At 56.6% G+C, this 57,412-nt stretch carries 49 protein-coding genes and 1 tRNA gene (1 of these 50 cut by a window edge); 25 read left to right on the top strand and 25 right to left on the bottom strand.

The genetic code is table 11. The features are described 5' to 3' along the window. The 5 genes from ribD to O3S85_RS18865 all read left to right on the top strand — a co-directional run. Positions 1–961, top strand: the 3' portion of a protein-coding gene (ribD, locus tag O3S85_RS18885; RefSeq protein ID WP_269542500.1) for a bifunctional diaminohydroxyphosphoribosylaminopyrimidine deaminase/5-amino-6-(5-phosphoribosylamino)uracil reductase RibD. 170 nt of this gene lie to the left of the window's left edge; only the last 961 of its 1,131 coding nucleotides appear in the window; the start codon falls outside the window, past its left edge; it ends in the stop codon at positions 959–961. Beyond that, on the top strand, positions 958–1,602 hold the full coding sequence (rdgB, locus tag O3S85_RS18880; RefSeq protein WP_269542498.1) for an RdgB/HAM1 family non-canonical purine NTP pyrophosphatase: 645 nt from the start codon (positions 958–960) through the stop codon (positions 1,600–1,602). The genes ribD and rdgB overlap by 4 nt, the downstream gene beginning before the upstream one ends. 555 nt (positions 1,603–2,157) lie before the next feature. After that, a complete protein-coding gene (locus tag O3S85_RS18875) occupies positions 2,158–2,619 on the top strand; it encodes a DUF5069 domain-containing protein (protein ID WP_269542496.1) in 462 nt (153 codons plus the stop codon). A 67-nt stretch (positions 2,620–2,686) separates the two neighbouring features. Continuing rightward, positions 2,687–3,190 carry a hypothetical protein gene (locus O3S85_RS18870; RefSeq protein ID WP_269542493.1) on the top strand — a complete coding sequence of 168 codons (504 nt, stop codon included), beginning with the start codon at positions 2,687–2,689 and terminating at the stop codon, positions 3,188–3,190. Continuing rightward, a complete protein-coding gene (locus O3S85_RS18865; protein WP_269542491.1) occupies positions 3,187–4,014 on the top strand; it encodes a sterol desaturase family protein in 828 nt (275 codons plus the stop codon). Before O3S85_RS18870 ends, O3S85_RS18865 begins: the two co-directional genes overlap by 4 nt. A 59-nt stretch (positions 4,015–4,073) precedes the next feature. Here the strand turns inward: O3S85_RS18865 and O3S85_RS18860 are convergent, their stop codons facing one another. Further along, a complete protein-coding gene (locus tag O3S85_RS18860) occupies positions 4,074–4,895 on the bottom strand; it encodes a mechanosensitive ion channel family protein (protein ID WP_269542489.1) in 822 nt (273 codons plus the stop codon). Between the two features lie 102 nt (positions 4,896–4,997). Here O3S85_RS18860 and O3S85_RS18855 point away from each other — a divergent pair, with 102 nt between their 5' ends. The 3 genes from O3S85_RS18855 to O3S85_RS18845 all read left to right on the top strand — a co-directional run bounded on the left by O3S85_RS18855 (position 4,998) and on the right by O3S85_RS18845 (position 7,850). Next, entirely contained in the window at positions 4,998–6,941 is a 1,944-nt protein-coding gene (locus O3S85_RS18855) for a DUF294 nucleotidyltransferase-like domain-containing protein (protein WP_269542487.1), read from the top strand. After that, on the top strand, positions 6,938–7,681 hold the full coding sequence (locus tag O3S85_RS18850; protein WP_269542485.1) for a 3'-5' exonuclease: 744 nt from the start codon (positions 6,938–6,940) through the stop codon (positions 7,679–7,681). Before O3S85_RS18855 ends, O3S85_RS18850 begins: the two co-directional genes overlap by 4 nt. 84 nt (positions 7,682–7,765) lie before the next feature. Beyond that, a tRNA-Leu gene (locus tag O3S85_RS18845) sits at positions 7,766–7,850 on the top strand. A 141-nt stretch (positions 7,851–7,991) separates the two neighbouring features. Here the strand turns inward: O3S85_RS18845 and O3S85_RS18840 are convergent. Beyond that, positions 7,992–8,810, bottom strand: coding sequence for a hypothetical protein (locus O3S85_RS18840; RefSeq protein ID WP_269542484.1), 819 nt, complete (start codon positions 8,808–8,810; stop codon positions 7,992–7,994). A gap of 172 nt (positions 8,811–8,982) precedes the next feature. Here O3S85_RS18840 and rnpA point away from each other — a divergent pair, with 172 nt between their 5' ends. The 5 genes from rnpA (at position 8,983) to O3S85_RS18815 (ending at position 14,457) form a co-directional block, all read left to right on the top strand. Next, positions 8,983–9,366 (top strand): ribonuclease P protein component, encoded by a 384-nt coding sequence (gene rnpA / locus O3S85_RS18835; protein ID WP_269542481.1) that lies wholly within the window; start codon positions 8,983–8,985, stop codon positions 9,364–9,366. Then, positions 9,363–9,710 (top strand): membrane protein insertion efficiency factor YidD, encoded by a 348-nt coding sequence (yidD, locus tag O3S85_RS18830; protein ID WP_269542479.1) that lies wholly within the window; start codon positions 9,363–9,365, stop codon positions 9,708–9,710. Before rnpA ends, yidD begins: the two co-directional genes overlap by 4 nt. A gap of 219 nt (positions 9,711–9,929) precedes the next feature. Then, positions 9,930–11,870: a membrane protein insertase YidC gene (gene yidC, locus O3S85_RS18825; RefSeq protein ID WP_269542476.1), complete on the top strand. Its 1,941-nt coding sequence runs from the start codon at positions 9,930–9,932 to the stop codon at positions 11,868–11,870. Positions 11,871–11,939: 69 nt separating this feature from the next. Continuing rightward, a complete protein-coding gene (locus tag O3S85_RS18820) occupies positions 11,940–12,683 on the top strand; it encodes a YebC/PmpR family DNA-binding transcriptional regulator (RefSeq protein ID WP_269542474.1) in 744 nt (247 codons plus the stop codon). Positions 12,684–12,801: 118 nt separating this feature from the next. Continuing rightward, on the top strand, positions 12,802–14,457 hold the full coding sequence (locus O3S85_RS18815) for a peptidylprolyl isomerase (RefSeq protein ID WP_269542471.1): 1,656 nt from the start codon (positions 12,802–12,804) through the stop codon (positions 14,455–14,457). 97 nt (positions 14,458–14,554) lie between these two features. Here O3S85_RS18815 and O3S85_RS18810 read toward each other — a convergent pair whose 3' ends face one another. The 4 genes from O3S85_RS18810 to O3S85_RS18795 all read right to left on the bottom strand — a co-directional run bounded on the left by O3S85_RS18810 (position 14,555) and on the right by O3S85_RS18795 (position 19,279). Further along, positions 14,555–15,409, bottom strand: a complete 855-nt coding sequence (locus tag O3S85_RS18810) for a PEP-CTERM sorting domain-containing protein (RefSeq protein ID WP_269542468.1) — start codon at positions 15,407–15,409, stop codon at positions 14,555–14,557. 248 nt (positions 15,410–15,657) lie between these two features. Beyond that, positions 15,658–16,419 carry a succinate dehydrogenase/fumarate reductase iron-sulfur subunit gene (locus tag O3S85_RS18805; RefSeq protein ID WP_269542465.1) on the bottom strand — a complete coding sequence of 254 codons (762 nt, stop codon included), beginning with the start codon at positions 16,417–16,419 and terminating at the stop codon, positions 15,658–15,660. A gap of 66 nt (positions 16,420–16,485) precedes the next feature. Further along, positions 16,486–18,480 carry a fumarate reductase/succinate dehydrogenase flavoprotein subunit gene (locus O3S85_RS18800; RefSeq protein ID WP_269542463.1) on the bottom strand — a complete coding sequence of 665 codons (1,995 nt, stop codon included), beginning with the start codon at positions 18,478–18,480 and terminating at the stop codon, positions 16,486–16,488. Positions 18,481–18,502: 22 nt separating this feature from the next. Beyond that, complete coding sequence (locus O3S85_RS18795) at positions 18,503–19,279, bottom strand: succinate dehydrogenase cytochrome b subunit (protein WP_269542460.1); 777 nt, start codon at positions 19,277–19,279, stop codon at positions 18,503–18,505. 325 nt (positions 19,280–19,604) lie between these two features. Here O3S85_RS18795 and O3S85_RS18790 point away from each other — a divergent pair, with 325 nt between their 5' ends. Beyond that, a complete protein-coding gene (locus O3S85_RS18790) occupies positions 19,605–20,393 on the top strand; it encodes an SDR family oxidoreductase (RefSeq protein WP_269542458.1) in 789 nt (262 codons plus the stop codon). 15 nt (positions 20,394–20,408) lie between these two features. Here the strand turns inward: O3S85_RS18790 and O3S85_RS18785 are convergent, their stop codons facing one another. Together O3S85_RS18785 and O3S85_RS18780 are read right to left on the bottom strand one after the other, a co-directional pair. Next, positions 20,409–21,200 carry a hypothetical protein gene (locus O3S85_RS18785; RefSeq protein WP_269542455.1) on the bottom strand — a complete coding sequence of 264 codons (792 nt, stop codon included), beginning with the start codon at positions 21,198–21,200 and terminating at the stop codon, positions 20,409–20,411. A gap of 197 nt (positions 21,201–21,397) precedes the next feature. Further along, positions 21,398–22,531 carry a glycosyltransferase gene (locus O3S85_RS18780; RefSeq protein ID WP_269542451.1) on the bottom strand — a complete coding sequence of 378 codons (1,134 nt, stop codon included), beginning with the start codon at positions 22,529–22,531 and terminating at the stop codon, positions 21,398–21,400. A gap of 382 nt (positions 22,532–22,913) precedes the next feature. Between O3S85_RS18780 and O3S85_RS18775 the strand changes: the two genes are divergently transcribed. The 4 genes from O3S85_RS18775 (at position 22,914) to O3S85_RS18760 (ending at position 29,063) form a co-directional block, all read left to right on the top strand. Continuing rightward, positions 22,914–24,233: an FtsW/RodA/SpoVE family cell cycle protein gene (locus O3S85_RS18775; RefSeq protein ID WP_269542448.1), complete on the top strand. Its 1,320-nt coding sequence runs from the start codon at positions 22,914–22,916 to the stop codon at positions 24,231–24,233. A 96-nt stretch (positions 24,234–24,329) separates the two neighbouring features. Next, positions 24,330–26,081, top strand: a complete 1,752-nt coding sequence (locus tag O3S85_RS18770) for an Rne/Rng family ribonuclease (RefSeq protein WP_269542445.1) — start codon at positions 24,330–24,332, stop codon at positions 26,079–26,081. 231 nt (positions 26,082–26,312) lie between these two features. Further along, positions 26,313–27,380 (top strand): hypothetical protein, encoded by a 1,068-nt coding sequence (locus tag O3S85_RS18765; protein WP_269542442.1) that lies wholly within the window; start codon positions 26,313–26,315, stop codon positions 27,378–27,380. Between the two features lie 210 nt (positions 27,381–27,590). Then, positions 27,591–29,063, top strand: coding sequence for a polysaccharide deacetylase family protein (locus tag O3S85_RS18760; protein ID WP_269542440.1), 1,473 nt, complete (start codon positions 27,591–27,593; stop codon positions 29,061–29,063). A gap of 76 nt (positions 29,064–29,139) precedes the next feature. On the opposite strand, the gene O3S85_RS18755 is transcribed toward O3S85_RS18760, so the two are convergent. The 10 genes from O3S85_RS18755 to O3S85_RS18710 all read right to left on the bottom strand — a co-directional run bounded on the left by O3S85_RS18755 (position 29,140) and on the right by O3S85_RS18710 (position 40,556). Continuing rightward, entirely contained in the window at positions 29,140–30,543 is a 1,404-nt protein-coding gene (locus O3S85_RS18755) for an MFS transporter (RefSeq protein WP_269542437.1), read from the bottom strand. 297 nt (positions 30,544–30,840) lie between these two features. After that, positions 30,841–31,365, bottom strand: coding sequence for an LptE family protein (lptE, locus tag O3S85_RS18750; RefSeq protein ID WP_269542434.1), 525 nt, complete (start codon positions 31,363–31,365; stop codon positions 30,841–30,843). Positions 31,366–31,368: 3 nt separating this feature from the next. Next, positions 31,369–32,742, bottom strand: coding sequence for a tetratricopeptide repeat protein (locus tag O3S85_RS18745; protein WP_269542431.1), 1,374 nt, complete (start codon positions 32,740–32,742; stop codon positions 31,369–31,371). Positions 32,743–32,892: 150 nt separating this feature from the next. Next, complete coding sequence (locus tag O3S85_RS18740; RefSeq protein WP_269542428.1) at positions 32,893–33,888, bottom strand: beta-ketoacyl-ACP synthase III; 996 nt, start codon at positions 33,886–33,888, stop codon at positions 32,893–32,895. Between the two features lie 3 nt (positions 33,889–33,891). Then, the gene (locus tag O3S85_RS18735; protein WP_269542425.1) at positions 33,892–34,626 is read right to left on the bottom strand and encodes a DUF3047 domain-containing protein; all 735 of its coding nucleotides are present in this window, start codon (positions 34,624–34,626) and stop codon (positions 33,892–33,894) included. A 49-nt stretch (positions 34,627–34,675) separates the two neighbouring features. After that, a complete protein-coding gene (gene plsX, locus O3S85_RS18730) occupies positions 34,676–35,758 on the bottom strand; it encodes a phosphate acyltransferase PlsX (RefSeq protein ID WP_269542422.1) in 1,083 nt (360 codons plus the stop codon). Positions 35,759–36,021: 263 nt separating this feature from the next. After that, a complete protein-coding gene (gene rpmF / locus O3S85_RS18725) occupies positions 36,022–36,201 on the bottom strand; it encodes a 50S ribosomal protein L32 (protein ID WP_269542419.1) in 180 nt (59 codons plus the stop codon). A 118-nt stretch (positions 36,202–36,319) separates the two neighbouring features. Then, the gene (locus tag O3S85_RS18720; protein WP_269542416.1) at positions 36,320–36,736 is read right to left on the bottom strand and encodes a hypothetical protein; all 417 of its coding nucleotides are present in this window, start codon (positions 36,734–36,736) and stop codon (positions 36,320–36,322) included. 14 nt (positions 36,737–36,750) lie between these two features. Beyond that, positions 36,751–38,643, bottom strand: a complete 1,893-nt coding sequence (locus O3S85_RS18715; RefSeq protein WP_269542413.1) for a hypothetical protein — start codon at positions 38,641–38,643, stop codon at positions 36,751–36,753. Beyond that, entirely contained in the window at positions 38,640–40,556 is a 1,917-nt protein-coding gene (locus O3S85_RS18710; RefSeq protein ID WP_269542410.1) for a hypothetical protein, read from the bottom strand. The genes O3S85_RS18715 and O3S85_RS18710 overlap by 4 nt, the downstream gene beginning before the upstream one ends. A gap of 143 nt (positions 40,557–40,699) precedes the next feature. On the opposite strand from O3S85_RS18710, the gene hemL reads away from it, so the two are divergent. The 4 genes from hemL (at position 40,700) to O3S85_RS18690 (ending at position 46,330) form a co-directional block, all read left to right on the top strand. Beyond that, on the top strand, positions 40,700–41,995 hold the full coding sequence (gene hemL, locus O3S85_RS18705) for a glutamate-1-semialdehyde 2,1-aminomutase (protein WP_269542407.1): 1,296 nt from the start codon (positions 40,700–40,702) through the stop codon (positions 41,993–41,995). Positions 41,996–42,179: 184 nt separating this feature from the next. Next, the gene (locus tag O3S85_RS18700) at positions 42,180–43,898 is read left to right on the top strand and encodes a sensor histidine kinase (RefSeq protein ID WP_269542405.1); all 1,719 of its coding nucleotides are present in this window, start codon (positions 42,180–42,182) and stop codon (positions 43,896–43,898) included. Positions 43,899–43,902: 4 nt separating this feature from the next. Next, positions 43,903–44,337 (top strand): response regulator, encoded by a 435-nt coding sequence (locus tag O3S85_RS18695; protein ID WP_269542402.1) that lies wholly within the window; start codon positions 43,903–43,905, stop codon positions 44,335–44,337. Between the two features lie 7 nt (positions 44,338–44,344). Beyond that, positions 44,345–46,330 carry a hybrid sensor histidine kinase/response regulator gene (locus tag O3S85_RS18690; protein ID WP_269542399.1) on the top strand — a complete coding sequence of 662 codons (1,986 nt, stop codon included), beginning with the start codon at positions 44,345–44,347 and terminating at the stop codon, positions 46,328–46,330. 44 nt (positions 46,331–46,374) lie between these two features. Here the strand turns inward: O3S85_RS18690 and O3S85_RS18685 are convergent, their stop codons facing one another. Together O3S85_RS18685 and O3S85_RS18680 are read right to left on the bottom strand one after the other, a co-directional pair. Then, a complete protein-coding gene (locus O3S85_RS18685; protein ID WP_269542397.1) occupies positions 46,375–47,898 on the bottom strand; it encodes a hypothetical protein in 1,524 nt (507 codons plus the stop codon). Positions 47,899–48,008: 110 nt separating this feature from the next. Then, entirely contained in the window at positions 48,009–49,268 is a 1,260-nt protein-coding gene (locus O3S85_RS18680; protein WP_269542395.1) for an FAD-dependent oxidoreductase, read from the bottom strand. Between the two features lie 102 nt (positions 49,269–49,370). Here O3S85_RS18680 and O3S85_RS18675 point away from each other — a divergent pair, with 102 nt between their 5' ends. Further along, complete coding sequence (locus O3S85_RS18675) at positions 49,371–50,474, top strand: polysaccharide deacetylase family protein (protein ID WP_269542394.1); 1,104 nt, start codon at positions 49,371–49,373, stop codon at positions 50,472–50,474. Positions 50,475–50,540: 66 nt separating this feature from the next. Next, positions 50,541–51,374 (top strand): helix-turn-helix domain-containing protein, encoded by an 834-nt coding sequence (locus O3S85_RS18670; RefSeq protein ID WP_269542393.1) that lies wholly within the window; start codon positions 50,541–50,543, stop codon positions 51,372–51,374. Here the strand turns inward: O3S85_RS18670 and O3S85_RS18665 are convergent. After that, positions 51,364–52,713, bottom strand: a complete 1,350-nt coding sequence (locus O3S85_RS18665) for an FAD-dependent oxidoreductase (RefSeq protein ID WP_269542391.1) — start codon at positions 52,711–52,713, stop codon at positions 51,364–51,366. The genes O3S85_RS18670 and O3S85_RS18665 overlap by 11 nt on opposite strands. Positions 52,714–52,897: 184 nt before the next feature. Between O3S85_RS18665 and O3S85_RS18660 the strand changes: the two genes are divergently transcribed. After that, the gene (locus O3S85_RS18660) at positions 52,898–53,989 is read left to right on the top strand and encodes a DUF4034 domain-containing protein (protein WP_269542389.1); all 1,092 of its coding nucleotides are present in this window, start codon (positions 52,898–52,900) and stop codon (positions 53,987–53,989) included. Positions 53,990–54,314: 325 nt separating this feature from the next. Here the strand turns inward: O3S85_RS18660 and O3S85_RS18655 are convergent, their stop codons facing one another. From O3S85_RS18655 to O3S85_RS18640, 4 genes are all read right to left on the bottom strand, one after another. Continuing rightward, complete coding sequence (locus tag O3S85_RS18655) at positions 54,315–54,767, bottom strand: hypothetical protein (RefSeq protein ID WP_269542387.1); 453 nt, start codon at positions 54,765–54,767, stop codon at positions 54,315–54,317. 183 nt (positions 54,768–54,950) lie between these two features. Continuing rightward, positions 54,951–55,475 (bottom strand): DUF6882 domain-containing protein, encoded by a 525-nt coding sequence (locus O3S85_RS18650; RefSeq protein WP_269542385.1) that lies wholly within the window; start codon positions 55,473–55,475, stop codon positions 54,951–54,953. Between the two features lie 56 nt (positions 55,476–55,531). Then, positions 55,532–56,017: a hypothetical protein gene (locus O3S85_RS18645; protein WP_269542383.1), complete on the bottom strand. Its 486-nt coding sequence runs from the start codon at positions 56,015–56,017 to the stop codon at positions 55,532–55,534. Positions 56,018–56,483: 466 nt separating this feature from the next. Then, the gene (locus O3S85_RS18640) at positions 56,484–57,116 is read right to left on the bottom strand and encodes a pentapeptide repeat-containing protein (RefSeq protein ID WP_269542381.1); all 633 of its coding nucleotides are present in this window, start codon (positions 57,114–57,116) and stop codon (positions 56,484–56,486) included. Positions 57,117–57,412 lie beyond the last annotated feature (296 nt).

Genomic DNA, 57,412 nt, shown 5'->3' with positions numbered 1-57,412 from the left:
GGTTGCGGCGATCAAGGCCCTGGGCCATCGTCCGCGCTATGACGCCACGCTTTACGTGACGCTGGAGCCCTGCTCGACGCATGGGCGGACGGGCCCCTGCACGGAGGCGATTATCCAGCGTGGATTTGCCCGGGTGGTCATTGGCGCGCGTGACCCGAACCCGAAGCACGCCGGGCGGGGCATCGATATTTTACGCGAGGCCGAGATTGAAGTCGTCGAGGGGGTCCTGGCCGATGAGTGCACGGACATGAATTTGATTTTCAACCACTACATCGTCCGGGAAACGCCGTTCATCGCGGCCAAGGTCGCCATGACGCTCGACGGGAAAATTGCCACCCGCCGACGGCATTCCCATTGGGTGACGGGGGATGAGTCCCGCGCGGATGTTCATCAATGGCGCCGTTTGTTTCCGGCCATCGCGGTAGGTGCGGGTACGGTGATTGCCGATGACCCGGCGCTGACTTCCCGCCGCGAAGGCGAGCCGGTGTTTTGTCCGGTACGCTTTGTCTTTGACCGGCAACTCCGGCTGGCCGATCACTTGCAGTGCAAGGTGTTCACCGATGAGCACCGCGCGAAGACCGTCCTCGTCACGCAGGCGGAGGTCGACCAGATACGCCTGCGCCGCATCAAGTCCGCTGGGGTGACGGTGTGGGAAATACCCAACGATCCGGCGGGGCTCTTTTATAAAGTTTTCCAGAAAAAATGCCTCATGGAGAACCTGACCGGCGTGATGGTGGAGGGCGGTTGCGGCCTGCTCAGCGACATGCTCGCGGAGTGCCTGATTGATTACCTGCTCTGCTATCGCGCGCCCAAACTACTGGCCGATAGCCAGGCACTGCCCGCCTTTACCGGGTTGAACACGAGTGAGATGGCCGACGCCATCGTCCTGAGCGAGCCGCGTCACGTGCTTTTCGGGCAAGACGTTTTCACACGCGGCTTCATGGAGTATCCTGTCGAATGAACACGCCACGCATCATCGTTGCCACGGGCAACGCCCACAAAACCGAAGAGATCGCCGCCGCCCTGGAGCGCGCTGGCGTGAGCATCGAGGTCGTCAGCGCCAAGGCTGTAGGCGGCATGCCGGAGGTCGAGGAAAACGCAAACACCTTCGCCGGAAACGCGCGCCTGAAGGCCGAAGCTTTGCATCGCAAAGTGAAGGAGCAAGCTTTGGATGGCAAAGTAAACTGGGTTCTCGCCGATGACAGCGGGCTGGAGGTCGATGCGCTCGATGGTGCGCCCGGTATTTATTCCGCGCGCTACGCCGGTGCCGGTGCGACGGACGCCGATAACAACGCCAAACTTCTCAAGGCCTTGGAGGGCAAGCCGCCGCACGAACGCGGTGCCCGTTTTGTCTGTACGCTGGTGTTGTTGGGGGATGGCGTGGACGAAATCTTTGCCGGTCATTGCCCCGGGCAGATGCTCGACTCCCCGGCGGGAGATACGGGCTTCGGTTACGACCCGCTCTTTGCGCCCGACGGATACGAGGAAACCTTTGCCCAACTCGGCAGTGCCGTCAAAGACAGCATCAGCCACCGTGCACATGCTTGCCAACTGTTGGCCAAATGGCTCAGAGAGAATTTAGCCGCGGATGAACGCGGATGAAACGCGGATGCCAGCGATGCGTGTTTTTTTGAACTACGGATAGCGCAGATGAACGCAGATATTTTAAACAGGAAGATCGGGAAGAACGGGAAGCTTGGAGGCAGCAATAGTTTGAGAGCAGCATGCTGGCGGAACGCGAAGCTCTGCCTTCGCCCCAAACCCATCTGACTTAGGTAGCGCAGGCGCGTCTCGCGCCGCACCCAATTGGAGTAGCGTAGGTCGGTCTCTTTAGAGGCCGACATGTAGACAGGCCAATACGCAGAGCATAACCAGCATGCGGATGGCTGAAGCCAACCGCGCACGCCGTCAGCATGCTGTGCGGCGCGAGACGTGCCTGTGCTACCTCAATCAGAAAGGGATGATCTTTGAATCGCTCAAAAAACACGCATTGCTGGCATCCGCGATCATCTTTGTTATCTGTAGTTCCAAAAACGCCCCTCGCTGGCATCCGTATTCCATTCGAGCCCATTATCCGCGTCCCATCCGCGTTCATCCGCGGCTAAAAAATTGCGTTTCTAACTTTTCGCCTTCATCGGCATCTGCTTGTCTACCGCTATGAAATCCCGACCCATCCCCGGCTCGACCGGAGAAGTGCTCACTGAATTGCCCTCGCCGTATCTGCCTCATGCGGCGACGGGGCTGCTGCATTTGCCGCGCTTCATCGCGAAGATCCGCTACACGCACCAGCATGGCGAGCTGCCCAAGAGCTACCGCAAAAATTACAAACGCGGCTTCGACCGCTTCCTTTGCATGCACCTTGGGGTGGAGCCCGGCGATGTCGAAACCATCGTCTGCGAAAGCGCAGACGAGACCGAAATGGATCGCCGTTTGCTGGAGCTTTTTCCGGAAGATGTGCAGGCGGCCAAGTGGAATCGCGAAGTCGTCCAAAAGGGCATGACCGAGGCCGGCCGAGAGTTTATCCGCGAGTCACTGGAGAAAATGGGCTGCCTCGACTGGGAGACCGAGGTCAAGTCCGTCGCCGATATGATCGAGCTCGACGAGGGCCGCCTGGGGTAGCTTGAGTGTCGGAATAAATGTTGGCTTTTTATAGGAACTAACCGCGAAAAGCAGTTGTCCTAGCGGGATGCCTCGACGCTCTGCTGGTGACCCCTTACCGCTTTGGATCAAGATACTCGCGCTCCTTGTGCCTATTTGCCTGGCTGGCGGCTACATCGCCTACCAGCATCAAAAGCAGGAGATGCGGGAGCTGGCTAGTAGCAAAAACCTGAGGCTGGTTGGCGGGGCGCAGCAGTACATTCTCGAACCGTCCAGCGAAGTCGATTCGTTGGCTTTTGGGGCGGGCAAGAGCCTTGGAAACATCGGTGGTCAAGGCAGCGATTACCAGGAGCAGATTTTGAGCCTGTCGAGCCAGCAAAACACCTTGCCACAACTGGATTCCGAGCAGTCCATCAAGGCAGACACGAGCTCGCAACTCATGCACAGCTCGAAATCACTGCTTTTAGTGGAGCCGGGGCAGCCGAGCTTGTTTTCGAGCTCGAAGTCGGGAATGGTCTTTCCGGCGGTCGTTACGCCCGAGCCGGAGGAGACCGAGGAGGAAGAAGGCGACAAGGAGGCGTTGGCTGAATGAGTGTTGCCTACATGCTCTTGGCGACCGCGGCTTCATTCTTGTTTTTGTGTGCGGTTTTCGTGCCGTTGGAGCGCGTGTTCCCGGCGAAGCCCGGGCAGCGCTTTTTCCGGCCAAAGTGGTGGTTGGACTTTTGCTTTTTTATCGGGCAATACCTGCTCTGGGGCGGCTTGGTGTTGTGGGTGCTCAGCTATTTTCGCACGGGCTTGACGAGCATCGTCCCGGCGGGCTTTCGCGAGATGGTGGCGTCGCAGCCCTGGTGGCTGATCGGCATCGAAGTCGTCGTATTGAGTGATTTTCTCATCTACTGGGGGCATCGTATTCAGCACAAAGTGGACTTCCTGTGGCGCTTTCATGCGGTGCATCATTCGGCGGAGCACCTGGACTGGCTGGCGGCGCACCGGGAGCATCCGCTTGATTCCATTTACACCATCGGGCTCATTAACCTGCCTGCCTTCGTGTTGGGGTTTCCCATGGAGAGCCTCGCCGCATTGATCGCGTTTCGCGGGCTGTGGGCGATCTTTATACACGCCAATGTGCGGCTGCCGATTGGTCCGCTGCGCTGTCTGATCGGTTCGCCGGAGCTGCATCACTGGCACCACGACAAGGCGCGCGATTCGGGAAACTACGCCAACCTTTCGCCGCTGATGGACAAGCTCTTTGGCACCTACACCTGCCCGGATCACGAGCCGGAGAGCTTTGGTATTCGCGAGCCGATGCCGGGCAATTACCTGGGCCAAATGCTGCACCCGCTCAAGCCCCGTCGCCGCAAAGCCCGCGCAATGGCCCAACAAAAAACCGCTCCGGATGCCCGGGACGGTTCGTGAAATTTTGCGGCACTGCTTTGGCACGATGCGCCAGAGAATCGGCCCAGCGGAATACTGGCTTAGGAGGCCTTCTTTTCGACAGTGTGCATGTAGACGTCTTGCTGCGGGTAGGGAATCGTGATGCCCTCTTCGTCGAGGCGCAGCTTGATGGTCTCTTGCAGGCGGAAGAAGACGTCCCAGTAGTCGACGCGATTGACCCACGGGCGGACGGCGAAGTTGACGGAGCTGTCTGCCATTTCGAGGAGGCCGATGGTCGGGGCCGGTTCTTCGAGTGTGCCCGGGTCGTTGGCGACGATCTCGGTGAGGATGGCCTTTACCTTGCGGATGTCGTCGTCATAGCTGACGCCCACGACGAGGTCCATGCGGCGGGTGTCCTTGGCAGAGAAGTTGGTGATCGGGCCACCGAGAATCTGGCCATTGGGGACGACGATGCCCCTGTTGTCGGGGGTGCGCATGATTGTGTCGAAAATACGGATTTCCTCGACGATGCCAGCCACGCCGCCGGCGTCAATGAAGTCGCCCACGCGGAATTGGCGGAACATGATGAGCATCACACCTGCCGCGAAGTTGGCCAGAGAGCCCTGCAGGGCCAAGCCAATGGCGAGGGTGGCAGCACCGAGAACGGCGATGACGCTGGTGGTCTCGATGCCCAGCTCATCGGCGGCCATGAGGACCACAATGACCAGCAGGGTCGAGTAAAGCAGGTTGGAGAGAAACTTGACGATTGTCTCGTCGAGCTTACGCGCCTCCATGGTTTTACGCGCAATGGCGGTGACCAGTTTGGCCAGCCATTTACCAATGAAAAAGGTAACCAATGCCCACAGAAGGGCGAGTGAGTATTCTTGCAGAATTGCAATCAGATCTTTTGCTTCAGAATCCATAGCAGGTAATGTTGAGTTTTAGAGTTTGAATAATCGGCAAACTATTAAATTCTTAACCCTGTAAGGGCGAATAAATACATAGCTTCACCCTGTTACTTTTCAATGAAAACCTCCAGCATATCTCTCCGGGTCGCGGATTTCTTAAAAGAACATCCTCCGTTTGACATGATCTCGGATGAGGACCGCATCAGCCTGGCTGGTCTGGGCCGGGTAAAATTCCATGAAGGTGGAGAAATCGTCTATGAGGAGGGCGACGAGCGCGGGCGCTTTGCCTATGTCGTGCAAAAGGGCACGGTGAACCTATACCGCAAATCATCGCGCGGTGAAGACCTGATCGATGTGCGGGTGGAGGGGGATTTGCTGGGCTTCCTGTTTGACTCCCCGGATACGCCATACCGCTGCACGGTCAAGACCGCCAGTGACACCATTATCTACGCGATACCCCAGCAAAAGCTCCGGGAGATTGGCGAAAATTACCCGGAGGTGGGCGAATATTTCCGGCAATATTTTGGCGAAGGCTTCAAACCGCGCCGCCAGACCAACACGCCCGACAATGCGCGCGGCATCGATGAACGCCCGGCGCACTGGCTGCAAAAGGCGGGCCCCGTCAACGAGCGTGCCTCGAACCGCCTGCTCACTTATAAGCTGGATGAGCCAATTCACATGGTGGCCAAGAGATTGGCACCCGGCTTGCAGGAAGCCATTGTGGCCGTAGACCAAAATCAGCTGCCGTTAGGCATTATTACCGAGTCCGATCTATCGGCGCGGGTGGCGACGGGGTTGACCTCCGTTAACGCGCCGGCGAGCGAGATTACCTCGCGTAGTTTGATCACGGTGCGCCCGGGCATGAGCGCCGGTCAATTGATTCTGGAAATGCTGCACCATCGCCTGCATCACTTGATCGTGACGGAGGATGGCACGGTCAACTCGCCGGTGGTAGGCATCATTAGTGACCGCTCGATCCAGATGCTCCACGGGAGTATCCCCACCTTCTTGGCCAAGGAAATCTCGGTCGCCGAAACCCCGCATTCGCTGGCGATATTGCGCGATCGCGCCGACGAGCTGCTCTTGCACTTTATTGAGGGCGAGGCGCAGGTCTACTGGTTGTCAGATTTTGTCGCCGAGGTGGACGGTGCTGTGCTGGAGCGTGCTGTCCAGCTGTGCCGGGAAAAGCTGAAAGCCGAGGGCTTTATCGAGCCGGATGTCCGCTGGGCATGGCTGGGGATGCACAGTGAGGGCCGCAAGGAGCGACTCCTGCGTTCTTCCCAACGCACGGCCATGATCTATGATGAGCTGCCGGAGGGCAATGCCGGGTTAGAGGCAGAGAACTGGTTTAAGCACATGGCTAACGAGGTCACTGCGATGCTCGCCCCGTGCGGCTTCCCGTTGGACCCAGAGGCGCGCATGGCTACCAATTTCGATTGGCGCGGTGCGCTCAGCGTCTGGAAAGAACGTTACCGTGCATGGATTGCGTGCCCGATCGAGAACGACATTTTGCGCAAAACGCCGTATTTCGACGCCCGTTGCCTTTACGGCGATCAGAGCTTGTTGGATGAGCTGCGCATTCACATCCAGGAGTGCATCCACCAGAATCCGAACTTCATCCCGATCCTGGCTAATGACGCCATGGACAATCTGCCGCCGATCACGATCTTCCGTGACTCGGTGATGGACCAGTCGGGCACGCTCTGGACTAGCATCGACACGAAGCTCCACGCGCTGATGCCGCTGGTGGATATTGCCCGCGTGTTCGCGCTGAGCCTCAATCTGGACGATACCACCTTTACGCCGATTCGCTTTAAGCGCGTGGCCCGCCACTTGGTCGAGCAGCGGGAGCTGTTTGAGGAAGCTGCCGAGGCCTTCAGCCATGCGATTCGTTTGCAGACCCGGCTGGGCCTGCGCCGCGGCGACGACGGCCAGTACGTGAAGCCCGAGGACCTGCCCCGAACCGAGGTGCAGCGCTGCAAGGCGATCTTTAAAACCGTGGTGCGGCTGATGGAATTCTCCGCCGAATACTTTGAACTCGAAGGAAAATCTTTGTCATGAATTTGTTCGGCGACGATGACGAGATCCAGGTCTACCGTGACTCTTTTAACGAGGAGTTGCTGGACAGCACACCGGTCAATCAAGTGCGCTTCGTCGCGCTGGACTGCGAGACGACCGGCCTTGACGCGCGAAAAGACTCCATCATCACCATTGGTGCCGTGACGGTGCAGGACGGCACCATCCTGCTGGAAGACCAATACGAGGCGCTGATTAAAATCGCCTACAACACCTCTTCGGTCGTCGTGCACGGCATCACGGCAGAGGAAGCCGCCGAGCACGGGATGGATGAGGCGGAGGCGTTGGTCGGCCTGCTTGGATATTTGAAGGACGGTTTTATCGTTGGCCACCACATTGGCTTTGATGTCGAGGTGATTAAAAACGCCTGCCAGCGCCGCTTCGGCCTGGACTTTAAAAACCGCTGGCTCGACACGATGGACCTGACCCTGCACCTCGAGCGCGACGGCATGTTTGACGATCTGGACTCCAACGCTCCGTTCCAGCGGACACTGGAGGCCTCGCCAGATTTCGCCCGCTCACGGGACTTCTCACTCGATGGCCTCTGTCGCCGATTTGGCGTGGACCCGCATGATCGCCACACGGCCGCAGGTGACGCCTTTATCACCGCGCAAATCTTCATCAAGCTGCTGCGCGTCGCCAAGCGCGCCGGCCGCACGACCATCGGCCAGCTCAGCGAGCGCTACGTGGATGAGGAAGCCACTGGGCAAGGCAGCGCACATTGATCGCGGGCTGAGTTGTCTTTTTTATTAGCCAAGGCTTGGTTGACAAACCTGGTTTTGATCCTCTTAATCTTGAACTTTACGCATGCTCGGGTGGCGGAATTGGCAGACGCGCTGGGTTTAGGTTCCAGTGTCTTACGACGTGCAGGTTCGACCCCTGTCCCGAGTACCAGCTTTCCGCTGGATCATTCGATTCGCGCCATGTGCGCAGTCGATCGTAGGCGGATTCGGTAAATGACACCTGTGTACGCAAATGCGCCGACCCCCCAGGCTGATAAAGGGCCGACGCTTGCTAGTTGCTTAGGAAAAATGCTTACTGTGCGGACTTCCGACGTCGACGAAGCATGACGAGGCCAAGGGTCACAAAACCAACGATGCTGGCCCATTCGGCAGGCTCCGGCACGGCAACGCTCGGGATCATGTTGGTGCTGCCGTAGTCAACGCTGCTTTGATCCAACTGCAGGCCGTAGGTGACACCATGCTGCACGCCGGTCCATTGGATGCTCAGGTCGGTGATGTTTGAGTAAGTGCTGACATCCCACTGGTAACCGTAAAGATTGATGAAGAGGTCTTGCGGTTCGCCTTCTGGAGGGGTGAACGTGCCGTTGTTATAGGCCTGCATGAGCTCGGTGATGTCCGGGCTGAGCGTGATCGATTGGCTGGAACCATAGCTGATGGTCAGCTCGGGGGATTGGATGTCGCCGCCGTTATCGAAGAAGTCGTAACCATTGGATTCACCGATGCTGATTTGGAACACGATCGTGGAAAGTCCGGTGACCGGGCTGCTTTCGTTGACGGCAAGGGTGCCACCATTCAGATTGGCATCGCCAGAAAAGCCGCCGTTGTAGAGGCCGGAACTGGCCGGGAAGGGGCCGCCGCCTGCGCCATTGGACACCTTGTCGAGGATTGCCGTGGAGGCTCCGGTTTGTGGGGCCATGCCGCTGGGCCACGGACCGCTGCCCGGGAAGCCGGGGTAGCCCGGATATTCGGCTGAGGTGAGGGTATACCAGCCGTCAGTGCTGGTCGTTCCCGTGTCAAAAGCCACTGGTTGAGGGCCCGCGAATTGGGCCAGTAGGGCGGACGGAGCCAAAGCTGCGCCGCCAATGAGGATGCTTAGTGTTTTCAGTTTCATTTGTATCGCTTGTTGAAAGTGTGACTCTGTCTCAATTCGAGGCCCTAAGTTGAGAGACTGAGATTCAATGTCAATACGCATTCTTGTGTTTTTTTGAATAAAGTCCTCGGTCGCACTCAGGCCTACGCCGATTTTCCTTTTTCCTTGGGGCTTTTTCCGTTTTCTTTCGCCCATGCGCCTTCGTCCTTGGCAACGCCTTCGCAAACGCCGCGAATTTGATCGCGAGCGCGGTATTGGGCTGCGCTACGAGTGCCCGGCGTTCCTGTGCCGGGTGCTTCCACCGATGGATCCCACGGCGCGCCCGTGCCGCCGATTGGGGGTGATTGCATCGCGGCGGGTGGGCGGTGCCGTCCAGCGAAATCGCGGCAAACGCATGTTGCGCGAGGTGTTTCGGCTCAACCAGGAATGCCTGCCCGATCATTGCGACGTGATTTTTGTCGTCCGCAAGGAGCTATACGATCAGACGCTACCGCAGCTTGAGGAACGTTTTCGTGACGCTGCCGCCCGCGCGGTGAAGCGCTGGAAGCGTGAAAATGAACCCCCGCCCGCGTCGTGAGCTGCGGTCAGCCCAGCCAACCCGATACCGATGACGCCGAGTCTTCGAAGCTAACGCCGGAAGAGGCGGCCCGGGCCGGGCTATTGGCCAAATTTGCCGCATTTTGGGTTCGTGTTTACCAACTGACGCTTTCACCGATGAAAAGGCTCATTCTCGGGCCGGGTGGCGGATGTCGTTTTCATCCAACATGTTCGGAGTACACCCGCGTCGCGATTTTACGGCACGGGTTCTTTAAGGGCGGTTGGTTGGGCTTCGTGCGCATTTTAAAATGCGGCCCCTGGCACCCCGGTGGGTGTGATCCGGTTCCGGGCCGAAGGCTCGGGAGGAAAAAGGAAAAAGATTAAAGGAAAAAGGTTTGGTGGCGAAACGGCCATTGAGTTCGATACATCGGTTCGAGCTTTATTGCACTGCAGATTTACGCCCATTAACCAGCTTGAACTTTTTCCTTTAATCTTTTTCCTTTTTCCTCCCGCGCAAAACCGCTGGAAAATTAGCATTGAAGCGGAGCCGGAATCCGTTTCGCTTGTCCGTTTTCACTCGCGCCATGATCGGCGCCAAATCACATGGACAAAAAGAACACCATTATCGGAATCCTGCTCATGGCGGCGGCGATGTTCCTGTTTACGCAGGAAGTCAAGAAAAGCCAGCAAGCGGCAGAGGACGAGCGCGTGCGCCAGGAGCAACTGCCTGAGCAAGCGCCTGACAGCGCTACCGAGGCCGACCCAGCTGCCCCGAAAAAGCAATCTCTGCCCTCCAGTGGTTCCGAGACCCGCAGCCTTTTCTCCGCCGATGAGCCAGAGAGCGATCTGCCAACCATCGCGCAGGAGGAGTCCGAGCAGCCCGAGCAAACCTACGAGCTGGCCAACGAACACATCCGCGTGACCTTCACCAGTAAGGGCGGCGCGATTAAAAATGTGGCCTTCATCGACGTGATGCCCGACGGCCGTCTCAAGTATCCGGCCACGCTGAACAGCGACGAGCCCTACCTCTTTGGTGCCGGCTCGGAGAAGCCAGCCCTCGCGATCAGCTTTGACGAAGACAAGGATGGTATTCCGGACGAGTTCAAGCCGGACTTCCAGGTCACCAAGCATGAGCCGGAAAAGGGCATCATCCAGTTTGCCTATCAGGATTCCTCCGGCGGCGCGATTATCCGCAACTACGTGCTGACTGAAGAGGGCGGCGAAGGCGATCCCTACGTCATTAAGCACGACACGCACATCGTCAACAAAGGCGACCAACCGCTGCCGCTGCAGGCAATTTACCTGAACGTTGGCTCCGCGCCTCCGACCAAGGGCGACGTGCGTAAGGAATTCCTGAACTTCGGCTACTACGCCGCCGGGGACGCCGAATTCCTTAAAATGAGCAAGTTTACCGGCTCGAAGGGCTTCCTGGGCATTGGCTCGAATCCGCCTCGCAGCTTCGTCGATGAGCAGTTTGTGGACGAGGCTGGTCAGGGCTTTGTTGTCTGGGCCTCGGTCAAGAATCAGTTTTTCACCACGGTCCTTACGCCGACCGACGCGCTCGGCACCGGTATCTTCGCCAAGCCGATTGACCTCAGCGACACCATTGAAGACCCGGACCTCCAGCAAGGCCTGACCGGGGCCATGGAGTTCGACTTCGGCTCGGTCCCGGTGGGCGAAAAGAAGTCCATCCAGACCACATTCTACGTCGGGCCCAAGGAATACTTCCGCCTCAATGCGATGGGGCAGGACCAGGACGAGATCATGCAGTTCGGCTTCTTTGGCGGGATCAGCAAGATTCTTCTCTGGGCGCTGATCAGTATTCATGGCCTGCTCGTTCACGTTGCGCCGACCTGGGGCTGGGGCTTCTCGATCATCATCCTCACGGTCATCATTAAGGCCATGCTCTGGCCGCTGACGCAGGTGCAGGTGCGCTCCGCCAAGGCGATGAGCAAAATCCAGGGCCCGATGAAGGAGGTCCAGGAAAAGTATAAGGACAACCCGCAAAAGTCGCAGCAGGAGATGATCAAGCTCTTCAAGGAGCACAAGATCAACCCGGCCGCCGGCTGCTTGCCGATTGTGCTGCAAATTCCGATTTTCCTCGGCCTGTTCTACATGCTGCGGACTTCTTCCGACCTGCGTTTCTCGCCATTTCTGTGGATCAAGGACCTCTCCGTGCCGGACACACTGCCCTTCATGCCGGATTGGTTCCACCTGCTGCCGCTCTTCATGGCGGGCGCGATGGTCATCCAGATGCGCATGACGCCGACGCCGACCACGGACAACATGCAGCGCAAGGTCTTCCAGTTCATGCCGGTGATCTTCCTGGTCTTCTGCTATAGCTTCCCGTCTGGCCTCGTGCTTTACTGGACTGTGCAGAACTGTATTTCCATCTTCCAGCAGTGGCTGACCAACCGCAAGCGCGACGAGGAAGACACCAAAACGGACGACAAAGTCATCGACGTTTCCGAAGCGCAACCTGCCAAGAAAGCCGCCAAAAAGGCCGGCCAAACTCCGAAAAAGGGCGGTAAGAAAAAGCGCTAGGCCTGATTATATCATTGAAAGGCACCGCCGAAAATTATCAGAAATAACGTTTAAAACCCCGCATTCACCATGTCAGGACACTCAAAATGGGCCACCATTAAGCGCCACAAGGCGGCGATCGACGCCAAGCGTGGCAAAATTTTCAGCGTCATCTCCAAGGAGTTGACCATTGCCGCGCGCGACGGTGGTGGCGACCCTGAGTTCAACCCCCGCCTGCGGATGCTCATCATCAAGGCAAAGGGTTCGAACATGCCGGCGGACAACGTGGACCGCGCTATCAAGAAGGGCACCGGCGAACTCCCGGGCGTCGTTTATGAAGAGCTCGTTTACGAAGGCTACGGTCCGGGCGGCGTCGGGGTGATCGTCGAAGTCACGACTGACAACAAAAACCGTTCCGCCTCCGAAGTGCGCTCCACCTTTACCAAATGTGGTGGCAATCTGGCGGGTGCCGGTGCCTTGGCGTTCAATTTTCAGCGCAAGGGGCAGTTCATCATCTCCTCCGACAAGACCGACGAGGAAACCCTGATGGAAGTCGCCCTCGAAGCCGGTGCCGATGACATCGTCAACAACGATGACCACTTCGAAGTCACCTGCGAAATGGCGGAATTCGACGCCGTGAGCACCGCACTCAACGACAAGGGTATCGAGCCCGATAGCTCCGAGCTGGCCTACATCCCGAACACGTTGGTGCCCGTCACTGATGCAGATGTGGTTAAGCAAGTGCTCCGCCTTACGGAAACCCTCGACGACCTGGAAGACGTCAAGGCCGTGTGGGCCAATTACGACATCGACGAGTCTTTATTAAGTTCGTAGGTTTGAATGTTTGAAGGGTCGTAAGTGTTCGCGACGAAACTTTCCAAACTTCAAACAGACTACTCCTTTACGACTTTCAAACTTCCCAACCTCCCAACTTTCGAACTTTTAAAAAATCATGTTCACCTGGCTGCAAACCCACATCCAGAAGCACCACAAGATTATCTTCGGCATCATTCTGGTGGTGGTGATTATCTCGTTCGTGTTTACCATTGGTAACTTCGGCGGCTTCGGCAATCCGACCAATCCCAACGCCGGTCCGCGCGACTTCTACGGATTCAACATGAACTCCGCCCGCGACGTGCAAGCACTGGAGCGCTGGACCACGATTTCGCTCGCTCTGGAGAGCCAGCGCATCTCTGATCAGTCAGTGTCCTATGGTGTCATGCAGCGAGCGGTGATGCTCAACCTGGCCGCCCAGTTGCAGATACCCGAGCCGACGCAGGAGCAGTTTCAAGCCTATGTTGGAGAGCGCCCGGCTTTCCAGGATTGGCGCACCGGCCAGTTCAGTCAGGAAATGTATACTCAGTTCGTCGACTCGTTCAAAAACAACCCAAACATGACCGAGGACACGCTGATCACTGCGCTTTCGCAGGACTTTCGCATCGATCAGGTGGCCCAGGCGCTGGGTGGCCCCGGCTACGTGATGCCTTATTTTGCGGTTGAGGAAATTAAGCGCCGCGACACCAAATGGTGGGTCGAGATTGCGCGCATGGACGCCGCAAACTTTGCGCCCGACTTGACGATTAACGAAGAGGTTCTACGCCCGTTTTACGAAGAAAACAAAGCCCGCTACGAAACCCAGCCGGAAATCATCGCCGAGTATGTTTCTTTCCCGGTGTCGGATTTTATTAATGAAGTCGCCGAGCCGACCGAGGGTGAGCTAAGCGCCGTTTATAACCAAAATCGCGCCAAGTGGCCCAAGAACGAAGAGGGTGTCACCAAGCCGCTCGCCGAGATCAAGGACCAGGTGATCGCCAAATACAAGGAAGACAAGGCCCAGGAGTTGGCGCTGACCGAGGCGAACAAACTCGCTGTTGCGCTTTACGACACCACTTACGAAGCCGCGCGCAAGGGGAACGACCCCAAGAGCGTGCCGCTCGATGCGCTGTTTACCGAATTCAAGGTGGAGCCCAAGGAGCTGCCGCCATTCAGTGCGAGCAAGCTCGATGTGGGTGGCGTGATTCCGCCTGCTGGCCTGGAGCAAGTGCTTGCGCTGGACGACAAACGTTTCTACACCGACGGCATCAAGACGCCGGAAGGCGCGGCCGTGGTGCTGGTTAAGGAAACCGGCGCAACACGTATCCCCGAGATGCAGGAAGTTTATGACCAAGTCGTTGCGGACTACACGCAATACGAGCGTCTGCGCCAGTTCGACCTCAAGGCGCGCGACGCCGAGGTGGAGCTACAGGCTGCCGTTGATGCTGGTAAGGACTTCAAAGCCGAGGCCGAAACGCTCGGGTTTAAGGTGCAGGCCTTCGACGATTTCAGCGTGATGCAGAAGCCGGAAGGCATCGACAACTTCGAGCTGAGCGCGCTCAGCGAAATGCAGGAAGGCGAGGTCTCCAACCTCGAAGAGTTTAACGACGTCGGCACGATCATCTACGTCAAGAAAACTGACATCCCGGAAGTCTCACCGGACTCGGAAGAAGTCGTTTCCGAGATGGATCGCATGCAAAGCCGTATCGCAATGGCCACCGAGGGCAGCATCGTCAACGAGCTCATCGCAATCGGCAACAAAAAGCTGGAGGCAGAAGACCAGTCAGCTCTGTAGCAACCTGCGAGATCTTTACAACCGAAACGCCCGCCTTCGATTTACGAAGGCGGGCGTTTTGTTAAACAAGATTGACGGAAAGTTACAGTAAGGGGGCTTAACCGCGGCGTCGCGTCAGGTAGGCCATGGCCAGCGTCGCCAGGCCCAGCAGGGTAGCGTAGGTGGAGGGCTCAGGGACGGGCGTGTAGTCAGTGCCGGAATCAGAGGTCACGGTGATCTCTGCCGGTTCGCCGCCGATTTCAAAGCCATCCAATTGAAAGCTGCCGGCGGCGTAGGCTTGCGCCAAGCTGGCAAGTGTGTCTTCAGCATTGGCCGTTACGCGCGTATTCAGAGACGTGCTATACGAGAAGTAGAGAGAGTCGCCTGGATTGAGCAGGACGGCAATGGAGTCGGTATCAGAATCAGTCAGGTTGAATCCATTGGAACTCGCCACGATGCTGCCGACAAATTGACCGGCCGGGTTCGTCACGACGCCCTCGCCATTCTTCGTCGGGATAAACACCGAAAGGGAAAACACCGAGTCGAGCTCGTTGATGTCAGAGCCTGGGCCAAACGACACGGCGGTCTCGCCGGAAATGGTGAAGTTGACCGTAAAAGGCACGGCGGAGTCGAATGACAGCATATCTTTACCGCTGATCAAGCTCGCGTAGCTATTAGCATAGGTGTCGGCCATCATGTTTGCCTGGGCTGCGGCTTCGCTGCTGATCGCTGCGCTGTTGTAGGTGACGGTCCCTCCGGCGCTTGCGTTATAGCTACCGCCCGGGCTGCCATCAGTCAGCGAGGTGGTATACATGCCACTGAGGTTTACGACTTCTGTGTCGGCGGGCAGGTCGTTGTCGGCAGGGGCCGAGCCGTTTGAGAAAAACGTACCGCTAAGGCTGTCGTATTGGGCTTGGGCAGTGGCCACGCAGCCTAGGAAACCGATCAGCCCGAGGCTGGTTTTAAGCGGCATTTGGATAGAGTTGCGAGGTGGGCGAGTAAGGATGGATAGTCTCATAGCAGTCGTTGGTGGGTCTTAATGGTCTTTGCGCTTAGATGACTTTAGACACTATAAGCATTTGGAATCGTGGCAATCGGATATTTTTCGATGGGGCGCTTCGGAGATATTTTTAGGGGATCGGCTTAGTGTTATTGGGTAACAAAAACGCCCGCCATCCATAGGGACGGCGGGCGCTTCTGCTGATGCTTCGCGGGGAAGCGTTAGCTAGCCTTATTGAAGAAATTGCGAACGCGGGCGACCGCGTAATCGCGATTCATCTTAGCGATGAAATCCAGGGTGATCTCCTTCGGGCACACCGCCTGGCATTCGCCATAGTTGGTGCAGTTGCCGAAACCAGCAGTGTCCATGGCCTCGACCATTTTCATGACGCGCTGGTCCTTCTCGGCCTTGCCCTGCGGAAGCAGGTTGAGGTGGCCGACTTTGGCGGAGGTGAAAAGCATGGCCGAGCCGTTCGGGCAGGCCGCAACGCAGGCACCACAGCCGATGCAGGCGGCGGCGTCCATGGCCTCATCCGCGATGGGCTTGGGGATCGGAATTTCGTTGGCGTCGGGGGCCGAACCGGTGCGGGCGGTGATGAAGCCACCGGCCTGGATGACCTTGTCAAACGCGGTGCGGTCGACGACGAGGTCCTTCACCACGGGGAACGCTTTGGCGCGCCAGGGCTCGATGGTGATCGTGTCGCCGTCCTTAAAGTGGCGCATATGCAGCTGGCACGCAGTGGTGGCGCGCTCGGGGCCGTGGGCCTCGCCGTTGATGACGAGCGAGCACATGCCGCAGATGCCTTCGCGGCAGTCGTGGTCGAACGCGACCGGTGCCTCGCCTTTCTCCACAAGCTGCTCGTTCATGATGTCGAGCATCTCAAGGAAGGATGAGCCTTCGTCGACGTCGGGCAGCTCGTAGCTGACGAATTGGCCCTTGGTGTCAGAATTCTTTTGTCGCCAAATCTTTAGGTGTAGTTGCATGGCTGAGATTAAAAATTAAAGATTAAAAATTAAAGTATCGGTAACTCGAAACTCGCGACTGGTTGACTACTTGTAAGAACGCGTCGCCATGTGAACGACTTCGTAGGTGAGCATTTCCTTGTTGAGCTTGGGCTCGACGTCGTCGCCCATGTATTCCCAGACGCCGGCGAAGGCAAAATTCTCGTCGTCGCGCTTGGCTTCGCCTTCGGAGATGAGGCCTTCCTTGACCTCGGGGTCGTTGGGCATGGACTGGTGCTCGACGCGGAAATGACCGCCGCAGGACTCCTCGCGCATGAGGGCGTCGCGGCAGAGCAGCTCGCCGAACTCCAGGAAGTCGGCCACGCGGCCAGCACGCTCCAGCTCCTGGTTTAGCTCGTCGCCGTCGCCGAGGACCTTTACGCGGCTCCAGAATTCCTTGCGCAGCGCCTGGATTTCCTTGATCGCTTCTTCGAGGCCTTGCTTGGAGCGGGCCATGCCGCACTTGTCCCACATGATCTTGCCGAGGCGCTGGTGGAAGCTGCGTGGGCTTTCGTCGCCCTGGATGGAAAGCAGTTTGTCGATGCGCTCGCGGACTGACTTCTCCGCAGCCTCGAAGGCCGGGTGGTCCGAAGTGATTTTGCCCGCCTTGGCGATGCCTTGCTCGCCCAGGTAATTACCGAGCGTGTAGGGCAGAACGAAATAGCCGTCGGCCAAGCCCTGCATGAGGGCGGAGGCACCGAGGCGGTTCGCACCGTGGTCGGAGAAGTTGGCCTCACCCGCGACGAACAAGCCGGGGATGTTGCTCTCCAAATTGTAGTCCACCCAGAGGCCGCCCATGGTGTAGTGAACGGCAGGGTAGATCATCATCGGCGTCTCGTATGGATTGTCGCCGGTGATGCACTGATACATGTCAAAGAGGTTGCCGTAGCGTTGGGCAATGGTGTCCTTGCCGAGGCGCTTGATCGCGTCGCGGAAGTCCAGGAACACGCCCAAGCCAGAGGAGGCGACGCCACGACCTTCGTCGCAGGCTTCCTTGGCGGCGCGGGAGGAAATGTCGCGTGGGGCCAGGTTGCCAAAGCTCGGGTACTTGCGCTCCAGATAATAGTCGCGATCATCTTCGGCGACGTCGCTGGCCTTAAGCTCACCCTTGCGAATTTTCTCGGCGACGGCCTTGTCCTTGGGGGCCCAGATACGGCCATCGTTGCGGAGCGACTCGGACATGAGCGTCAGCTTGGACTGCTGCTCGCCGTGGACCGGAATGCAGGTCGGGTGGATCTGCGTGTAGCACGGATTGGCGAAGCCGGCGCCTTTCTTATACGCGCGGTAGGCGGCGGTGACGTTGCAACCCTGCGCGTTGGTCGACAGGAAGAAGACGTTGCCGTAACCACCGGTAGCGAGGACGACGGTGTCGCCGGCCCAGCGCTCGATCTTGCCGGTCACGAGGTTGCGGGTGATGATGCCCTTGGCGTGCTGCTTACCGTCGTCGTCATCGACGAGGACCAGCTCCAGCATTTCGTGGCGGTTATACATCTTGACCGCGCCGAGGCCGATCTGCTTGGAAAGCTGTGAGTAAGCGCCGAGGAGCAGCTGTTGGCCAGTCTGGCCGCGAGCGTAAAACGTGCGGGAAACTTGCGCGCCGCCGAAGGAGCGGTTGGCCAGCAGGCCGCCGTATTCGCGGGCGAAGGGAACGCCCTGCGCGACCATTTGGTCGATGATGTTCACCGAGACTTCGGCGAGGCGGTGGACGTTGGCCTCGCGGCTGCGGAAGTCGCCACCCTTGACGGTGTCGTAGAACAGGCGGTAAACAGAGTCACCGTCATTCTGGTAATTCTTAGCCGCGTTGATGCCGCCCTGGGCTGCGATCGAGTGGGCGCGGCGCGGGCTGTCCTGATAGCAGAAGCACGACACCTGATAGCCCATCTCCGCGAGGGAGGCTGCCGCCGAAGCGCCTGCCAGGCCCGAGCCGACCACGATGACGTGGTATTTCCGGCGATTGGCCGGGTTGACGAGCTTGATCTTGCCCTTGTGGAGCGACCATTTCTGGTCCATCGGGCCTTCGGGAATGTTGGAATTCAGTTCCATGGCAATGTGCGGTGTTTGAAAATTAGTGGGCGGGGGCGGACTTGGCAGGGGCGTTGGCCCAGGCGGCTTCCTTTTCGGCGAGGTAGCCGGAACCGGCACCAGCCAGCACGGCAGCGGGGATCGAAGCAAAGCCGATGAAGATCAGGCCGGCAAAGGCTGCCGCGGCTAGCTTCAGCTTCGGGCGCCAGGACTCATTGCGCAGGCCGACAGACTGGAACATCGAGTGCACACCGTGGCTGAGGTGCATGCAGAGCAGCCCCATGGTGACGATGTAGAACAGCGAAATGATCGGGCTGGAAAAGCCGCTGACCATCATTGCGTAAACGTCGAAGTATTCCAGCTGCACGTGGGCGACCTCAATGGTGGACTCGCCAATGGTCTGGTTGTAATCCTCCGGCACGACGCGCGTGGTGTATTGGAGGATGTGGAAAACGATGAACGCCAGGATGAGCACGCCGGTGATCGGCATGGTGCGTGAGGCGTAGGTGGCCACGTTGGTCTTTTGGCCGAGGTAAGACTCCGGCCGTGCTTCGCGGTTTTCCTTGGTCAGCAGGATGGCCATCCACACGTGGACAGCGAGCATGAGCAACAGGAAGCCGCGGATTGCCCACAGGCTGAACGGCGCGCCAGGCAGGTGATGCAGGTGATAGGCATAGGCGTTAATTACTTCCGGGCCCATGAAAAACTGGAGATTCCCCAGCATGTGTCCGAGAATGAAACCAACCAGGACAAGCCCGGATATGGCCATTAAGTATTTCTTAACTAGCGAAGGAATGCGACAGGGTTTAGATGTGCTCATAACGGAAGTCGTATAAAAGTCCGACCAATTGCAGTTAGCTCATAAAAAAAGCTAATGCAAGAGTTTGTGCGGTAGTGGGCAAATATCAATGCCCTAAACGCCCTTATTCACCGGATATAAGCTAGGCTATGGCTCATATAATAAGCGATTCTGGAGAATGAGACTTGTTCGCGTTAAGGGGGCATCCGAGGTGAGTTCAGTATGCGGAATGCTAATGCTGGGAGGGCGGTTGGAGTAGTCGGTGGGCGGGGAAGTCGGGCAACGTTTGCGCGACCAATGGCGACTGCCATTTGCAATCACTGTGTGCGTGGTTTATGGGTGTGATATGGCAGATTATGACCTCAAAGGACGCGTGGCGCTGGTGACCGGCGGCGGAGAAGGTATTGGCCGGGCAAGTGCGCTGGCACTGGCCAAGGCGGGTGCCAAAGTCGGTGTTTTGGGGCGCACGATGGAGAATATCCAGAAGACGGCTGACGAGATCCAAGACGCCGGCGGCGAGGCGCTGCCAGTCCTGGCCGACATCACGGAAGCGGATAAAATGCAGGCCGCGATGGATGAGTTGGTCGAGGCTTATGGCCGACTGGACATTGTTTTCGCCAACGCGGGCATCAATGGCCTGTGGGCACCGATTGAGGAAATGTCGCCCGAGGATTTTGCCAAGACGATCAACATCAATGTCAACGGCACGTTCCACACGCTGAAGTTCGCCTATCCCTACATGAAAGAAAACGGCGGGTCGATGATTGTTACGGCGTCGATCAACGGTACGCGGGTGTTTTCCAACACGGGCGCAACGGCCTATTCGGCGTCCAAGGCGGCGCAGGCGGCTATGGTTAAAATGCTGGCGCTGGAGTTTGCCAGTGAGCGCATTCGCGTGAATGTCATATGCCCGGGAGCGATCGAAAGCAGCATCGATGACAACACAAGTCATGGCTCCCACGATGCGGGTGAACCCGTCGAATACCCCGAGGGCCAGGTTCCCCTGACCGATGGAAAATCCGGCTCGGCGGAAGACGTTGCCAAGCTCGTGCTTTACCTATCGAGCGACGATTCCCGGCACGTTACCGGCACAGAGATCTTTATCGACGGTGCTCAATCGCTCCTGATTGGGTAGCGGCGATTGCAAGGTTTATTCGTGGTAAGTGATTTCGCGGACGACGCGCTCGTAGCTTTTAAAAAGCTCTTTGCCGTCGGCATCCAGAAATGAAGATACGACCTCGCGTATCAGCCAGTTGTTTTGTTCATCTAGCTCCGTGTATTTGTAAGTTTTTTGAACGGTGAAGCGCTTGTCCTTGAAGAAGTTAATGGTCATCGCGCTCTCATCGCCATTCTCGTTCCACTGGATGTCGAGCACTGCGGAGCGCACGCCGGCCGGTTCCTCAAAAACGAGGTGACGCTCTTTGTTGTTTGGATTTCGCAGAATCGAAAATCTCTTCAGCATTTTCCCTCGGGCACTCTTGGTAAAACCGTTATCTTCGAAACCATTCTCGGTGAATGTCGTGACCTCGGTTTCGCCGGTTGTCTCCTCAACGCTGGCCAGGCGTCTTCCTTCTTGGTCGAGTAGGATTTTATAGGTCTTCTTGCCGTCTTCGTCGGTCTCTTCGGATCGAGTCCAGGTGCCGTCGTCGTCAAAGGAGTTGAGTGTCGACTCCACGAGCTCGCCCTCGCTGTCGTATGTCTTGTCTTCGATCAGGCTGCCATGGATGTCGTAGAGTTCGATTTCGCTGTCTTCCTCTTGGTAAATCCCGTTGTCGTCTGCTTTGTGGGTCACTTCTTTCACGCGCTTGACCTTCCCTTTGAGGTCGGCCTGGACGGCATCGGTGGCCATGAACTCTTGGTGCGCGGGCTTTGCCGAGAGCGTTGCGGCGAAGACAAGAGCGAGTAGTCCGCCGAGAATTGAAGTTGCGGGAAATCGTGTCATGGGAAATCGTTGGTTGATGCGTTCGGGCAAAGTGTGGCAAGTGCCCTCGGCTCGCTGAAAACCTACGGACGGCCGATATGACGGTAAAGTATATTATGCCTGTGGAGGTCAATTTCGCACATGCTGCGCTTGGTGGGCGGAATGTGGTTTCAGCGCCATTTGGGGCGATTATGCTGTCGAACCAAGCGGTATGGGCGTTACCGCACCGCTGCGTCGCGTTCTTCGAGGAGCTTGACGTAGACTTCTGCCCAGCGGGCGTTGAGGTAGTCGGGCTCCAGGGGGCGGAGGGTCTTGCGGTTGACGTAGGGGAAGTCGCGTTCGCCGTTGACCAGCTGGGTGATGATCCCGGCCAGTTGACGCGCGTCGTTGGTGGGGAAGGTGAGGCCGTTCTCGGGCGGTTTAATCAAATCCGCGGCACCAACGGAGTCACTGGCCAAGACGGGGGCACCAGCAAAGAGCGATTCAACCACGGCCATGCCAAAGGGGTCGTTTTCAGCGGGGTGCACGAGCAGGTCGATCTCGCTGAAGAAGTCGTTGACGTCGTTTTGGTGGCCGCGCCATTCCACGATATTTTCCAGTTTGTGCTGCTCGACTAGGGAACGCAGCTTTTGGGCGTAGTCGCGGGAGATAGCCTCGTCCAGCGGGTCGCCGATGTGGATGAACTTTACGCGGGTGCGCAGTTCGTCCGGCAGCAGGCCCAAGGCCTCCAGGATGATTTCCCAGCGCTTCCACTCCGCGATAATACCGCAGCCGCCGAGGGTGAGGTTTCGCTGGCTGCCCGGGCCGAAAAAGGGTGGCTTGGTCTTGCCGGGGCGGCGGTGGATGGGCGTTACGCTGCCCGGAATGCAGTCGCGCCAGTTGTCGGCGGGCAGTCCGTAGTAGCGCTTCATGGACGGGCAGAGGAAGATCATGCGGTCGGCCATGATCCGGTGGGCGAGCCGGTAAAACCACTTATGGCTGCCGTTGCTGTGGATGGTCACCACGGTCTTTTGGTGTCCAAGCAGGGCGAGGGTGATCCCGATCAGGACTCCGCCGCGCGAGTGCCCGTGGAAGATTAAACTACGCTCCCGGACGAGTTTGCGGCGCAGCCAAATGACTTGCTTTAGGCTGTCGAACACGGCCTTGGGCGAGACGAGTGAGCTATAGTCGCCCTCTTCGATGCGCAGCAGCTTCATGTGGGGTGCCCGCGTTTGCTGGAATCCCTTTTGAGCGATGAGGATGTTGCGCGCGCCATTTTGACGCGTCACCGAGCGGATGTAGGAGAGTGTGCCGCCTACATCCCTGGCGGCTCCCACAAAGTGTAAAACTGTCGGGCCGCGGTCATCGTGCATTGGTGGGGGTTATAGAGGATTCCCTCCGCGGGCAAAAGATTAAAGTTTGGGCGGGGGTGGTGAACGGCGCTATGGGGTGGCGCGGACCGTCTCGGTCCGCAAGGATTGAGGTAGAGATCGAGACGGTTCTGAAAAAACGTTTTGCGCTACACCGCCTTTCTGGAACTGATGACGATTGTAGCCACTGCTTGCGGACCGAGACGGTCCGCGCCACCTTTTAAGTTACCACCCCTGATCGCTCTGCCATTTGCACAATGTGCAAATCTACCGGTCCAGCCGGAGGCTGGCATTTCCTGTGCAAAGGCTTGCGGCGGGTGGGGAATTATCTTTTAGTGGGATGTTGCAGTCCTGTTTTTCCCGAAGACGCCTCTAATCGAAGCGAATGCCGCCCGTTGTTCACACCGTTACGGAGTTAATCCGTCAATTTCCCCTTCGCCGTTTCATGCACTTTGGCGAAGAGCATCGCAGCGACTGGATTAGCCCGATTTGCATGGCGATTTTGGGCGTCATGGGGGTGTTTTTCATTTATTCGGCGCAAAAATACCTGGGCGGCGGTGCCTGGAAGATGCAGATTCTCTGGCTGGTTATTGGTGCGGTGGCATACACCGTCGTCTCGCTGGTTAACTATAAATTTTACCTCGAAAACGCCCACATATTTTACTGGGCGAGTGTGGCGCTGCTGGCACCGCTGGCCCTGCAGGCAATCATATATGACGTAGGCTCCAGTCAGGGGATTGCCGCCTTAAAATCCTTCAAAATCCCTCTGGTGGAAACGCGTTGGGGGTCCACGCGCTGGATTGACTTCGGGCCCATGTCGATCCAGCCCTCGGAAATTGCCAAAATCGGGGCGCTGATGATGGTCGCCAGCCTGCTCGCCCGTTCAGAGGTAGGGACGTTCCGGGAGTCGATTAAGGTCTTGATAAAAGTGGGGATAGCATTTTCAATCCCAGTGTTTTTGATTTTCCTGCAGCCCGATTTAGGGTCTTCGCTGGTTTTTCCTCCAATGGTCTTCAGCCTGCTTTACGTTTCCAAGTTATCGGAGAAGTTCTTTGCTACGGTTTTCGGTTTATTCCTCCTGGCAGTGGCTTTGGTAGCTGTGGATGTGTACCGGTATCAGGACTTCATGAAGGAAAACGGGTATGACCCGTTGCGGGACACGGGTCGCTACGAGGAGCAGTCCTTGTTGCCGCTCAAGGATTATCAACGTAACCGGATCCTGGCCTTTGCCGCACCCTCGGTCGTAGACCCGCGGGGCACTGGTGTGGCCTGGAACCTCAACCAATCACTTTACGCTGTCGCCGGCGGCGGGTTAACGGGCAAAGGACTGGGTGAAGGCACTCAGGCTAAGCTCGGCTACCTGCCACCAACGGTGGCCACCAACGATTTCATTTTCGCGGTCCTGGCTGAGGAGTCGGGATACGTCGGCGCTCTAATTGTCTTAACCCTCTTTTTTGTATTGGTCGCAAATGGCATCCGAATCGCCGGGATGTCTCGTGACCGCTTCGGCGCCTTATTGGCCGTCGGAGTCTCCGTAATATTAATGATCCACGTATTCATCAACATCGGCATGACGATCGGCCTGATGCCCATTACCGGGCTTCCGCTGCCGTTCCTCAGCTACGGTGGTTCCTTTGTTTTAAGCTGCTGTATCCTGCAAGGCCTTATCCAGAGCGTTTATCGCTATCGACGCGATTTCTCCTGACGCCTGCCTGTAAAAACCGGCGCAATGTGCGCCGGATGCTGCTGTTTTAAACACCGGAGCCGCTGGCCGATGCCTTAACCATTAGGCTAGTCCACAATGACTCAATCAACCAAGAACACTGATACCATCGACCCCAAAACCCACGAAGAACTCCAGAAACCCCCGAAAGAAGAAATTATCGAACATATTCCGGCGGAAAAGCTGAAGAAAGAATCACGCTCTCGCGCCAAGAAACAACCTATTCTCCAAAAAATCGCACGCGCCTTGTCTGCCCAAAAGCACGAACCCTATCGCGAACTGATCATCAACGCCGAACCGCTCGAGACGCGCGTCGCCCTGCTGGTGGACGGTGTTCTGGACAAGTTCGAAGTCGAGCGCACCGGCGAGCAGCGCATGGTCGGTGCCATCTTCAAGGGTAAGATTCAGAATCTGGAAAACGGCCTCAAGGCCGCCTTCGTTGACATCGGTCAACCCAAGAACGCATTCCTGCACTACTGGGACATCATTCCTGGCGCGCAGGAAGACAACTCGATCGAAATTGTCCGCGACACCCGCTCTGAGGAAAAGCGCAACAAGAAGATCGAAAAGCCGAATCTCAAGGACATTCCCAAGATGTTCCCGATCGGCACGGAGATCATCCTACAGATCACCAAGGGGCAAATCGGCTCCAAGGGCCCGCGCACCACGACGAATCTCGCCATCCCTGGCCGCTTCCTCGTGCTTATGCCGTTCAGCGGCCAGTGCGGTGTTTCCCGCAAAATCGATAACAAGGAAGAGCGCGACCGCCTGAAGACCATTCTCCGCGGGCTCAAGATTCCCGAGGGCATGGGCGTCATCATTCGCACCGCCGGTGAGGGCAAGAAGACGCGCTATTTCGTGCGCGACCTCTACATGCTCCTCAAGAAATGGGAGGATATCCAGCACCGCCTCAAGACGCAGGATGCACCCTGCATGCTTTACCAGGAGCCGGATATCATCGAGCGCACCGTGCGTGACTTCCTCACCGAAAACATCGACCGCGTGCTCGTCGACAGCGACCAGCGCCACAAGGCGATGATCGAGTCGGTCAACCAGATTTCCCCGCGCTCGCGCCGCAAGATCGCGCACTTCACGGACGACATTCCGATCTTCGAGCGCTTCAACATCGAGCGCCAGATCGAGCAGACCTTCCAGCGTCGCGTGCCGCTGCCTGGCGGCGGTGAGATCGTCATCGAAGAGACCGAGGCCCTCGTCGCGATCGACGTCAATACCGGCGGTCACCGTGGCAAGGACAAGGACGGCAAGAATTACATCGTCAACGTGAACCTGGAGGCGGCGTCTGAGATCGCCCGCCAGATTCGCCTGCGCAACATCGGTGGCCTGATCATCATGGACTTCATCGACATGAAGGCCAAGAAGGACCGCAACGCCGTGCTCGGCCGCATGCGCAAGGAGATGGCGATGGACAAGGCCAAGAGCCATATTCTGCCCATCAGCCCGCTCGGCATCATGCAGATGACGCGTCAGCGCCACTCGGAGAGCCACAGCTCGGGCATCTACGAAGGCTGCCCGTATTGCTCCGGCAAAGGCATCGTCAAGAGCCCGCGCAGCATGAGTGTGGAGATTCAGCGTCGCCTGGTGTCGATCATCCGCCACGTCCGCGCGGGTGATCAAAATGTCGGCCGCGAGCTGAGCCTCCGCGTGCTGATTCACCCGACAAACCTCGAGCGCCTGCGTCGCGAAGACGCCCAGCACTTGGTCGACATCGAAAAGGCCTACAACGTCCAGTTGTCCTTCCGCGCCGACCCGGCCTACCACGTGGAGAACTTCCGCATCCTCGACGCCGAAACCGGCAAGGAGATGCGCTAGTATTGAACCTTTACCAACGCCCGTCAGCTACTTGCTGGCGGGCGTTTTTTTTTGTAAAAAGTGGCGTGGAGTGGCGGATCGCGAATTTCCACATTCGCCTATAACCTACCACAATTTAAAATTTCAGATAGATAGTAAGCGAATGTGGAAATTCGCGATCCACCAGCGTTCGCGTTCCACGCACGCCAACAATACCATTGATTTTCCGTCGGTCGGCATAACAATTCAGGCATGCATCTCCGCGCACTATCCCTTGTCTTCCTCGCCCTGACCTCGTTGCTCCATGCGCAGCGCTACGACCCGGAACTGCTGGGGCGCTGGAAGGTGGAGTTCCAGATCCCGCCCGAGAAGGAAATCGTTGAGGCGCAGTTGCAGTCGCTCAACCTCGGCTACCTGATGGGGCGCATCGACATGCCGACGCTCGATCCGCTGATCATTACCATCTCGCGCAACAAGTTTCTGATTCAGTCCGATGGCCAATTTCTCGAAGCGTATAATTGTGTGCTCGAAGATAACAGCATCGTAATTCTGGACCGGCAGCAAAAGCTGTCGCCGATCCCGCGCGAATATTTTTACAAGCTTGAGGGCAACGAACTCGTGCTGACCGGATCGCTGAACAAGATCAACAATCTCCCGGTCACGCTGAAGCTGCGCCGCGTCATGGCGATCCCGGAATACGGCGACGGCTCGCGGGGCTGGATGTCGCGCCAGGGCTTCCTCGACGTCGGCACGCTGAGTCAGTTTGCCAACAACCAGGTGATTATCGAGCGACGCGAGAACAAGCCGATCAAGCTACACGTTGGTCAGCTCATGCCGTTGGACCAGCTATCCCTGCATGAGCCGGAGCTGGTGCGCCCCGATCGTATTCAGCCGACTTTTGAGGAAGAGAAACAGCGCTTCCTCGGCTTGCCTTACCCGATTATCGAGACGACGGAGGAGGCGATTTCGCCGGTGTTTTTCACGAAGGAGTATTTCTTCGACGAAGACAAAATGGACGAAGGCTACCTCCTCACGCTTTACAATACCGACGAGGGACTCATCAAGTTTCGCGCCCATGGCAGCGGAGGTGGCACCAGCCGCGGCGCACTCAACATCCGCTACATGAAGGACCGCAAGGACAACGACCGCATGATCGTCTGGATCAACGATGAGGAAATCTTCGAACGCCCGCTGGAAGAAGTCCAGCGCGAGCAAGCCAAGGCCGCCAAAGACGCCGCGAAGTCGGAAGCCGCAGACAAAGATAAGTCTGTGAACAAGGCCGATGCAGGCACGGGCGACGCAGCGGCAGAGATGATGTAATTAGAGAAACAGGAAGATCGGGAAGGACGGGAAGTTTCCATCTGCCAGCTCCTTTCGTGCGCTACGTTCTTGGCAATCAAGGGCACGGGCGTCACCCAATCTTTGCTTATGTGAAAATAATTCATACTGCGCGCGGCGGCTTGCTGTTGGCGCGGTTATGGTTAGGGTTCAGGATTTGCACCACTCGATATTCAACCTAGCAATTTTATCATGAGCACAGTTACTGAACTACCCGAATACATCGACGGTTTGCCGAACGTTGCCGGCGCCGAATCTTTGATTGAAGAAACCATTGCCGAGGCGGGCAAGAAGTCGCCTTACGCGGGCGATGGTTCCATCAATTTCGATAACATCAAAGCCGCCGCCGCGATTGCGCTGCACCAGCACCAGCCGCTGATTCCCCAGCGCACGGGCAACCTGCAAACCGCGCCGCTGATCAGCAACCTCCGCCACATGCGCGAGCATCCCAGCGAGGGCGACAACCACAACTGGCAGGCCTTTGCCTGGTGCTACAAACGCATGGGCGAATTTGTGCCCGAGCTCGTGGGTGCCGGGAAGGAGCCGCGCTGCATGCTGGAATACTCCGGCACGCTGTTCCACGGCCTGCGTGACATGGGGCTCAACGACGTCATTGAGTCGCTGCAAGGCATCACAATGAACCCTGACTACTGGCGCTGCATTGAGTGGTTGGGCATGCCGTGGGGCCACGCGGTGGCACCCTCGACTCCGGTCCAGGACTACCGTCTGCACGTGAAGGCGTTCCAGCAGCACTTTGCCTCGATCTTTGGTCTGGAGGCCCTGGGCCGCGTGCGTGGTTTCTCTCCGTCCGAAATGGCGCTGCCGAACCAGCCCGACGTCGCCTACGAATTCGTCAAAACCCTCGTGGACTGTGGTTTTGAGTGGGTCCTCGTGCAGGAGCATACCATCGAGCTGCCGGAAAATGGTCACGGCCCGCAGGCCAAGCACCTGCCGCATCGCCTGGTGGTGCGCAACAGCAATGGCGACGAAGCCAGCATCATCGCGATCATTAAGACGCAGGGCAGCGACACCAAGCTTGTCGCCCAGATGCAGCCTTACTACGAAGCGCAAAGCCTCAGCCGCTGGGAATTGGCGGGCAAGCAGGTGCCGCCGATCGTTACGCAGATCGCCGATGGTGAAAACGGTGGCGTGATGATGAACGAGTTCCCCGGCAAGTTCAAGGAAGTGGCCCACCAGGCCAGCCACACGGACACGCCGCTAATGAACGTTTCCGAATACTTGGACAAGCTCTTTGCGATGGGCATCAAGGTGACGGATCTTCCCGTCTGCCAGCCCGTGCACCAGAAGAAAATCTGGGACAAGGTAAAGCCCGGCTGCGGCCCCAAGAAGCTCGAAAAAGCCATTGAGGAATGCAAGGCAGAGGACCATCAGTTCCACATGGATGGCGGTTCCTGGACGGACAACATTTCCTGGGTCAAGGGTTACGACAACGTGCTCGGGCCGATGGAAGAAGCCAGCTCAGCCTTCCACGAGAAGGTGCTCAAGCCCGGCTGCCCGACCGACGAGACCCGCTATCGCAACGCGCTCTTCCACCTGATGAGCTCGCAGACCAGTTGCTATCGCTACTGGGGGCAAGGTGAGTGGACCGACTTCGGGCGCGAAATCTGCCGCCGCGTTATCGCCGTTTGCGAGAACGATTATTGATCGAACTATCTTCAAAAAACGAAAGCCCGATCCGGTAATGCCGAATCGGGCTTCTTTTTTTGATCGTAAATAATGCCTACTCGTCCGTCTCGCCGCGGCGGGCTTCCAACTGGGTGCGAATCTCGGCCATGCGCTCTTCATTGAGCGGGTAATACCACAGAATGATAAATGCGAGGACGTTGGACACCGCTGGCACCGTGCTAAAGAGCACGCGCATCATGAAGAGCGAATCCGGGTTCTGATCCGCGCCCAGCTCGGCGTTGAAACCGGTCACGTTTAGCATGATGCCGGACAGGCCAAAGGTGAAGGCGAAGGTTACCTTGGTAATCCAGTTGCCCACGGAGCCGAACATGCCCTCGCGGCGGGCCCCGTTCTTGAGCTCGTCGTAGTCGCATATGTCGGCCTTCATGGAGGTGGTAATCGTCCAGAAACCGGCGGCCAGCGGTGCCATCATGAGCTGCGAGATAAACAGCAGGTAGTGATGATCCTGACTGTAGAAGAAGAACTTACTGATTGAGGCGACAAAACCAAGCACCACCATGCAACGCATCGTGAAAAGCTTGCCCATGTTTTTGCCCATCCAGTTAATGAGGAAAAGGGAGAGGATGGCACCGCCGGTAAAGGCGTTGGCCGCCATGGCCCAGAGGATCGAGCCAGCCTGGATGTCGCCCTCAAACATATAGTAGTAGCAGACGTAGGGCCCCATGGCACCGACCATTTGGCTGCCGATGCCGGTCGTGAGGATGATGGCCGTAAGGATGAGGAAGGCTTTGTTCTGGAACGTAAGTTTGAGCCCGGTAAAGAACGGAAACTTCTTCGCCTTTTGCGCAATGTGGTAATACCTCTCCTTGACGAATATCGCCGGTAAGACACCGCCTAATATAATCGCGACGACGACATACCAACTGAGAAATCTTATGCCGTTCATCGTCCCGCCAAACACCGAGGCCTGCGCAATCGGGAACACCCAGGGAATGCCAATGCCAAACAGGAAACTGAAGAACATCTTGTAGCTGGAGACCACGGTTCGCTCATGGTAGTCGGGCGTCATTTCCAGCCCTAGGGTGTGGTAGGGCACGCTCTGGATCGTCGCGCACAGGTAGAAGAAAATCATCGCGAACATGTACCACCAGAAGATCGCTTCCGGGCTCCAGCCCATCGGCACGCGCCACATGATCCAGAAGGCAAAGGCGACCAGAAATGAGCCAGCAAAAATGTAGGGGCGTCGGCGACCCCAGCGTGATTTGGTGTCGTCGGAGATCTTTCCCATGATGGGGTCGGTAAACGCATCGATCAGGCGCGAGAGTCCGAGGACAAAGCCGATCTTGGCCGGATCGACCAACAGGGTGATATTAAAGATCGAGTAAGACAGGCCCTTCACGCCATCTCCAGCCAGCTGGAAGCTGCCAGAACCGGCACCATACATGATCTTTTCTTTTAGGGGGACCTTGTCTTTTTCGGCGGTAACATGCTTCGACATGTAGAATATATCATAGGCTTGATATTTTGCGTCAATCTAAATATCAAACTTGTTATATTACTGCTAAGCCCGTGGTTGAAATGCCGACTCCGCTATTTCCAATCTGGTCTAAGTTCCGGACTGAGTGCTTTTCCGCGCTGCTTCAGCTCAGTCGATTGGCTCGTCGCTTGATCACAGAGATTCCTGCGACAGGCACTGGCCAAGCCAGTCTGAGGTGCTCAAGTCGCCTGGCTGAGCACGATCATGCACTGCGGCCTGAATCCTAGCCGAGCGAGTTGAAAGTGCCGCTAACTTATCTTACCAAGCGCCGAGGACCTGATTAGAGATATTCTCGGCGAGCTGTCGGGTCAGCACCGGCATGGCCTGATATTCGGACTGGATGAATCCACCCGAGGTAAAGGCTTGCTGCTCCGCGGTGACCGGGAAGTTTTCCAGATAGACTTCGCCGGTCTTGTTGTTCTTCAGCGTGACCCAGGCGGTCAGGTAGAGATTGAAGCCGCGCGCGGCTTGCGTGTCTCTCGCTTCGGTGGCGGAAACGGCCTTCTGGTAATCTACCAGGATGACCTCCAGCGTCGCATCGGCACCGGGTTCAGCGGTCTTGACGCGGCCACTTTGGTTGAGGTCGGTAATGATTTGCGAGGCGAGGGTTACCTCCGCCTGCGGTGCAAAAGATCGGTTGATGATCGGCTTTACGTAGACCGTTTTGAAGGGGACTACAGCCTTGTCACCCAGTTGGTAGTTGGCGCAGCCGGGGGCCAGCCACAGGCAGAGCAGGGCAGGGACCAGGAAAAGGAAGCGCATGGCTTTGAGTGGCAATGGCATCGCTTAACCTCCGGCGGGAATGTCCTGGTTTTCAGCCTGCTCCTTCTGGAACTGGTCGACTTCCTTCTGATCTTTATTTTCCGGGCCAGGCGGGTTGTAGGGGATCATTTCGTCGGGTTCGAGCGGCTGTTGCGGGAAGGGCACCAGCGCGCCGGTAGCCGGGTCGACCATGTAATCTTCGATCGGGGCACCCACGCCTTCGTATTCCTTGACGTCGTCACCCGAGACTTCTTCCAGCGCCTCGGCACCCGGAGTTTCGAGGAATGCCTCAGACTGCTCGATCTGGAAGGCCTGGTCTTCAAGCGCATCGATCTTGGACTGGTCTTCGTAGGCGGTGTAGCTCGGGCGCTGGTAGCGGCCAAAAATCCAGTCAACCGGTGTCATCGGCGGCTCGGCACCGGAGTCGATCTTGGCGATCATCTCTTCAGCCTTTTTTGCGGTGGATGACTGCGGGTCCACGGTGATGGATTCACTATACATCACGCGGGCAGCACGCGGGTTGTTGCGATACTTCCAGTAAAAATCGCCCACCTCGTACTTACTCTCGGCGAGGGTTTCGCGCATGTAGTAGAGACCGGCTTCGGCTTCATAGGAGCCGGGATTGTCCGGATAAAGGATCAGGTAGTCCTGGTAAAAGCTGACGGCTTCGCGGGTCGCACCTTGGTCCCAGGACGGGCCTTGGACGAGGGACGCGTAAACGTCGGCCAGTTGCAAATAGGCGTCCGGCGCGAGGATGCTCTGCGGGTAATTGTTGATCAGGCGGTCAAGCGCGTCGATCGCGTCTTCCGGCTTGTCGTTATCGCGCGAGAGCAGCGCGATGTTCATCAGGGAAAGTGGCGCGTAATCGCTGAACGGTGCAGCGGCGACGATATTCTCATAGAGTTCGATACCCACTCGGTAATCCGGGAACCACGGCATGAAACCCCACAGATACGGGATATCGCCATCCTGCACCTTTTCCGCGAGCAAATACATGGCCTCGACGACGGCGTTGAAATTATCGTAGTTCGGGTATTTCGCCAGGATGATTTCAAACTCCTCCTGGGCGCTTTGGAACTGGTGGCGCTTGGTGTAGAGCACGCCGCGCTGGTAGTGGGCCTCCGGCGCGTAGATGGACTCCGGGTAATCGTCGACTACTTCTTCGTAGAGGTCGAGTGCGTCACCATAGTCGCCATCTTCCTGTTGGGCGCGGGCTTCATTCATGAGCTCCAGCGCGGTGGCGTGATTGGCGTCGGATAATTCGTTGCCGAAGAGCGCCTGGGTGGCACCACCTTCCATTCGCCAGCCACCTTCGGGCGTCCAGATCAATTTCGCCTGCGCGACCGACATGGATAGCGCCGCTGCTGATAGAATGAGTGCGAACTGGGAATGTTTCATAGCTGCCACGTGTTCATCTAAAGATGGCTAGGCGGGCGCTAGCAAGCCGAATTCCCGCATCAATTTTCAGTTTCCGTTTTAAAAGATCAAATCAGTCAGGAATTTGCGGAAATTCTTCTTTCAACTGGCGACCAGTCAAAGCGCCAGGGGCTAAGCCGTCCAGCGCACGATCGCGCCGCCCCAAGTGAGGCCCGCGCCAAAGGCGGTCAGCAGCACGTTGTCACCGGGGCCGAAGCGACCCTTCTGCCGGGCTTCCCACATGGCTATGGGGATCGAGGCGGCCGAGGTGTTGCCGTAGCGGTCGATGTTGACGTAAAAGCGGTCCATCGAGACGCCCAGTCGCTTGGCGATGGACTCGATGATGCGAATATTGGCCTGATGCGGAATGAAGCACTTAATGTCTTCCGGCGTCAGGCCGTTTTTCTCAATGGTTTCCAATGTGATGTCGCCCATTTCGCGCACGGCATGCTTGAAAACTTCCTTGCCGTTCATTTTCAGGAAGTGCTGGCGGGCGGAGACAGACTCAGCCGATGGGGGTATGCAGGCCCCGCCGGCCGGCATGTTGAGCAGGTCCATCTTGGAGCCATCGGCGCGCAAGAGGATCTGGCCCACGCCGATATTGGGCGTGTCGGAAAGGGAGAGCACGGCGGCTCCGGCACCATCGCCAAAGAGCACACAAGTGGAGCGGTCCTGCCAGTCGAGGATGCTCGACATCTTTTCCGAGCCGATAATGAGCGCGTTACGATAGTTGCCGGAACGCATCAGCTGGGTGCCGGTTTCCAGGACGTAAAGGAAGCCTGAGCAGGCGGCAATCACATCAAAGGCGGCCACTGGTGTGAGCCCGAGCTGAGCCTGCACGAGGCACGCGGTCGAGGGAAAGGGCATGTCCGGGCTCATCGTGCCAACGATGACGAGGTCGATCTCGTCCTTGCTAATGCCGGCATCGGCAATGGCCTTTTCCGCCGCGGCGGCCCCCATGGTGGAGGCGGTTTCTTTCTCGCCTGCGAGGCGGCGTTCGGCGATGCCGGAGCGCGAGCGGATCCATTCGTCGGAGGTGTCCACGACGCGAGACAAGTCACTATTGGTGACGACTTTGTCGGGAATGCTGGTCCCCATTCCGGAGATGACTACCGATGCGGCTGACATGATCTAATTGGGCGAAACTTGGATCCAATCCACGTAGGCAGTGGAGGACTCGTTAGTGTTATCACTATCTGCCATGATGCTGATCACGGCTTCCTTGGGGGGCTCTTCGCCGAAGGCTTTGCGAAAATCTTCCATGATGTCGACCCGCTCTTCGTGCCATTGTTGCAGGTCGCCCTGGCCTGAGCGCTTGACGATGATTCGGGCACGCTCGGAGTAAGGGCAGGGCAGGATGTCGCTGGGCAAGTCGTCTCGGCTGGCATAAACGTAGTGCAGCACGCGGTAGGGGGGGTAATCGCCCCAGACGAGCTTTTGCATCTTAAACCAACGGCGTTCGTTGGCGTTGACTTTTTTCGGGTCGAATTTGAAACAGACGCTCACGCGCAGGGGAAAGTCGTCGCCGGATTTCTCCTCGGCGTTGCCCTTGGTGAAGGTGTTGTCGACATTCCAGCGCCAACTGAGCATCGGGGTGACGGCGGGCTCGAAACGCTTGGCCAACACGATGGCCGACACCGAATTATCCGATGAAGCGCGGAGGTAGCCTTCGGGGGTGATGTCGTAGGCGGAATGGCTCTGCAGTGGGAAGTCGAGGGGCTCCCAATTGTCCTTTTGGTCGAAATCCTCAACGAACAGCGGGGTAAGCGTTGTCGGTTGGGTGGATATTGCTTGGGCGGAAATAAAAAATAAACCGCCCCCGAGAACCATTGCGGTCAAGCGGGGGAGCCAGTGGATAATCGTCATTCTGTAAATTGGTCGTGGGTCGGGGAGCGCCTTTGGAGCTCGCGTTACTTTATGATTGGTCCGCCGCGGTGGCGGCCATTTCTGGAGCTTTCATGATGCCGTTACCTTTTTCAACGTCTTTTTGCACCTGCTCCTCCATATCGTGGCGCAGCGTTTCCAAGGCAATTCGGATGGCGCTGCGGATGAAAAACCGGTCGCTGGAACCGTGGGTTTTCAGCACCAGATGATTGAGCCCAAGCAGGGGTGCGCCGGAGTAATTATCCGGCGAAAAAGTCTTTTTCATCGATTTGAAGGCACCCTGCGAAAGCACCGCGCCGAGCTTGCGCACCGGTGTGGCCATCAGCTCGTCCTTGAGCGTTTCCTTGAGTGTGCCATAGCAGGACTCCAGCGTCTTGAGCAGGATATTGCCCGTAAAGCCATCGCAGACAACGACATCGACGACGTTCTTAAAGGTGTCAAAGCCTTCGACTGGCCCAATGTAATTCATGATGCCGGCGTCGCCAATGCCCTTCATGTAGTCGTGCGCCTCCATGATGCGCTTGGTGCCCTTGCCCTCTTCGGTGCCGATGGTCATCAGGCCGACGCGGGGGTTCTTCTTGCCAATGGCAGCCTCATAATAAGCCGAGCCGAGAATGGCATTGTGAGCGAGCTGTTTGGAGGAGGTTTCCGGCTGGGCACCGGCATCGATCAGCAGAAAGTGGTGGTTGCGGCTCGGAATAATGGTCGCCAGCGCGGGGCGCTCGATGCCGGGCAGTTTGCGCAGCATCAGGGTGGCGGCAAACATCAGGCAGCCCGTGTTACCGCAGCTGACGGCTGCGCCGGCCTCGCCATCGGCCACGAGCTTGAGCGCGGAGATCATGGACGAGTCCTTCTTCTTGTAGCTGTCCTTGGGCTTGTCCTCCATGCTGATGACGGTCGGCGCGTGGTGGATGCGCACACGGGCGTCATTGCCGAGGCCGGCCTCGTTCAGGAGGCTCTGAAGTTTGTCCTCCGGACCGACGAGGATGACCTGCTGGAGATCCTTAACTTCGTCGAGTGCCAGCTTGGTGGCGGCGACAACTTCGGCGGGGCCCAGGTCCCCGCCCATAGCGTCAACTGCGATTGGGTAATCGCTGGCGGAAGGGCTGCTCATTGGCGGTTGAGGCTGTCGTTGTCTTTCCCCGGGTCAAGCTTCCATTCAGGCGGAGCCGGAATGGGGATTAAAGGAAAAAGATTAAAGGAAAAAGGGTCAGGGCGTAGGATGCGGGCAAAGCGGCTAGTGTTGGTGCTGGCATCTGGAAATTCTTTATCCAATCCACCAAACTGAAACTTTTTCCTTTAATCTTTTTCCTTCCTCCCCCAATAAAAAACCCGGCCAAAAATGACCGGGTTGGTAAAAATCGTTGAGGATGCTGCTTACAGCTCCACTTCCACGACCTGGCGACCGCGATACATCCCGTTATTCGGGTTGACGTGGTGCGGGCGGAATACGGTGCCGTCGTTGCTGTCCTTGGCGAGCAAAGGCGCCTTGAAACGATTCGCGCCGCGGCGGAGTCGGCTGCGCTGTTTGGATTGCTTGCGTTTTGGTTGTGCCATGACGAAAGGTGTTTGGTGGGTCCGTTAAATGGGAAAAGTGAGGAAAATGGACGGCACCCCCGCATTCGTCAACTATTATTTTGCCGAATTGCTCAGGAGTGATTCGGGCAATATCCGACTATTCTTCGTCGTTGTCGATCAGGATTTTAACCAGTGGAAAGGAATGGCTCTCGAATGGCAGGACGATGGTACGTATCTCTCTGGGCTCCAGGGTGATGGAGCGAAAGACCGGGTTTATGCGCACGCCGTCGGCGTAGATGCCCACGAAGTCCCGGGGCTCAATGATTTGTCGGCCGTCGAGCTGATTTTCCACCGTAACCATGGCAAAACGCTGGCCCGAGGGCGTGCTCATTGGGCGGAAATTATGCACTTCGATAAAGGCGCGCAGTGGCTTCAGGCTTTGCTCGTCCTCATAGTAATGTAGCTCATCCGGGGTGATGACGCGGCGGTCGAAGGTGGCGACGTCCCCCACATCAAGCGCGAAGGCTTGGGTGGCGAACAGGAGGGCGGCAATGTGGCAGGTGACGTATTTCATGGATGGGACCTATTCTAATCGTTCTTGATCGCCTTCAGGAGGCGTTCGACTTCCTCGTCGGAAAGATCGCTGCTGAGTAGCGCGTCTTCGGCGGCAGCCGGGTCATCCCAATCGCGGATAATGCGTCGGGCGGAATTGTAGCGTTTCTCTTCGTTTTCGATACCGGTAGCCCAGTCGAAGGCCGCCGCGGGGTCGCTTTTGCGGATTTCATTGACCATGGACTCGACGGCGGTGTCGCGGCTTTCGCCGCTGGGCATTTCGGAAATCCACAATGAGGCCTCGTAAGGGTCGTGGTCGAGCCAGGCTTCGGCGACCGTTCTCACCATGTCGGGGTGGCGATCTTCTTCGACGTTGTCGAGCCAGGTGGCGGCTTCACTGGGGCTTTGCCGGGCAAAGTTTCTCAGGTGCGTGCGCTGGTTGTCCTTGTCCAGTTTGCCAAAGCCTTCAGTGCCGAGGTATTCGAAGGTGGCCCAGGGATCGCGGCTGGACCAGCTTTGGAGTAGCCGCTCCTTGGCTTGTTGGCCTCCCTCGCCGTAGGAGTCGGTATCCTGTAGTGCCGCGATGATGGCCTCACTGCCTTGATCGGCGGCAGTGCTCATTAAGCTATAGGTGGAGTCTCGCTGGGACTGCGGGTCCAGTGTCGCGTAGAATGCTTTGGCACCCTCCCAGTCATTGGATGCATAGACATTGAGGATGCTGCGCAGGTAGTCGCGCTTTTCCTGGCCGTCGGGCATGGCTTGGACGCGGGCAATGGCGGCATCCGGCTCGCGCTCAAACTCGGCAATAATCAGCTGGCTCATGGCGCTGCGGTAGCGCCCCCCGTAGGGTAGCTGGTCGATGTAGGCTTTGGCCTGTTCGGGATCGTTGCGGATCATTTGGTTTAGCGCATTGGCGAACATCTCATCCTGCTGGGTCCCGTCCAGATTTGCCTGTGCCCAATTCATCACAGCTTCCGCTTGCTCGTTGGTTACGTCCCAAAGCTGGAGCATGTGCTCGGGTTGGCGCTCGTGGACCAGTGAGGCCAGGGCGGCGTCGGTGTCTTGCTTAAACCAATGATTGTAGAGGGACCGGCGAATGCTGTGTTGGGTGTCGTAGTCTTTAATCGAATCGAGCTGAGTAAAGGCGTTGCTGATATCATCCTCTTTGAGCGCATCGAAGTAGCCCTCGACAGCACGTTTGTAGGGAGCGTAGGGCAGGGCGGATATTTTCTCCCAAGCGACGGCGGGGTCCTGCTTCGCCATGTATTTAAAGATGTTGCGGTAGGTATAATCGTTGGGGGAACCGTAGGCGAGCTGCAGCTCCAGAGCTCGGTGCGGGTCATCCCGCATGACCCGGTAGATGAGCTGGTTCATCTGCTCTTTTTGCTGGGTTGGCGGGAGTTGCTGAATCGCGTTGACGGCTCCAGCCATGTCTTGGCGAGACCAGTTGGTGAAAACATAGCTGCCGAGTCGGCGGTTTTCGGGGTCTTCGGGATCTTGCAGGTAGCGCGCTTTGGCGGCCTCGGGGTTTAGCTCCACCCAGCGCCGAAGCAGCATGCTCTCCAGGTAGTTGTAAGAGTGGTTGCCCTTAATGGAATCCAGCGTGTCGAGGATTTGATCCTCATCTAGCGACAGGACCATATAATGAATAGCGATGCGATCATCCAGATCCGGCCGGCGGAGGTTGCTCTGCTTCAGGTGGAGGAGTCGCTCCTCGGGGGTGGCTTCCAGCGTTCCGCGATAGATGGCCTCCGCAGTTTCACGGGGGGTCATGCTCCGGGTTTTTGCGCGCCAGCGGGCGACCGCTTTTTCGTCGACCGTGTCCGCCTGCAAGGTTTCGGAGCGTGGCCGTTTGTCTTTAGGCGCATTGGCGACCCAGCCCAGCCCAAAGGCGGCAATGATGAAAAGGAGGATCAGAGCGTACTTCATTGCAGGTAGTCCTTTTTAAGCTTTTCGATTTGCTCGGGTGACAGGTCGCTACCTTCGATGGCGGCAAGTGCGGCTTCGGGGTCGTCCTGCTTCCATTTGCGCAGCGTCCAGCCGAGATCGCGGATGCGCTGATCCTCGTTGGAGATTTCCATGGCCCAATCGAAGGCAACCTCCGGCTCGTAGCTGCGGACAATACTGGTAAGTGAGTTGATGGCGCTATCGCGCGTGTCTCCCTCCGGTAGTTCGGAGATCCAGACCGAGGCGGCGTAGGGATCATGCTGCAGCCAACTGCTGGCGACTTGGGAAACACTGCTCTTTTGCTGGCCTACGTCTTCGAGTGAGAGTGCCCAGGCGGCGGCTTCCTCGGGGTGCTTGGCGGCCCAGTTGCGCGCAATGTTACTCGCGCGATTTTGGTCGAGGGGCAGTTCATGCTGCGTCAGGAAGTCGAGCGCCTGAGCATGGTCGATGTTGGCCAACTCCTGGATGAGCCGCGTTTCCATCTGGCTGCGGACGTTTTCGTCTTCCATGGTCAGTGCCAGATTATAGGCCGATTCGGGATCATTCTTGGCGAGTTCGCGCATCAAGTTGCGGCCGATTTCCACCTGCTTGTCTCCAAAATCAGTTTCCGTGAAAAGCGCAACTGCGGCATTCGGGTCGTGCTTCACGTAGTTATTCATCAGCGACGAATACGCATAGTGTTTTTCTTCACCGTCTGGTTGCTGGTTGAGCCACTGCAGGGCGGCAACGGGGTCGCGCTGGCTCCATTGCTGGATCAGGTTGCGCATGCTGTCTTTGTAGGCTTTACCGTAAGGCATTTGCTCAATGACGGCGGCGGCCCCCTCGGGGTCGTTTTGGGCAATCGTATTGAGGTAACCACTGGTTGCCTGATCCTGTTTTTGGCCATCGGACAAGTGGGCAATCATGTCGATGACGCCAAGCGGGTCGTCTTTCGGAAGGCTCCAGGAAAGGCGTTGCAGGAGGTTGCCTCGCAGGAGCGGGGACTCGATTTCGCTCAGGGCGGTTTCGGCAGCAATGGGGTCCTCTTGGTACCAGTGTTGATAGGCACTGCGCAGGGCATCGTAGCGTGAGTAGGATGGCGGCATCTCCATGCTCAGGTGCCAGGCTTCCGATGGGTTGGAACTCGCATAGGTTTGGAGGAAGCCCTGTAAGGCGTGGGTCTTGGCTTTGCCTTGAGGGAGGGATTCGATGGCGGCTTGCGCAGCTGCGGGGTCAACGCGGGCCCAGTTGGAAAACAGGTTGTGGTAGGCGCTGGGAATCAAATGCTTGTCTTCGTCCACTTGCTTGACCAGACGCAAGGCCCGCTGTGGGTCTTCAAACACCACTGAGCCAATCAGGGCGTTAAGCGCGGATCGCTTGGTGTTGCCGCTCAATTGCTTTAAGAGCTGGAAGCCCTTATCCGGATCGTGTTTTCCGAAGTGGTTGAAGATGGTGTAAGGGCTGCCGTGGCCGCTACCATTCTTTTCGAGCAGATTTTCAAATGCGGCTTGGGGGTTGAGCTTTACCCATTGCCCGATGACTTCATCCATCACATCCCGGACGGGTGCTTCTTCAATGAATTGCTGTAGCTCGGCGCTAGACATCTGCTCCACGAGCCGCATTTTTCGCAGCTGGCTTTCGAACGAAGAATCATTGGCCAGAAAGGCGAGCTCTGCCCAGCGGTCCTGCGCGTTGTTGGGCAGGGGCGCTTCCTCTACCTCTTCAGTTACGAGCTCCGCTGGTTGCTCGGTGGTCACTTCGTTGGCGACGGGGGGTGACGGTTGTGGCTCTTCTGTCAGGCTCGTTGAAGGGCTGGCCTGCACCAGCGGGTCCGAGCGCTCCCAGGCATCACGGGCAATCCATCCGGCGGCGATGGCGGCTGGGGTGGCGAGAAAAAGTATCCAGCGAGGCTTCACTAATTGAGGGGCAATAACACAGATTTTATCATTAGGCAGCAGGATTTAAAAACGGTTCCCTGAATCTGGCTATCAAAAAATCCGATGGCGGGCATCGCACTTTATGCTTCAATCGCGTCGCATGTTGCGGCACGCTGGTAGATATGGCTTTTCCCACATCCCCGGCATCCTCGGCAGATCTGTTTGAACGCGCCCGCCAACTTATCCCTGGTGGCGTAAATTCGCCGGTGCGGGCGTTTCGTTCAGTGGGCGGCGCGCCGTTCTTTACCAAGTCCGCGCAAGGCAGCCGGTTGACCACTGCCGATGGGCAGGAGCTGATCGACTACGTCTGCACCTGGGGGCCGGCGATCCATGGCCACAACCGTGCGGAGATCCGCGACGCGATCGCCGAGGCACTGGCCAATGGAACCAGCTTTGGCACGCCGAACCCCTATGAGGTCGCCATGGCCGAGCGCGTGGTGGACCTCGTGCCATCAGTGGAAAAGGTACGCATGGTCAACAGCGGCACTGAGGCAACCATGTCAGCCATTCGTCTGGCGCGTGGCTTCACTGGCCGGCACAAGGTGATTAAGTTCGCGGGTTGCTACCATGGTCATGTCGACGCCCTGTTGGTCGCCGCGGGCTCCGGTGCCTTGACGCTCGGTACGCCGGACAGCGCCGGGGTGCCGCCAGCCTTCGCCTCGGAGACGATTGTTCTGCCCTACAATGACCGCGCGGCGCTGGAGGCCGCGTTCGCCACGCACGGGCCGCAGATTGCCGCCGTAATCGTGGAGCCGTATCCAGCCAACTGCGGCCTCATCCTGCCCTTGCCGGGCTATCTGGAGCACATGCGCAACTTGTGCACCAAACACGGCCCCGTGCTGATTTTTGACGAAGTGATGACCGGCTTCCGCGTCGCCTTGGGCGGGGTGCAGGAGCGCGAAGGCATCACGCCGGACCTGACCGCGATGGGCAAGATCATTGGCGGTGGTTTGCCGGTGGGTGCCTTTGGCGGCAAGGCCGAGATCATGGATATGCTGGCACCCGAGGGGCCCGTCTATCAGGCCGGGACGCTGAGTGGAAATCCGCTGGCCATGGCGGCCGGTATTGCGGCGCTGGATTTGCTGAAGGCCGAGAACCCGTATCCCCGCCTGGCCGCGCAGGGGGAACGCATCGCCAGCGAGTTGGAGGCGACTGCCCGGGAGAAGGGCGTTGATCTACAAATCCCACATGTGGGTTCGATGTTTGCCCTGTTTTTCACACCCGAGCCGGTGTCGCATTTCGAGCGCGCGCTTTCCAGCAATAAGGAAGCGTTCAACCAAGTATTCCATACGGCATTGGGTAATGGTGTTTACCTGCCACCGTCGGCCTACGAGACGTGTTTCATCAGCGCGGCTCACAGTGACGCTGATATTGATCGCACTATTGAAGTACTGAGTAATGCCATTCGCAAGCTGTAGGGGCAACAATACTCCAACCGGCTAATGCCGAATTGAGTGTTTGTCTTTAGTGGGAATGTGTCAGCCAAACAGTCTGATTTTATTTAGCGCGTTCGTTGGAAATTTTAAGCCTCAAAGCCTATTTAGGCTGTAGGCGATACTGTGCGTGATTCTTTTATTAATGCAGAAGTGAGCTTGGCAGGCTTTGCCGTTTTCCAAGGACACGGTGGCTTGCTATTCGCTGATGCATCTGTATCAATTAGAGGTATTGTTTATTTCCTCGATTGAGATTAATACCCCATTAGCTATGTTAAATGAGCTTTTTAGCACGGATGGTTTTCCGGAGCGTTGGGAATGTGGTGTCTGGAGCGAAGCTCATGGGTGGGTGCATATCTTGTCGGATATCGCGATCTGGGCGGCCTACATGGCGATACCGTTCGTTTTGTTTTACACGATCAAAAAGCGGCCGGAGACGCCGAACAAGACCCTCGTCTATCTGTTCATTGCTTTTATCATGCTTTGCGGGCTCACGCATTTGCTGGAGGCATTGATTTTCTGGTGGCCGGCTTATCGCTTTCTCGGGCTGATGAAGCTTGTGACTGCAGTGGTGTCTGTGGCGACGGTTATCATGCTCGTGCGGGCAGTGCCTAGTGTGATTAAATATCCCACGAAAATAGCATTTGAGGAGGAGATTGAGCGCCGCGCTGACTCTGAACGCAAATTGGCTGAAAGTGAAGACCTGTTCCGCACCGCGATGCGTTATGCGCCGATTGGCAAGGCTCTGGTATCGCTGGAAGGCAAGTTTATGCTGGTCAATAAAAAGCTTTGTGAGCTTCTGGGCTACTCCGAGGAAGAACTACTGAGGCAGGACTTCCAGCACTTAACCCATCCAGAGGATTTGGATGCGGACCTGGATTGCCTCAAGCGAACCCTGGCCGGAGAAATCAACGGGTATTCGATGGAAAAACGTTACATCCGCAAGGATGGGAAAATCGTGCATTCCATGCTCAACGTCGTTTTAATCCGACATGATGGTGAGCCTCAGCACTTTGTTTCGCAAATACTCGATATCAGCACCCGCAAGCGGCTCATGCAGCGTCAGGAAAAGCTGATCAGCGAGCTTGCCCAGCGAAATCGCGACATGCAGCAGATTGTTTACGTGGCGTCCCACGATTTGCGTTCGCCTTTGGTAAACATTATTGGCTTCAGCACAGAGCTGAATGCTTCCGCCAGCGAATTGCAGAAAAAATTGCTGAAATCTGACTGCCTGGACGAGCAAGCCCGCGCCATTCTGGAGACCGATATGCCGGAGATGTTGCAGTTCATCAATACCAACGCGCTGCGCATGGATATGCTGCTCAAAGGGCTATTACGGTATTCGCGGCTGGGTCGCTACACCTTCACGATACAGCAAATCGATATGGACCAACTGCTTGGCGAGCTGTTGCAGGGCGTATCCTTCCAGCTCAATGAAGTCGGTGCCAAGGTGGAGGTCGGGTTGCTGCCCAACTGCTATGGTGATAAGGTTTTGGTCGGTCAGCTGTTCACCAATCTTATCGATAACGCGATAAAATACCGTTCGTCAGAGCGTACGCTTGTGTTGAAAATCAAGGCCTCTACCGAGGGCGACTACGTCCGCTACACGGTTTCGGACAATGGCCAAGGCATCGATCCGAAGTATCAAGAGCGCATATTTGAGGTATTTCACCGACTTAACCCGAGCGAGGTTGATGGCGATGGATTAGGTCTGAGCTTATGCAGTCTAATTGCTCGACGCCTTGAAGGGGACATCAGTATCGACTCCAAATTTGGGGTTGGGTCAAATTTTCATGTTAAGCTTCCGCGAGATCAATCGATAATAACAGAACGCGCTGATGCCATTTCCAACGCAAGCACCGATCACAGCTTGTATTCTTTTAAATAAATTTATGAACACTGAAGTCACCATCATTATTGCCGATGATGACGCTGGGCATCGCCGGCTGATGCAGCGCAATTTAAAACGGTTTAAAATCGCCAACGATATCCTGGAATTCGAAGACGGGCTGAGCTTGCTGAACTTTTTCAAGAAGGCGCAGGAAAATGGCAGTCTGTCCAATACTGCTTTTGTGGTCTTTCTCGATATTCGCATGCCCAAGTTGACCGGGGTCGAGGTGCTGCAACAAATGAAGGCAGACCCTTATCTGAAGCGTATTCCAATCATTATGGTCAGCACCATGGATGACCCCGACGAAGTCGCGCGCTGCCACGAACTCGGCTGCAGCAACTACGTGACCAAGCCCGTTGATTATGATGCCTTTGTGCAGGCCGTCCAAAATTTAGGGCTTTTCTTATCTGTGGTACAGATCCCACGACTCGCCTAAATCCGACATGACAGACCTATCCCCAGACCCTAGAATCTTGCTGATCGAGGACGATCCGGGTACTCACATTTTGATTAAGAGTCGGGTTATCCGATTGGGGATGAAGTTCACCGGTGCAATGAGTGGGCAGGATGCCCTGCAGATCATTCAAGAAGCAGATGAGCCGTTCGACCTGATTCTGCTCGACTACATTCTGCAGGATACCAATGCGGAAGAGTTTATTACCGATCATTGGGATGAGATTGGTCGGCCGCCGTTTATGGTGCTGACCGGTTATGGCGACGAGCGCCTCGCGGTGAAATTAATGAAGCTGGGGGCCGAGGATTATATCGTCAAAGACGCCGATTTCCTCGATCACCTGCAGTCTGCCATTGAGCGTACGATGCGACATGTGTCGGAGCGTCATCTGCTGGGTAAGACTGAGAGGCAGCTCAAAGAAAGTGAGGAGCGGCTGCATCTGGCAGTGCAATCGGCGGGACTCTCTATCTGGGATATTAATATCCGCGAGATGAATGCGATCGTCTGTGAGCGATGGCGAAAGCTGATGGGTAATACGCTGCCACCGAACCCCGTGCCGCTGGACACGCTGCATGAGGCGATTCACGAGGAAGACGCAGAGGCGTTCCACAAGCGTTGGGAAACCTTTCTTGAACACTTTGATAAGGGGCAGCACTTTGGTGCCGAGTTCCGTGTGAACACGCCCGATGCCGAAGTCCGCTGGGTGGAAGCCCAATGGATACAAGCTGATAGTGAAGACGCCACACGCGCGATTTGCACGCTGCACGATGTGACTGCCCGCAAGAAATTTGATGAGGTGGAGCAGCAACTGCGCCGCGCTCAGCGTGTCGATATGCTGGGGACGCTCGCAGGCGGCATTGCTCATGACTTCAACAATGTCCTGGCCTCAATCGTGGGTTACAATGAGCTGACCCAGCGAAATCCGGGCGATAAAGATTACGTTCTAAAAAACGCTCAATACATCAGCGAGGCCGCGAAGCGCGCCCGTGAAATTATTGATCAAATTCTGCTGTTTAGCCGCCGGGAAGCGCCGGAAATTCGATCCGTCAATTTGGTGTCCATTGTCGAGGAAGCGATCCGCTTTATTCGCGCCGTCGTTCCGCCTGATGTGCAGCTCGTTCATCAGTTTGAGATTCAGGAGGCCATGATTGAGGCGAACTCCGGGCAAATCTCGCAGGTATTGGTTAATTTGCTAACCAACGCCATCCATGCGATGAATGGACGCGAAGGCTCCATCTACGTGACAATCAGTGAAGTGGAGATCAGTCATTCGCCGGGAGAGGCCTTGAATCACATTGTGAGGCAGGGGTATCGGGTTGATGTGCGCGACGAAGGCCCAGGTGTTCCCGAGCATTTGCTGGAAACTATTTTTGAACCATTTTTCAGCACGAAGAAGGCAGGGGAGGGCACCGGTCTGGGCTTGGCAACTTCCAAGGGGATTATCAACTCCCATGGTGGCCGTATTCAGGTGCAGAGTGAGCTCGATGTTGGTGCTTGCTTCAGCATTATTTTACCGCGTGGTACACCGCCCGAGCAGGAAGAGCAATCGCTCCCTGCGGTCGATTTCGAGCCCAGTTCGCTGCGAATCCTTTTGGTGGATGACGAAGTCGCCCTTGCTGAAGTGACGACTCAGCTGCTCATGTTGCATGGCTATGAGGTGGACGCCTATCACGATCCAGTGCAGGCCCTGCGAAACTGTGAGGTGAACCGCGAAGAATATGACATAGCCATTTGCGATTTCAGCATGCCGCGACTCAATGGCTTGGAGCTCTTCGCGGAGTTGCACAAGCTGATGCCGAATTTGCCGGGTGTCCTGATCACCGGCAACATGAATGACTCCTACGAGACGACGGTCCTGGAAAATGATCGGCTGACATTGCTGCGAAAGCCATACTCCCATGACGACCTGATCACCGCTATGGTGCAGATACTACCGGCGGAGGTGGCAGCCCAAAAAAGTGTGGGCGCAGATTGATCCGCGCCCACAAGTGGTAATCGAAAGTGCTCGGTTGACCGCGTTTACGGCTTGGGATTTTCAACCCACTCGCCGATGCGCTTGTTCATGTCGACCCAGACGAATTTCCAGTTGTCTTTTCCGTTTGCCTGGGCGGGAACTTTGTCACGATACATGGCCCACATATCTTCGACAAAGGGGTCAGCCGTGCGCTTGCCGGGAAGCCAGTTGGGGAACTTTTGGAAATTCTCATCGCTCATCCAGTAATCGGTGTAGTCGAAGAATGCGTCGTGGTTCCAGTCCGCTTTGGCACCCATGAGCAAAGCCGATAAGGCCGTGCCAACGTAGGTAGTTGAGTTGATGAGGCAATAGCCGTTGGAGCGCTTGTCATTCTTGTCCCACTTGCTCTCGGGCTTCTCTTGGTAGGGAGGCTTAGGGCCGCTGTGCCAGCACATTTGCCAAAGCACATCCTGCCCTTCGGCACCCTTGCCATAATAGGTATCGAGGTCCTCCTGGAAAACTACGGTCGGATGCGGGGCGGCCTTGCTGGGGCGCACGCGCTTGTCACCGGCGGGCATTGCCGGCCAATCGTAAAATGATGGCTCTTCGAGCATGATGCCGGCGAACATGATCGGCCACTTGCGGCCCTGCCACCAGCCGCCGTCAGCAAAGAATACCCGACCGCTGTCGACGACGCCACGCAGGTCGATGCCGCGTTGGATCATTTCATACATCAGCTTTTCCTTTTGCTGCTGGGGGGCATCAGTCATCAGCATCAAAGTGGCCATGTTGTTCATGCGGGAAACTTCGCGGCCATAGCCGTTACCATTGAGAGATGGCCCGAAGTACTGCACCAGCCAACTGCTGGGAATTTCCAGCCACGGGCGTTCGTGCACGCGCTCATAGGTTTCCCATTTGGGCATGGATTTCGGTGCGGGCAGATTCGGTAATTTGTCCCATTTAATGTCGCGCGCGTAGTAGACCGGGCGTTTGCTGCCGGCATAGGGTGGGCGGAAAGCGTCCTTGGCCGGTGCCTGCGCGACACAGGTCAATAGGGCGGCAGATTCCACGACATAATCGCCCTTTGCTTTTGTATAGAAAATCTTTTGCTCCCCCAATACGTCTGGCGTCGCTAGCTTGCCCTTGTCGTCGTATTTTTCACTGCTCACGGACGAGACGAGGATATCCGCGGGCTTGAGCTCCAGCGGAAAGGTGACGCTCAGCGACTCGTTGTAGCTCTTGTTGCGGGAGTCCAAGCCCTGCTGCTCGAGGCTCACATCCTTGCCGGGATTGACCATCGAGCCATTGCGCATGCGCTTGTCATCGATATTGGCCGTCGCGCCATAGATGCTCTTCGAGCTGTCCTTGGCATCGGAGTCGGACGGTCCAGGCTCAGGGCTGACGCTGACGATCGTCACCGGGCCAACGACCCAGTAATCGCCTGACACGAACTGGCCGACCTCATGTGGCTTGTCGAACTTCCAAGTGATGCCGTATTGGCTGATCTCTCGTGCCATTTCGGCGCAAAGAGCGGTCGTTAATGTGAGGGTGGCGGCAATGAAGCAGGGGATGCGGGGGAATGGCAACATAATGAGTTAGGGTTTTCTATCACCTTTAACGTCGTGAAGGCCTACATAATTCGCCCGGTTGTTGAATTATTTCAAGATTAAATGAGTAATCAATGCGATCATTTAAGTGATTAATCGGGGAATATCGCGCCCTCCGCCACGACTGCCTGCCGGATTTTGGCGTAATCCACTTGCTGAGCATTGGTAATCCCGACTTGGCTGGCGAGGGCGGCAACCGCGCCCGCGGCTTGCCCCATGCCCATGCAAGTGCCCTGCACGCGGTAGGCGGAATTGGCCAACTGATCACCCGAGGCGCAGCGCCCGGCGGCCAAAAATTGCCCCACGCCCCGCGGAATCATTGCCGACAGCGGGATCGTCGACACAACGCCTTCTGCAAGCATTTCCTTGCGCAGACCGTGGTCGGTGTGGAGGTCGATGGGGTAGTAGCTGTAGCTCACCGCGTCGGGCCAGCGCTTGCCGTGCAAGTAGTCTTCGTAGGTGATGGTCGACTCGCCGTCGATGATCCGCGTTTCGCGCACCCCGCACTCGGGGGCCGCCCAGGCAACGGATAAATTTTCAAAGCCCGGCTGTGTCTTCAAAAAACGGAAGACGCGCAGCAGAGCTGCCCGGCTTTTCAGCTCGGCAGTGGTTTTGCCTGCGCTGGTAAAGGCGTCGATGCCGGTCGTGTGGATGGAGTTCTTGCCGCGAGAATGGACCAGATGCGCGAGCGAATCCCCGTGCCAACCAAAGTCGCCGGGCTCAAGCTCGCCGTTTGCGCGCGCGCTCAAGGCCACCTTGTTGAGCGCGTCGATGTCGATGTTTTGCGGGTCGTAGCCGTCGAAGCTAAAAACGAGCGTGCCGGGCTGGAGCTTTTCATTTCGCGGTTTGAGCGGGCAGCCCGCCAGATGCGCGGCGTTGGCATCGCCCGTGGCGTCGATGATCCACTTGCTTTGCACCGCAAAGAGCCCCTCCTTGCCGCACAGCTGGATGCGCCAGTGTTCGTCGCTTTTTTCAATGGCGGCGGGCATCGTGTGGAGCATTAGCTCGCAGCCGGACATGCGCAGGTCTTCATCGATCAGCGCCGCCATCAGGACCGGGCAAAGCCTCACTTGGTGCCGCCATTGCTGTTCGGGTGGAGCCGAAAAGTCCGGCAGCTCGCCGCCCTCCAGCTCGACGGTTCGCTTGACGACGTCCCAGCCGATCCCCGCAATAATCTGCCGCCCCCAGGCATGGAATATCCCGGGAAAGGACACGCGGTTTAGCGTTGTGGTGCCACCCAGTTGGCCGCTCTTTTCCACGAGCAGAGCGCGGGCACCCATCCGGGCTGCTTGTATCGCGGCGGGGAACCCGGCCGGGCCTCCGCCGATGACTACGATGTCGTATGTTTCCATGTGAACAGTCTTTTTAATAGATGAATTTTACAGTAGTCGCGATGAGGATCGTTATTGGATTTAACGATTGCTCAATCGCGTTAAATATTGAAAATTATAAGTATGAAACTCCCCCTTGCCCTCGTAACGTTTTGTGCCGCTGGCTCGCTGCTGGCTGGCGAAAAGCAGCTCCTGAATTTGTCCGGTATTCCGTCGAAGGAGCGCATGAATGTGCCCGTCGAATATGTTTGGCCGGAGAATGCCGGCGAGGCGGCGGTGTGTCTTTGGAAGGACGACAAGGCGGCCGCGATCAGCTACACCATCGACGACAATTGCGCGATGAACATCGACTGGTGGCTCAATGAAGCCGCCCAGCGCGAGATGAAGCTGACGTGGTTTGTCGTCACCGGAGGCATCAGCAACAGCAACCCAGCGATGAACGGCGAGTGGTCGCAATGGCAGGCCGTTTACGATGCGGGGCATTCGGTGGAGTCGCATACCGTCACGCACCTCGGCGGCGCGAGCAAGCCCGAGTGGAAGGGCATCGAGTGGGAGTACGAAGATTCCAAGGAGGCCATCGACGCCAACATCGCGGGCAATACCGTGACCGCGCTCGCTTATCCCGGCGGTGGCAACTCTTCGAAAAACGATGCCGAAGTGGCGAAAGAAATTTACATCGCCGCACGCGGAACCCGTGGCACGACGAACGGCGCGCGCGGGCTGGATTACATGAGCATCAACGCGATGAGCCGGCCGAACATCGGGGATAACCCCAAGGCGTCTTTCAGCGATTGCTCGCTGCTGATCGATCCGGAGAGTAAGGCCTATCGCGGCTGGGGCGTGTTCATCTACCACTACATCAAGGGGGATAACATGGACAAGACGCGTGAGCAGATGGATTTCTATTACAACAATCGCGACGACTTTTGGTGCGCCTCGTTCTCCGATGCGGCCAAGTATGCGCAGTCGCGCGATACCTCGACACTCGAAGTCGTGGAGAATGGCAATAACCGCATCGTGCTGAACCTCACCGACTGGATGAAAGACGACCTCTACACCTACCCGCTTACGGTTAAGGTGCGCCTGCCGGACGGCTGGAATGGATTCCGCGCAAAGCAGGGTGAGGGCGAGGAGCTGACCACTCAGGTGATCGAGCATGAAGGCGCGAAATATGGCCTGGTAGACATCGTGCCCGATGGCGGCCAAACGGTGCTGATCCCCGGCTAGAGCACGAGAAAAATCCAATAGTGACTCAACGCGTGATCGGTGATACCGTTGCGCGTTTTTTATTGGATGAGCCAGGACCATACACCGCCAGATGAGTTCATTGCTGCAATGCTGCGCATGCCTATTGAAGTGCGCGAGATTGATCGCCGTTGGCATGGGCCACGCACCGTCATTCGCGACGAAGTGCTGATGTCGAACCGGTTGATCCTGATCGTCGACGGATCTCTGAACTACACGGTTGAAGGGAAGACCAAGCGCATGGCGGCAGGCAATCAACTGCTTGTGCCGAACTGGGTCCGCCGCACCTGGCGCACCAATCGTGGTTGTGAGATTTACTTCGTCGACTTTGTCTTGAAGCATCTGGACGCCAGCCCGCTGACTTTGTTTTGGCGCACGGTTGACTGCTTGGACTTGGAATGCGCGGCTATGGACCGAATGCGTACTGCGCGGGATGAAGGCGCGGCGCAATCGCGAACGCTGCTGCAAGTGGAGGGTGAGCTCAAGGGGATGCTTGGGCGTTTTTGGCCCACGGCTCGCGCGTTGCACGATTCGGTGTTTGCCAACACGCAGTTTGCCGAGGCGCTGCACCCGGAAATTCGCCGGGCGGTGCAATGGCTGAGCGAGCACTTTGCGCGGCCGGATGCGCTGGCGGAATTTTACGCAACACTCGTGCTGAGCCCGGACTATTTTCGCCGACAGTTCCAACTGGCTTATGGCGAGAATATGCAAACACGGCTCAACCGAATCCGGCTGCGGCATGCGCGTTTTCTGGTGCATGAAAGTCACTTGTCTGCGAAGGAAATTGCGGGGGAATGCGGGTTTAACGATCCGTTGTTTTTCTCGCGCCAGTATCGAAAATTCTGGGGCAAGTCGCCAACCGAGGATCGCGCTAAAGCATGATCGAGCCGCCGTCGGCCAGCGCGCGACGAATCTTGGCGGGGTCGATTTCGCGTGCGCATTGCTTATGCTTTAGAGCAAGGTAGGCGGCCACTCCGGCGGCTTCGCCGGTTTGGTTCATGTTGACCATGACGCGGATGGCACCGTGGGCTTCGGTGTCGGCATCGATGAAGCGCCCGGCCGCAAGCAGGTTGCCAAACGGCCCCTGGGGCACGAGTGAGCGATACGGGATCTGGTAGTAGGTCGGGTTGTCGCGCGTTTCAGCGCGCCAGCGGCCTTGCTCCTGCGGATAGCCGGGGCGGGCGTACACTTCGCGACCATCGAGATAGCGAAAGGTGAGGCCGGGTTTGTTGTCGTGGTGGATGTCCACGCGGTAACTGCCGTTGGCAATGGCGTCGTCGAAGCGCTTGCCGTGGAGCACTTCCTCGCCGGTTAGCTGGTGCAGGCAGCGCACGTGGCGTGTTTCGCGAATGCCGATGCGCGCGGGTAGGGACTGCAGGGCGAGTTGGTTGCCGTTGGCGTATTTACGGAAAATGTCGTGGATCGCGCGGACTTGACGACGGCCTTCAATCTCGGCGCGGGTAAAGCCCTCGGCATCGGAGCAGTTGTCGTAAACGCGCGTGCCTGCGAGCATGAAAACGTCTGAGCCGGGAACCTTGCCACCCCATGCAAAGCCCTGCGGCAGGTTAAACTCTTCACCGTGCATACGGAGTAGGGCACCCCAGTCGGTTTCGTTTTGTAGCTTATCCCAGTTGCTGAAGGAGGCGCAGGTGGTTGAGGGCTGGCGGCGCGCGGCAATGTAGGTTTCCAAACCGAGTCGCTGGCAAAGGTCGCCATCGCCGGTGGCGTCGATGAAGAACCGCGCCTTGATTGCCTGGCGGCCACTTTTGTTTTCCACAATGACGCCGGTTAACTGCTCGTTCTCAATGACCGGCGCGACAAACGAAGTATGGAGCCAAGGCGTGATGCCGTGCTCAATGATAAGTTCGTCCAGCTCGATCTGCATCTCACTCGAGTTGAAGCGCCAGGCGACGCTGGCATTGGCCAGGTTTTCGTTGACCGTGTCGCGCTGCTTGAGGCGGTCTATGATCTCCTGACTCAGTCCGGAAAAAATTCGTGTTTTGAACGCTTCGTCGAGCGGCGTGTGCCAGACATTGACCAGTGACAGCGTTGCCACGCCGCCAAAGCAGCCCATCTTTTCAACGATCGCGACGGACAGCCCTAGCCGCGCCGCACGAATCGCCGCAAAGACGCCCGTGCACGACCCACCCAGCACACAAAGATCGAAATCTCCAACGACGGGGGTTTCTCTTGCGGGCTCATGGACGGTTTGCTTTTGCATGGAGATTATTATTGGAAACGAGCTCTCCCGAAAGCTAGATCGTTTATTAGGTCAATTGAAGTCATTGTATGGACAAAACGCGTGATTATGGCGCTAATTTTTGCTCTGATCGCCTAGAGCCAAACCAATTAATCTAGTACTGATGCTTGCAAGCGCCATAGTTGTGCAAGATGCTTCTCATTATATGAAAGGTTTTCTTCCTATTCCCTTACTGGCTTCGGCGCTTCTCTTGACCGCTGGCTGTGACTTTGATTTTAAGGGCTTCATCAAACCAGATGATACTAGGCCAGGACCGGTCGAACACATCGATGCCGATGAACGCCGACAGGCCGCCTTGCTCACGCCCACATTGGGGCCGATCATGAAAGAGGTGCGGTTGTTTCGCGCTGATGTGCGCAGTTCTTTTGAAAACGGAAACTACGAGGCGCTGGATCAGCAGGCGGGCGAGTTGGCGGAAGGCAAGCAGGTGTTCGATAACGGCTCGTGGAAGATTCATCAGTTTTACGTCGGCATTGGCGAGCGCTTTGGCCGTAGTGAAGATCAGTTTTTACATGATAAGCGACGCTTGGAGCGTTGGATGGAGCAGCGACCGGACTCCACCACCGCCAGGATCGCCTACGCCGATTTTCTCACTGAATATGCCTGGCATGCGCGAGGGTCGGGCTACGCCAGCACGGTCACGAACGAAGGTTGGCGCAAGTTTGGCAGCCGATTGCAGGAAGCCAATGAAGTGCTTTCGCCAATGTGGGACTCGGAAAACCTGGACCCCTACTGGGGCTCGGTGATGCTGCGCATCGCGCTGGGGCAGGGCTGGGACGCTGGCGACTACCGCAAGCTGATGAGCTACCTGCACGCTAGCTATCCGAAATATTGGGGCTACGATGTCAGCCGCGCCTATTCGCTCTTGCCGCGTTGGCATGGCGAGGAGGGCGACTGGGAGCGTTTTGCTAAGATTACGTCCGAGCGCCCTGATGGCCTCGGCAGCGAGGTGTACGCGCGGATTATCATTCGCATGGCCGGCTTCTATGGGAATATCTATCGTGAAACCGACGCGCAGTGGGCACCAACGAAAGAGGGCCTGGAAATTTTATTGGAGAAGTATCCGGACTCACTGACCATTCTCAACAGCGCCGCTCGTGTGGCGGTCTTGGGCAACGATCAGGAGATGGCAAAGGCTTTGTTTGAAAAAATCGAAGACAACTACGTGGATAGCTGTTGGAAAAACACGGAGCAGTTCGTTCATTATCGCACCTGGGCCCGCACGGGCAATTGGTAGGCCAGCGCTACGCGGAATGATCTCTCGTTGAAAGTAGCTGAGGGTGCGGACGCATTTCGTCAGCTATCCCGTCTTGTTCGGTTGCTGGTTGCGGTTGCATGGTCGTGGAGCGGGAATCCTCGTAGTTGCATGTCAGGCTGATGGCAGTTCTTCAGTGTGATGGGAATGCCTTTTCTGTGGTGAGGGCCTATGAGTCTCCGGGTCTTGGCGTGAACCACTCCTGCCTAATGATCTCACGCAAAGGCGCGAAGAGTTGCTGGGGAAGGGGATACTGACCGAACGTCGAAGGTAGGCGCGGCTATGAGCCGTCGCCTATCCAGATTTGTTAGTGTTCAGCTCTTGGGTATCCTAGACCGATCACCTTTAGAGTGTCATCTTTACTGCCAGAAACATTCTCAATCCTTATTTTGAATTCGTACCCATTAATTTGGCTGGCATTGGTTGGAAGGTTAAGAATCTGAGTGACTTCATATCCGGCATCATGACAAAGATCGCTCTTCCTCCACTGCGTATTTGATTGTAAGTTGCTCCATTTTATCAATCCATCGCCTTGCGCATCATTCACCTCTATAGTCAGAGAGAAGTCGATTAATGGCGATTCGCTTATAATGCGCTTACTTAACTTTGCTTTGTCATCTTCCACAAGGGGAGACATCGAAGTGACTTCAATTTTAATCTGCCAAAAATCTATATCACCTACATCGTCGATCATGTAGATGGTCTCACTTTCGGTTTCAAGGGAGATAGTAGGAAATTCAAAAACATAAGGATAAGCCATCGGGGGAAAGGAGGAAACTTCATAAAGAGTGGCATCTCCGCGCGTGCCGAGTTCCCTTCTGGATGTGCAGCCCGAGAATAATATACAGAGAATTATCAGTAGTATGCATTTCATACGAATTACACTAACGCTAAGAGTAGCTGGCCGTCATGGAGCGCCAAAAGGCGCAGAATGAAGGGTCAGCTATCTCGTCTTGTTCGCTTTGGTAAGTTCAGTAATCATCATGATGATAAAACCATTTCCTGTGGGACCTCGATACAGCCCACGTCCCCCAAGGATTCTGCACGCGAAGGCGGATAATGCCCATGCCTCATCTTCAGTCGCTTCCGTTTTAGGTTCAGTTAGATCAGAGATATTGTGCTGTTCACCATATTCAATTAACCTTTCGGTATCTTTAGTGAGATGATCTAGAAGGGATGGGTTTGCCCATCCCCACATCCATGTCTCCGATACGCTAGAGTATGATCCCAAAATCACGACTTTGCAGCTTAACTGAACTTCTCCAGCATTGGAAAATAGCAGATCTCCAACTTCTTGGTCTATGTCCCAGCGCTCATAGCTTCCTAATCCATACTGTTGAGATAGATTGGAGTTGAGCTCTTCGACCTCTTTGACCCGTTCGACCAAATACTCGTTATATTCTCGATCTCGCTTGGGAGTGATTTGATCGGCAACCTTCTTGCCAAATATGTTTTTAAATAGGCTCATGTTTTGTAGCGAACGTTGAGGATAGGTGGCGAAAATGCGCCAGCATTTTTCGTCACCTACTCCGACTGGTTATCGATTTGAGTTCTAAGGTCGGGTATGCTCTCTGCCAAGGCTAGTATCTTTTCTTTGATTTTCTCACGCTGATCAGAGATTTCGGAGTCAGGCCAGACAGGTGAGTTTGCATAGTAAGCTAATCGTGAGATACAGAATGTACGAGCTTCAGTGATGTCGCCGTCTTCAAGCAAACCCAAGATAGTCAGGCACACTATGGCAGTCATGCTTTCATCGTTCTCCATCATGCTGCTCATCGACTTATTGTGCTGGATCATATTCTTGAGTCCGTCACGAACCTGTTCCGGTGTGACTTCAATATCCTCGATAAGGCTTTGGAATTCTATGCCCTCAGAATCTGTCCATCCGTAAAGGGTCTGCCATTGCTCGTAGACAAATTCACTTCTCGCTTTACGTTCCCAAAGGGCACCTAGAAATCCCGCTGCTGTGATGGCAACTGCAATGGATGCGATGGCAATTGGCTTTCTCATTCGATAACGTCAAAGATGAGCCATGGAGGTAGATGGCGCAGGTCGTGCGAAAGCACGAACTGTGACAGATACCGGAATTGGCTCCATCGCGTTGTTAGGCTCTGTATGTTTCATTTCTCAAGTCAGGCGCCTGGCTTATAGTTTGGCTGTGCAATCTTCCAGCATAACGACTCAAGCACGATCACGGGAGTGAATGCTGCCTCGATTCTTTCGTTCCATGACCAATACCTTTCCGGGTCCCGTGCGTCGTCAGGTGGCATGCCGGCAGTGATTAAGTGGTGGTTTGCGCCTCGGTTGTCCCAAGAGCGTCGATGAATTAGGCGATGAGTGGCTCTGCATCCTGTATATATCGCAAGATATACGGTCAGCGCGACCGCGATGACGTATTTGGATCGCTTCATTTCTGCCTAACGCTAAGAGTAGCTGACCGTCATGGAGCGCCGCAAGGCGCGGAATGAAGGGTCAGCTATCTCGTCTTGTTGGCTCCTTTGCATTTAGAGAGGTCTAGTGGCCCCCAGAAGTCCATGTTGATGAAAATCGCGTTCGTGAAGTCGATGTTGATTAATTCTGTCTTTTCGAAACTCACCTTATTAAGAGTAGAACCTTCGAATGAGGATTCATCGAGTATCGCTTGACGAAAAGTAGTATAGTCCAGATGGCAATCTAGGAATTCTGACTTCGGAAGGTTCCCCGTCCTGAAATTGCACTCTACTAGCTTACAGCGTGAGAAACTCGTTCCTTCTAAAATCAGTGTTCGTGGACCAAAAGATGTGGATTCAAACTCGCAGTTCGCGAACTGAGCGCCAGCCCATGAGCACTTAATTTCTTTCTCAGCAGCTATCCATGATCCGGAAAACTTACATGAGTCAAAAACAGATCCCTCTCCATTGCAGTTTACGAATCGAGAGTGACCAAAGGAAACATTTTTGAAGATGTGGCCGGAGAGATCGACTTCCTCTCTTTGGGTAGTGATGGAGCAATTTTCAATGACTACTTTGCCATCGCGTTCAAATCCATGCGCCCTTGCAAGGTGAAGTATCTCTTGTCGGTCAGATAAAGCAGACCACTTTGAGAGGAACTTTCTTTTCTTCTTATCCATTTCCTTTGTGAACTATTAGTTATGCGACATAATTATGTCGCATAAGTGAATGGCGTAAAGAGACGATGGTGGCCCTTGTGCACCTATTTCTGAGTGAAAGTCGCACATGCTGTTGAAATATGTATACTTACTAAAGGGGACGATTTGTCCCCTATTACTTATTCGACATGTATGACTGGGTGACATCGTGTTTGCAGGATAAGCCAGGGCTGTCTGACTGGCAGCGGGAGGCGTAGTTGATTACACTACGATGGTATTTCGGTTTTTGTGCCAAGCGTCAATTGCCGAATCCGCTG

It is taken from the genome of Cerasicoccus sp. TK19100, assembly GCF_027257155.1.
GTDB classification, from domain to species: Bacteria; Verrucomicrobiota; Verrucomicrobiia; order Opitutales; family Cerasicoccaceae; genus Cerasicoccus; species Cerasicoccus fimbriatus.
Note: the sequence above shows the minus strand (reverse complement) of the source record. Positions and strands in the feature narration are given on the sequence as shown.

Excerpts from the sequence above, each read along its gene's own strand:
- O3S85_RS18680 (WP_269542395.1), bottom strand. The coding sequence starts at position 49,268 with ATGGAAACATACGACATCGTAGTCATCGGCGGAGGCCCGGCCGGGTTC.
- hemL (WP_269542407.1), top strand. The coding sequence starts at position 40,700 with ATGGCTTTTCCCACATCCCCGGCATCCTCGGCAGATCTGTTTGAACGC.
- O3S85_RS18800 (WP_269542463.1), bottom strand. The coding sequence starts at position 18,480 with ATGGAACTGAATTCCAACATTCCCGAAGGCCCGATGGACCAGAAATGG.
- O3S85_RS18810 (WP_269542468.1), bottom strand. The coding sequence starts at position 15,409 with ATGCCGCTTAAAACCAGCCTCGGGCTGATCGGTTTCCTAGGCTGCGTG.
- O3S85_RS18660 (WP_269542389.1), top strand. The coding sequence starts at position 52,898 with ATGAAAGGTTTTCTTCCTATTCCCTTACTGGCTTCGGCGCTTCTCTTG.
- O3S85_RS18840 (WP_269542484.1), bottom strand. The coding sequence starts at position 8,810 with ATGAAACTGAAAACACTAAGCATCCTCATTGGCGGCGCAGCTTTGGCT.
- rpmF (WP_269542419.1), bottom strand. The coding sequence starts at position 36,201 with ATGGCACAACCAAAACGCAAGCAATCCAAACAGCGCAGCCGACTCCGC.
- O3S85_RS18675 (WP_269542394.1), top strand. The coding sequence starts at position 49,371 with ATGAAACTCCCCCTTGCCCTCGTAACGTTTTGTGCCGCTGGCTCGCTG.
- rnpA (WP_269542481.1), top strand. The coding sequence starts at position 8,983 with ATGCGCCTTCGTCCTTGGCAACGCCTTCGCAAACGCCGCGAATTTGAT.
- yidC (WP_269542476.1), top strand. The coding sequence starts at position 9,930 with ATGGACAAAAAGAACACCATTATCGGAATCCTGCTCATGGCGGCGGCG.
- O3S85_RS18770 (WP_269542445.1), top strand. The coding sequence starts at position 24,330 with ATGACTCAATCAACCAAGAACACTGATACCATCGACCCCAAAACCCAC.
- O3S85_RS18795 (WP_269542460.1), bottom strand. The coding sequence starts at position 19,279 with ATGAGCACATCTAAACCCTGTCGCATTCCTTCGCTAGTTAAGAAATAC.
- O3S85_RS18720 (WP_269542416.1), bottom strand. The coding sequence starts at position 36,736 with ATGAAATACGTCACCTGCCACATTGCCGCCCTCCTGTTCGCCACCCAA.
- O3S85_RS18760 (WP_269542440.1), top strand. The coding sequence starts at position 27,591 with ATGAGCACAGTTACTGAACTACCCGAATACATCGACGGTTTGCCGAAC.
- O3S85_RS18640 (WP_269542381.1), bottom strand. The coding sequence starts at position 57,116 with ATGGATAAGAAGAAAAGAAAGTTCCTCTCAAAGTGGTCTGCTTTATCT.
- O3S85_RS18855 (WP_269542487.1), top strand. The coding sequence starts at position 4,998 with ATGAAAACCTCCAGCATATCTCTCCGGGTCGCGGATTTCTTAAAAGAA.
- O3S85_RS18870 (WP_269542493.1), top strand. The coding sequence starts at position 2,687 with ATGCCTCGACGCTCTGCTGGTGACCCCTTACCGCTTTGGATCAAGATA.
- O3S85_RS18865 (WP_269542491.1), top strand. The coding sequence starts at position 3,187 with ATGAGTGTTGCCTACATGCTCTTGGCGACCGCGGCTTCATTCTTGTTT.
- O3S85_RS18665 (WP_269542391.1), bottom strand. The coding sequence starts at position 52,713 with ATGCAAAAGCAAACCGTCCATGAGCCCGCAAGAGAAACCCCCGTCGTT.
- O3S85_RS18740 (WP_269542428.1), bottom strand. The coding sequence starts at position 33,888 with ATGTCAGCCGCATCGGTAGTCATCTCCGGAATGGGGACCAGCATTCCC.
- O3S85_RS18645 (WP_269542383.1), bottom strand. The coding sequence starts at position 56,017 with ATGAGAAAGCCAATTGCCATCGCATCCATTGCAGTTGCCATCACAGCA.
- rdgB (WP_269542498.1), top strand. The coding sequence starts at position 958 with ATGAACACGCCACGCATCATCGTTGCCACGGGCAACGCCCACAAAACC.
- O3S85_RS18650 (WP_269542385.1), bottom strand. The coding sequence starts at position 55,475 with ATGAGCCTATTTAAAAACATATTTGGCAAGAAGGTTGCCGATCAAATC.
- O3S85_RS18775 (WP_269542448.1), top strand. The coding sequence starts at position 22,914 with ATGCCGCCCGTTGTTCACACCGTTACGGAGTTAATCCGTCAATTTCCC.
- O3S85_RS18875 (WP_269542496.1), top strand. The coding sequence starts at position 2,158 with ATGAAATCCCGACCCATCCCCGGCTCGACCGGAGAAGTGCTCACTGAA.
- O3S85_RS18670 (WP_269542393.1), top strand. The coding sequence starts at position 50,541 with ATGAGCCAGGACCATACACCGCCAGATGAGTTCATTGCTGCAATGCTG.
- O3S85_RS18695 (WP_269542402.1), top strand. The coding sequence starts at position 43,903 with ATGAACACTGAAGTCACCATCATTATTGCCGATGATGACGCTGGGCAT.
- O3S85_RS18790 (WP_269542458.1), top strand. The coding sequence starts at position 19,605 with ATGGCAGATTATGACCTCAAAGGACGCGTGGCGCTGGTGACCGGCGGC.
- O3S85_RS18805 (WP_269542465.1), bottom strand. The coding sequence starts at position 16,419 with ATGCAACTACACCTAAAGATTTGGCGACAAAAGAATTCTGACACCAAG.
- O3S85_RS18820 (WP_269542474.1), top strand. The coding sequence starts at position 11,940 with ATGTCAGGACACTCAAAATGGGCCACCATTAAGCGCCACAAGGCGGCG.
- plsX (WP_269542422.1), bottom strand. The coding sequence starts at position 35,758 with ATGAGCAGCCCTTCCGCCAGCGATTACCCAATCGCAGTTGACGCTATG.
- O3S85_RS18780 (WP_269542451.1), bottom strand. The coding sequence starts at position 22,531 with ATGCACGATGACCGCGGCCCGACAGTTTTACACTTTGTGGGAGCCGCC.
- O3S85_RS18655 (WP_269542387.1), bottom strand. The coding sequence starts at position 54,767 with ATGGCTTATCCTTATGTTTTTGAATTTCCTACTATCTCCCTTGAAACC.
- lptE (WP_269542434.1), bottom strand. The coding sequence starts at position 31,365 with ATGCCATTGCCACTCAAAGCCATGCGCTTCCTTTTCCTGGTCCCTGCC.
- O3S85_RS18765 (WP_269542442.1), top strand. The coding sequence starts at position 26,313 with ATGCATCTCCGCGCACTATCCCTTGTCTTCCTCGCCCTGACCTCGTTG.
- O3S85_RS18755 (WP_269542437.1), bottom strand. The coding sequence starts at position 30,543 with ATGTCGAAGCATGTTACCGCCGAAAAAGACAAGGTCCCCCTAAAAGAA.
- O3S85_RS18745 (WP_269542431.1), bottom strand. The coding sequence starts at position 32,742 with ATGAAACATTCCCAGTTCGCACTCATTCTATCAGCAGCGGCGCTATCC.
- O3S85_RS18715 (WP_269542413.1), bottom strand. The coding sequence starts at position 38,643 with ATGAAGTACGCTCTGATCCTCCTTTTCATCATTGCCGCCTTTGGGCTG.
- O3S85_RS18785 (WP_269542455.1), bottom strand. The coding sequence starts at position 21,200 with ATGACACGATTTCCCGCAACTTCAATTCTCGGCGGACTACTCGCTCTT.
- O3S85_RS18860 (WP_269542489.1), bottom strand. The coding sequence starts at position 4,895 with ATGGATTCTGAAGCAAAAGATCTGATTGCAATTCTGCAAGAATACTCA.
- O3S85_RS18850 (WP_269542485.1), top strand. The coding sequence starts at position 6,938 with ATGAATTTGTTCGGCGACGATGACGAGATCCAGGTCTACCGTGACTCT.
- O3S85_RS18815 (WP_269542471.1), top strand. The coding sequence starts at position 12,802 with ATGTTCACCTGGCTGCAAACCCACATCCAGAAGCACCACAAGATTATC.
- O3S85_RS18685 (WP_269542397.1), bottom strand. The coding sequence starts at position 47,898 with ATGTTGCCATTCCCCCGCATCCCCTGCTTCATTGCCGCCACCCTCACA.
- O3S85_RS18735 (WP_269542425.1), bottom strand. The coding sequence starts at position 34,626 with ATGACGATTATCCACTGGCTCCCCCGCTTGACCGCAATGGTTCTCGGG.
- O3S85_RS18690 (WP_269542399.1), top strand. The coding sequence starts at position 44,345 with ATGACAGACCTATCCCCAGACCCTAGAATCTTGCTGATCGAGGACGAT.